General features: G+C 65.1%; 45 protein-coding genes and 1 tRNA gene (1 of these 46 running past the window's edge). 25 read left to right on the top strand and 21 right to left on the bottom strand.

The features are described 5' to 3' along the window. Positions 1-3,492, top strand: the 3' portion of a protein-coding gene (locus tag ACZ5IK_RS40195; RefSeq protein WP_465492493.1) for a non-ribosomal peptide synthetase/MFS transporter. Its footprint begins 3,288 nt before the window's first position; the window shows 3,492 of its 6,780 coding nt (coding positions 3,289-6,780); the start codon falls outside the window, past its left edge; it ends in the stop codon at positions 3,490-3,492. A 14-nt stretch (positions 3,493-3,506) separates the two neighbouring features. Continuing rightward, positions 3,507-4,388, top strand: coding sequence for a pyridoxal-phosphate dependent enzyme (locus ACZ5IK_RS40190; RefSeq protein WP_465492492.1), 882 nt, complete (start codon positions 3,507-3,509; stop codon positions 4,386-4,388). A 59-nt stretch (positions 4,389-4,447) separates the two neighbouring features. Here ACZ5IK_RS40190 and ACZ5IK_RS40185 read toward each other — a convergent pair whose 3' ends face one another. Next, positions 4,448-5,353: an Lrp/AsnC family transcriptional regulator gene (locus ACZ5IK_RS40185; protein WP_465492491.1), complete on the bottom strand. Its 906-nt coding sequence runs from the start codon at positions 5,351-5,353 to the stop codon at positions 4,448-4,450. 212 nt (positions 5,354-5,565) lie between these two features. Here ACZ5IK_RS40185 and ACZ5IK_RS40180 point away from each other — a divergent pair, with 212 nt between their 5' ends. Both ACZ5IK_RS40180 and ACZ5IK_RS40175 read left to right on the top strand, forming a co-directional pair. Beyond that, positions 5,566-7,122, top strand: coding sequence for an amidohydrolase (locus ACZ5IK_RS40180; protein WP_465492490.1), 1,557 nt, complete (start codon positions 5,566-5,568; stop codon positions 7,120-7,122). Next, positions 7,119-8,408, top strand: coding sequence for an MFS transporter (locus ACZ5IK_RS40175; protein ID WP_465492489.1), 1,290 nt, complete (start codon positions 7,119-7,121; stop codon positions 8,406-8,408). Before ACZ5IK_RS40180 ends, ACZ5IK_RS40175 begins: the two co-directional genes overlap by 4 nt. Here the strand turns inward: ACZ5IK_RS40175 and ACZ5IK_RS40170 are convergent. The 4 genes from ACZ5IK_RS40170 to ACZ5IK_RS40155 all read right to left on the bottom strand — a co-directional run bounded on the left by ACZ5IK_RS40170 (position 8,405) and on the right by ACZ5IK_RS40155 (position 13,785). Beyond that, a complete protein-coding gene (locus tag ACZ5IK_RS40170; protein WP_465492488.1) occupies positions 8,405-9,979 on the bottom strand; it encodes a succinic semialdehyde dehydrogenase in 1,575 nt (524 codons plus the stop codon). The two genes, ACZ5IK_RS40175 and ACZ5IK_RS40170, sit on opposite strands and share 4 nt — an antisense overlap. Positions 9,980-9,992: 13 nt before the next feature. Next, positions 9,993-11,621 carry a GMC family oxidoreductase gene (locus ACZ5IK_RS40165; protein ID WP_465492487.1) on the bottom strand — a complete coding sequence of 543 codons (1,629 nt, stop codon included), beginning with the start codon at positions 11,619-11,621 and terminating at the stop codon, positions 9,993-9,995. Positions 11,622-11,737: 116 nt separating this feature from the next. Then, complete coding sequence (locus ACZ5IK_RS40160; RefSeq protein ID WP_410598460.1) at positions 11,738-12,577, bottom strand: LLM class F420-dependent oxidoreductase; 840 nt, start codon at positions 12,575-12,577, stop codon at positions 11,738-11,740. 23 nt (positions 12,578-12,600) lie between these two features. Then, positions 12,601-13,785, bottom strand: a complete 1,185-nt coding sequence (locus ACZ5IK_RS40155; protein WP_465492486.1) for an acyl-CoA dehydrogenase family protein — start codon at positions 13,783-13,785, stop codon at positions 12,601-12,603. Positions 13,786-13,909: 124 nt separating this feature from the next. On the opposite strand from ACZ5IK_RS40155, the gene ACZ5IK_RS40150 reads away from it, so the two are divergent. Beyond that, complete coding sequence (locus tag ACZ5IK_RS40150; RefSeq protein WP_465492485.1) at positions 13,910-14,254, top strand: hypothetical protein; 345 nt, start codon at positions 13,910-13,912, stop codon at positions 14,252-14,254. A gap of 388 nt (positions 14,255-14,642) precedes the next feature. Here ACZ5IK_RS40150 and ACZ5IK_RS40145 read toward each other — a convergent pair whose 3' ends face one another. Then, entirely contained in the window at positions 14,643-15,308 is a 666-nt protein-coding gene (locus ACZ5IK_RS40145) for a S1 family peptidase (RefSeq protein ID WP_465492484.1), read from the bottom strand. A gap of 78 nt (positions 15,309-15,386) precedes the next feature. Further along, positions 15,387-16,409 (bottom strand): LLM class flavin-dependent oxidoreductase, encoded by a 1,023-nt coding sequence (locus tag ACZ5IK_RS40140; RefSeq protein ID WP_465492483.1) that lies wholly within the window; start codon positions 16,407-16,409, stop codon positions 15,387-15,389. 263 nt (positions 16,410-16,672) lie between these two features. On the opposite strand from ACZ5IK_RS40140, the gene ACZ5IK_RS40135 reads away from it, so the two are divergent. Further along, positions 16,673-16,756: transfer RNA gene (locus ACZ5IK_RS40135), tRNA-Leu, on the top strand. On the opposite strand, the gene ACZ5IK_RS40130 is transcribed toward ACZ5IK_RS40135, so the two are convergent. The 6 genes from ACZ5IK_RS40130 to ACZ5IK_RS40105 are packed head-to-tail and all read right to left on the bottom strand — an operon-like array spanning position 16,738 to position 22,121. Then, positions 16,738-18,489, bottom strand: coding sequence for a recombinase family protein (locus ACZ5IK_RS40130; protein WP_465492482.1), 1,752 nt, complete (start codon positions 18,487-18,489; stop codon positions 16,738-16,740). The genes ACZ5IK_RS40135 and ACZ5IK_RS40130 overlap by 19 nt on opposite strands. Continuing rightward, positions 18,479-18,643, bottom strand: a complete 165-nt coding sequence (locus ACZ5IK_RS40125; protein WP_465492481.1) for a hypothetical protein — start codon at positions 18,641-18,643, stop codon at positions 18,479-18,481. Before ACZ5IK_RS40125 ends, ACZ5IK_RS40130 begins: the two co-directional genes overlap by 11 nt. Beyond that, entirely contained in the window at positions 18,640-20,769 is a 2,130-nt protein-coding gene (locus tag ACZ5IK_RS40120; protein WP_465492480.1) for a cell division protein FtsK, read from the bottom strand. Before ACZ5IK_RS40120 ends, ACZ5IK_RS40125 begins: the two co-directional genes overlap by 4 nt. Continuing rightward, positions 20,762-21,463, bottom strand: a complete 702-nt coding sequence (locus ACZ5IK_RS40115; RefSeq protein WP_465492479.1) for a hypothetical protein — start codon at positions 21,461-21,463, stop codon at positions 20,762-20,764. The genes ACZ5IK_RS40120 and ACZ5IK_RS40115 overlap by 8 nt, the downstream gene beginning before the upstream one ends. Next, positions 21,460-21,789, bottom strand: a complete 330-nt coding sequence (locus tag ACZ5IK_RS40110; RefSeq protein ID WP_465492478.1) for a hypothetical protein — start codon at positions 21,787-21,789, stop codon at positions 21,460-21,462. Before ACZ5IK_RS40110 ends, ACZ5IK_RS40115 begins: the two co-directional genes overlap by 4 nt. Further along, positions 21,786-22,121, bottom strand: coding sequence for a WhiB family transcriptional regulator (locus ACZ5IK_RS40105; RefSeq protein ID WP_465492477.1), 336 nt, complete (start codon positions 22,119-22,121; stop codon positions 21,786-21,788). The genes ACZ5IK_RS40110 and ACZ5IK_RS40105 overlap by 4 nt, the downstream gene beginning before the upstream one ends. Positions 22,122-22,465: 344 nt before the next feature. Between ACZ5IK_RS40105 and ACZ5IK_RS40100 the strand changes: the two genes are divergently transcribed. Further along, positions 22,466-22,846 (top strand): helix-turn-helix domain-containing protein, encoded by a 381-nt coding sequence (locus ACZ5IK_RS40100; protein WP_364199407.1) that lies wholly within the window; start codon positions 22,466-22,468, stop codon positions 22,844-22,846. Positions 22,847-23,104: 258 nt separating this feature from the next. Here ACZ5IK_RS40100 and ACZ5IK_RS40095 read toward each other — a convergent pair whose 3' ends face one another. The 3 genes from ACZ5IK_RS40095 to ACZ5IK_RS40085 all read right to left on the bottom strand — a co-directional run bounded on the left by ACZ5IK_RS40095 (position 23,105) and on the right by ACZ5IK_RS40085 (position 24,571). Continuing rightward, positions 23,105-23,284, bottom strand: coding sequence for a hypothetical protein (locus ACZ5IK_RS40095; RefSeq protein ID WP_465492476.1), 180 nt, complete (start codon positions 23,282-23,284; stop codon positions 23,105-23,107). A gap of 30 nt (positions 23,285-23,314) precedes the next feature. Beyond that, positions 23,315-23,953 (bottom strand): hypothetical protein, encoded by a 639-nt coding sequence (locus ACZ5IK_RS40090; RefSeq protein ID WP_465492475.1) that lies wholly within the window; start codon positions 23,951-23,953, stop codon positions 23,315-23,317. Positions 23,954-24,097: 144 nt separating this feature from the next. Continuing rightward, positions 24,098-24,571 carry a helix-turn-helix transcriptional regulator gene (locus ACZ5IK_RS40085; protein WP_465492474.1) on the bottom strand — a complete coding sequence of 158 codons (474 nt, stop codon included), beginning with the start codon at positions 24,569-24,571 and terminating at the stop codon, positions 24,098-24,100. A gap of 836 nt (positions 24,572-25,407) precedes the next feature. Here ACZ5IK_RS40085 and ACZ5IK_RS40080 point away from each other — a divergent pair. The 11 genes from ACZ5IK_RS40080 (at position 25,408) to ACZ5IK_RS40030 (ending at position 43,629) form a co-directional block, all read left to right on the top strand. Next, entirely contained in the window at positions 25,408-25,758 is a 351-nt protein-coding gene (locus tag ACZ5IK_RS40080) for a transcriptional regulator (RefSeq protein WP_465492473.1), read from the top strand. Positions 25,759-25,913: 155 nt separating this feature from the next. Beyond that, complete coding sequence (locus ACZ5IK_RS40075; protein ID WP_465492472.1) at positions 25,914-26,885, top strand: helix-turn-helix domain-containing protein; 972 nt, start codon at positions 25,914-25,916, stop codon at positions 26,883-26,885. 635 nt (positions 26,886-27,520) lie between these two features. Then, positions 27,521-28,330 (top strand): hypothetical protein, encoded by an 810-nt coding sequence (locus tag ACZ5IK_RS40070; protein WP_465492471.1) that lies wholly within the window; start codon positions 27,521-27,523, stop codon positions 28,328-28,330. Continuing rightward, positions 28,327-28,884, top strand: a complete 558-nt coding sequence (locus tag ACZ5IK_RS40065) for a hypothetical protein (RefSeq protein WP_465492470.1) — start codon at positions 28,327-28,329, stop codon at positions 28,882-28,884. The genes ACZ5IK_RS40070 and ACZ5IK_RS40065 overlap by 4 nt, the downstream gene beginning before the upstream one ends. Further along, the gene (gene brxC / locus ACZ5IK_RS40060) at positions 28,884-32,351 is read left to right on the top strand and encodes a BREX system P-loop protein BrxC (protein WP_465492469.1); all 3,468 of its coding nucleotides are present in this window, start codon (positions 28,884-28,886) and stop codon (positions 32,349-32,351) included. The genes ACZ5IK_RS40065 and brxC overlap by 1 nt, the downstream gene beginning before the upstream one ends. Before the next feature lie 9 nt (positions 32,352-32,360). Further along, positions 32,361-35,543, top strand: a complete 3,183-nt coding sequence (locus ACZ5IK_RS40055; RefSeq protein ID WP_465492468.1) for a DNA methyltransferase — start codon at positions 32,361-32,363, stop codon at positions 35,541-35,543. Next, positions 35,540-37,858 carry a BREX-1 system phosphatase PglZ type B gene (pglZ, locus tag ACZ5IK_RS40050; RefSeq protein ID WP_465492467.1) on the top strand — a complete coding sequence of 773 codons (2,319 nt, stop codon included), beginning with the start codon at positions 35,540-35,542 and terminating at the stop codon, positions 37,856-37,858. The genes ACZ5IK_RS40055 and pglZ overlap by 4 nt, the downstream gene beginning before the upstream one ends. Next, the gene (gene brxL, locus ACZ5IK_RS40045) at positions 37,855-40,326 is read left to right on the top strand and encodes a BREX system Lon protease-like protein BrxL (protein ID WP_465492466.1); all 2,472 of its coding nucleotides are present in this window, start codon (positions 37,855-37,857) and stop codon (positions 40,324-40,326) included. Before pglZ ends, brxL begins: the two co-directional genes overlap by 4 nt. Positions 40,327-41,003: 677 nt before the next feature. Continuing rightward, entirely contained in the window at positions 41,004-41,321 is a 318-nt protein-coding gene (locus ACZ5IK_RS40040) for an AbrB/MazE/SpoVT family DNA-binding domain-containing protein (protein ID WP_465492465.1), read from the top strand. Beyond that, the gene (locus tag ACZ5IK_RS40035) at positions 41,318-42,373 is read left to right on the top strand and encodes a tyrosine-type recombinase/integrase (protein ID WP_465492464.1); all 1,056 of its coding nucleotides are present in this window, start codon (positions 41,318-41,320) and stop codon (positions 42,371-42,373) included. The genes ACZ5IK_RS40040 and ACZ5IK_RS40035 overlap by 4 nt, the downstream gene beginning before the upstream one ends. A gap of 200 nt (positions 42,374-42,573) precedes the next feature. Then, on the top strand, positions 42,574-43,629 hold the full coding sequence (locus ACZ5IK_RS40030; protein ID WP_465492463.1) for a hypothetical protein: 1,056 nt from the start codon (positions 42,574-42,576) through the stop codon (positions 43,627-43,629). Between the two features lie 1,654 nt (positions 43,630-45,283). On the opposite strand, the gene ACZ5IK_RS40025 is transcribed toward ACZ5IK_RS40030, so the two are convergent. After that, positions 45,284-45,517, bottom strand: a complete 234-nt coding sequence (locus tag ACZ5IK_RS40025; RefSeq protein ID WP_465492462.1) for a hypothetical protein — start codon at positions 45,515-45,517, stop codon at positions 45,284-45,286. A 126-nt stretch (positions 45,518-45,643) separates the two neighbouring features. Here ACZ5IK_RS40025 and ACZ5IK_RS40020 point away from each other — a divergent pair, with 126 nt between their 5' ends. The 7 genes from ACZ5IK_RS40020 to ACZ5IK_RS39990 all read left to right on the top strand — a co-directional run bounded on the left by ACZ5IK_RS40020 (position 45,644) and on the right by ACZ5IK_RS39990 (position 52,419). Continuing rightward, a complete protein-coding gene (locus tag ACZ5IK_RS40020) occupies positions 45,644-47,935 on the top strand; it encodes an NB-ARC domain-containing protein (RefSeq protein ID WP_465492461.1) in 2,292 nt (763 codons plus the stop codon). Then, on the top strand, positions 47,932-48,363 hold the full coding sequence (locus ACZ5IK_RS40015; RefSeq protein ID WP_465492460.1) for a hypothetical protein: 432 nt from the start codon (positions 47,932-47,934) through the stop codon (positions 48,361-48,363). Before ACZ5IK_RS40020 ends, ACZ5IK_RS40015 begins: the two co-directional genes overlap by 4 nt. Before the next feature lie 40 nt (positions 48,364-48,403). Then, positions 48,404-48,997 (top strand): hypothetical protein, encoded by a 594-nt coding sequence (locus tag ACZ5IK_RS40010; RefSeq protein WP_465492459.1) that lies wholly within the window; start codon positions 48,404-48,406, stop codon positions 48,995-48,997. A gap of 295 nt (positions 48,998-49,292) precedes the next feature. Further along, entirely contained in the window at positions 49,293-49,631 is a 339-nt protein-coding gene (locus tag ACZ5IK_RS40005; protein WP_465492458.1) for a PadR family transcriptional regulator, read from the top strand. Beyond that, a complete protein-coding gene (locus ACZ5IK_RS40000; protein WP_465492457.1) occupies positions 49,628-50,473 on the top strand; it encodes a hypothetical protein in 846 nt (281 codons plus the stop codon). Before ACZ5IK_RS40005 ends, ACZ5IK_RS40000 begins: the two co-directional genes overlap by 4 nt. Before the next feature lie 363 nt (positions 50,474-50,836). Further along, positions 50,837-51,919 (top strand): PLL family lectin, encoded by a 1,083-nt coding sequence (locus ACZ5IK_RS39995; protein WP_465492456.1) that lies wholly within the window; start codon positions 50,837-50,839, stop codon positions 51,917-51,919. A 179-nt stretch (positions 51,920-52,098) separates the two neighbouring features. Then, entirely contained in the window at positions 52,099-52,419 is a 321-nt protein-coding gene (locus ACZ5IK_RS39990) for a hypothetical protein (RefSeq protein ID WP_465492455.1), read from the top strand. A 135-nt stretch (positions 52,420-52,554) separates the two neighbouring features. Here the strand turns inward: ACZ5IK_RS39990 and ACZ5IK_RS39985 are convergent, their stop codons facing one another. The 4 genes from ACZ5IK_RS39985 to ACZ5IK_RS39970 form a co-directional block, all read right to left on the bottom strand. Then, positions 52,555-52,968 (bottom strand): hypothetical protein, encoded by a 414-nt coding sequence (locus tag ACZ5IK_RS39985; RefSeq protein WP_465492454.1) that lies wholly within the window; start codon positions 52,966-52,968, stop codon positions 52,555-52,557. A 133-nt stretch (positions 52,969-53,101) separates the two neighbouring features. Continuing rightward, on the bottom strand, positions 53,102-53,497 hold the full coding sequence (locus ACZ5IK_RS39980; RefSeq protein ID WP_465492453.1) for a hypothetical protein: 396 nt from the start codon (positions 53,495-53,497) through the stop codon (positions 53,102-53,104). Next, positions 53,494-57,051 (bottom strand): tetratricopeptide repeat protein, encoded by a 3,558-nt coding sequence (locus ACZ5IK_RS39975; RefSeq protein WP_465492452.1) that lies wholly within the window; start codon positions 57,049-57,051, stop codon positions 53,494-53,496. The genes ACZ5IK_RS39980 and ACZ5IK_RS39975 overlap by 4 nt, the downstream gene beginning before the upstream one ends. A 428-nt stretch (positions 57,052-57,479) precedes the next feature. Then, positions 57,480-57,671, bottom strand: a 192-nt coding sequence (locus ACZ5IK_RS39970; RefSeq protein WP_465492451.1) for a hypothetical protein, incomplete at its 5' end; no start/stop codon positions are given.

Raw genomic sequence — 57,671 nt, 5'->3', positions numbered from 1 at the left:
GATCTCCCTGACGATGACACCGACCTGCCACTGGTCACCACCGCGGACGATCCGGCGTACGTCATCTACACCTCGGGGTCCACCGGCAGGCCCAAGGGAGTCGTGGTCACGCACGGAAACCTGGTGCACGCGGCGGAGATGTGGCAGCAGGCGTACCGGCTCCGTCCTGAGTGGACATACCTGCAGGCGGCCAGTTTCTCCTTCGACATGTTCGTGGGCGAGACCCTGCGGGCGCACCTCAGCGGCGGCCGTCTGGTCGTCGCGCCCCGCGAAACGCTGCTCGATCCCGCCGATCTCCTCGCGCTGATGAAGACCGAGCGGGTGAACTGCACCGAACTCGTGCCCGCGGTGCTGCGGACGCTGCTCGACCACGCCGAAAGCAGCGGGCAGGATCTCGGGTTCGCCGATCTGCTGATCGGTGGCGGCGAGAAGTGGCACGTCAAGGAATTCCGGCTCGCGAGGCGGCTCGTCGGGCCGGGCAACCGCGTCGTCAACTCCTACGGCGTCACCGAGGTCACCGTCGACAACGTCTGCTTCGAAGGCTCTGTCGACCATCTCGCCGACGACGCGCCACTGCCCATCGGACGGCCTTTCCCGAACAACCGGGTCTACGTCCTGGACGCCCACCGTCAGCCGGTGCCCGCGGGCGTCGTCGGCGAGCTGTACCTCGGCGGTCTCGGCGTCGCCCTCGGCTATCACGAACGGCCCGAGCTGACCGCGGACCGGTTCGTGCCGGACCCGTTCGCGCCCGGCGCCCGGATGTACCGCACCGGTGACTCGGCCCGGTTCCACCTCGACGGTACGGTCGATTTCCTCGGCAGGCTCGACGATCAGGTCAAGGTCAACGGCCACCGGATCGAGCTCGGCGAGGTCGAGGCCGCCCTGGGCGCGCTGCCCGAGGTCGTGGCGTGCGCTGCCGCTCCTCATGGTACGCAGCTCGTCGGCTACGTCGTGACCCGCGACGGGTCGGACGCCGACGAAGCCGTCTACCGGGAGACGCTCGCGGCGGGCCTGCCCCCGCAGATGGTCCCCGCCCGCATCCTGACCCTGTCCGCTCTTCCGCTGTCCCCCAACGGGAAACTCGACCGGCGCGCCCTGCCCGCGCCGTCCGGTGGCGGCCCGCGGTCCACCGGGACAGTGGCGAGAACCGACACCGAGAAGCGGATCGCCACGGCATGGTCGGACGTTCTCGGGGTCACCGATCCCGGCATCGACGACAGCTTCTTCGCCCTCGGCGGCGATTCCTTCGCCGCGCTCAAGGTCGTCCGGCGGATCGAGCCCTCCCCCAGCCTGGTGGAGCTGTACCAGCACGCCACCATCCGGCGGCTGGCAGCGCATCTCGACGCGCGTTCCGGAGCCCGGCCCGCCGAACGACGGCTGCTGCACCGGCTGACCGCGACGGACGCCGACCCGGCCCGCGGTGGGCACACGGTCGTGGCGGTGCCCTACTCCGGCGGCAGCGCCGTCGCCTACCATCCGCTCGCCGACGCTCTCCCGGCAGGCTGGGCACTCCACGCGGCGGAACTCCCCGGCCACGACCGCTCCAGAGCCGATGAGGAGCTGGAGCCGATCGACGTCGTTTCCGGCCGTATCGTCGAGGAACTGCGGTCGATCAGTGGCCCGATCCTCCTTTATGGACACTGCCTCGGTGTCGCCCTCACCGTGGAGGTGGCACGACGCGCCGAAGCCGCCGGCCTGCCCGTGGCCGGGGTCGCCCTCGGCGCGGGATTCCCCACCGCGCGGCTGCCGGGGCGGTTCTTCGACTGGATCTACCGGCACGTCCCGGTGGACCGCTTCACCTCGGACCGTGAGTACCTCGCGTATCTCCGTGCCCGCGGCGGCTTCACCGACCTCGACGACGATGGGCAGAAGGCCTTCGTGCTCCGCAACGTGCGCCACGACGCGCGCGACGCCGAGGAGTACTTCACCGCCGCGTATCGAGGGAGCTTCGAGCCCCTGAAGGCACCGGTGCTCACCGTCGTCGGCGCGCGCGACCGGGTCACCGAGCACTATCGGGAACGCCGCCAGGAATGGCGGCATTTCACCGAAGGCGGCGTCGGCCTCGCCGTCCTGCCGCAGGCGGGACACTTCTTCCTCAAGAGCCACGCGGAACCGCTCGCCGAAGCGCTGGTCGAGTTCGTCTCCGAGCGGCCGGCCACCGAGGAGGCGGCGCCGGTCGCCAGCGCGGAACCCGACCTGCGCAAGTTCGCGGTGGTCGCCTTCGGCCAGCTGCTGTCGATGGTCGGCAGCGGGCTGAGCACCCTGGTGCTGAGCATCTGGGTGTTCCAGCAGACCGGCTCGATCACGTCGTTCGCCATGGTCAGCGCGATCGGCCTGCTGCCCGGCATCGTGGCCGGACCGCTCGCCGGCGCCGTCGCCGACCGATGGGACCGGCGCAGGGTCATGCTGGTGAGCGACAGCATGGCGGGGCTGTCGATGGCGGCGCTGGCCTTCTTGATGCTGTCGGACGGCCTGCATCTCTGGCACGTCTATCTGGCCGTGACGGTGACTTCGGTGGCAGGCGCGTTCCAGCGGCCCGCCTATCTCGCGGCCGTCGCCCAGCTGGTCCCGAAGCGCTATCTCGGTCACGCCAGCGGAATCGGGCAACTCGGCGTCGGCGTCGGGCTGGTGTTCTCCCCCATGCTCGGCGCCGCGCTGATCGGTCCGATCGGGATCAGCGGCGTGCTGCTCGTCGACATGGGCACGTTCGCCGCCGGTGCGCTCACCCTGCTGTTCGTCCGCTTCCCGAACCTCTTGTTCCGGCGGCGCGAGGAGAACTTCCGCACCGAGATCCGGACCGGCTGGCAGTTCATCACCCGCCGTCCAGGCCTGCGTGCCGCCCTCCGGTTCTTCGTCATCGACCACGTCTTCTACACCCTGGGCTTCGCCGTGATCACGCCGATGCTGCTGGTGGAACAACCCGCCTCGGTGCTGGGCGTAGCGCTGGGCGCGGGCGGCGTCGGCGCGCTCGCGGGCAGCGTCGTGATGGGTCTCTGGGGCGGGACCACCCGGCGCAGCCACGGAATGCTCATCGCGATGGGCGTCGGCAGCGTCGCGATGATCCTCGTCGGCCTCACCACCTCGCCCGCGCTGATCATCGCCGGCATGTTCCTCGTCGGCTTCGGCGAATCCCTCGCCGACGGCCACTGGATCGCGATCATCCAGGGCAAGGTCAACCTCGAACTGCAGGGCCGGGTCCTCTCCCTGTTCATCACCCTGATGATGCTGACCATGCCGCTGGGCTACCTCGTCGTCGGCCCGCTGGCCGAGCGGTTCGTCCAGCCACTGCTGGATTCCCCGGGCCGTGGACTCGCCCTGCTGATCGTCCTCAGTGGACTGCTGCAGCTGGCATGGGCCGTCCGCGGCTGGCTCAACCCCCGGCTACGGCTGATCGAAGACGAACTGCCCGACGCCGTCCCGCCCGCGAACATCGGCACACGCGACGACCTGCAGCGCGAGGCCGACGAACTGCTCGCTGCCCACACTCGGTGAAGGGGAACGGTCCCGTGCTGTCTCGGACTTCCATTCTCGTCCCCGCGGACGACCTGCTGCCGGGAATCCGCGTGTTCCTCGCGGACGAGACCCACTACCCCTCCGGCAGCCACAAGGAACCCGCCGCCCACGCGATCGTGGCCCGCGCGATCGCCGAAGGCCACGATCGGGTCGTCGTGGGCTCCTGCGGCAGCTACGGACGCGCGATGGCGACCGCCTGCGCCGCGGCGGACCTGCGCTGCACCGTCGTCCTGCCCGCCGACTGGGGCGACGGTGGCGCCTTCGCCGCCGCGACCGGGGCCGACGTCCACTTCGTCCCGGGCGGCTACGAAGACGCCGTCGAGGAGTCACACCGCCTGGCTCACTCGAAAGGCGCGATGGACGGCAACGTCGACGGACCGTACAAGGACGTGATCCTCGAAGGGCACGGTCACGTCGTCGACGCCCTGCACCGGGAGCTCGGCCCCGCCCCGGCGTCCCTGTGGATCCCGGTCGGCAACGGCACGACACTCGTCGCCGCTTATCGGCGACTGCGCGCGCTCGGCTGGCCGGTGGCCCTTCACGGCGTCGGCTCCCCCGGCAACAACCCGATCGTGACCAGCTGGCCGGGACCGTACCGAGTACTGCCACGCGACGCCGTCGTCACGACCGAGCACAACGAGCCCCTGGTGAACTGGCACGCCCTGCACGGCCCCGACGCGCTGGCCGCGATCGACGGCTCCGGCGGCGCGGCGCACGCCGTGGACGACGACGAACTCCTTGCCGCACAGGCTCTTTTGGCGCGGTATGGGGTGCGGCCCACGGCGGCGGGTTCGGCCGCGGTGGCCGGGCTGATGGCTCAGGCGCGGAGGGGTTCGGTCAGAGGGAATCAGATCGTTCTGTTGAGTGGTCGGTGAGGTTGGGGCGAGTCGCGCGGTCCTCCGCGGCTCAGTGTTCGGAAGACCCTGGACAACGACTAACGCCGCGCGAGCTCCTCCGCGGTCGGCAAGGGCCACTCGTAGCGTTCCTTGGCGATGCGGAGGTGGACCCACGTTTCCGCCGTCACCACGTCGGGCCTGCCGCTGATCTCCTCGAGTGTCCGGTCGAGGTCTCGGGCGGACTGCGCCGCGATGGTGACGACGACGTCGAACCGGCCGATCGTCCTGGCGAGGAACTCGGTGTCTTCGCGCGCGGCGAGTGCGGCGGTCACGGCGTCCCCGGCGCCCCGCACGTTCAGGCCGATCCCGCAGACCAGGCCGGCGTCCGGGCGGGCACGGCTGAGCACCGGCGCGATCCGGATGACGTCGTGCTCGACGAGGTACCGCACGCGGGTGCGGGTGGCCGACGGCGACAGCCCGACGTGTTCGGCCATGCGCGCGAAACTCTCCCGCCCGTCGGCCTGCAACCGCAGCATGATCGCGAGATCGCGGTCGTCCAGCCGCAGCCAGGGCGGCAGCGGGCGGCCCGGCATGAACAGGCCTTTGACCACGTCCACGTAGAGGAGGGTGTTGACCTGCTCCACCTCCGGCAGGCCCCGGATGTCCGCCACCGTGCGGTAAAGCTCCGGGGAGTCGGGCAGGCGCAGCTCGGCGACGGTCTGGTACTCCCCGCTCACCGCGGAAACGAACGCCGCGGCCGGTAGCGCCGCGATGGCGTCCGTCGTCGCCTGGGACCGGCCGGACGTGCGGATCGCGAGGTGCGCGTACGCGGTCAGGCCGAGGAACTCGGGATGGACCGCCGCGACCACGTTGAGCGAACCGTCGGCCTTCAACTGCTCCAGGCGGGCCGAGACGGCCGAGCGTGACGCGCCGAGGCGTTTGGCCAGATCGGCCACGCTCATCCGGCCGTCCGCGCGCAAAGCCGCGACCAAGGCGTCGTCCACGGCAGTTTCTCCTCCGCTGAGTTTCCGCCGACCAACGGAAACATATCACTCGTCTCAACCCACCCAGCGCAGCGTGAATAAAGGGTTCTGACCTTCGGCGATGACATATCGATCGTGAGCACTGTCCGTGTGCGAGTGATCTGATTGCGTTCGGCCGCTCTCCTCGCTTACCTTCGCCCCACTTCACCGCCGAATCCCAGGAGTCCGCCGCGGTGCTCGTGTTCGGCGAGGAGATCGCCGCGGTCGGTTCAGTGGACGAATGCCGCGCCCGCGCGGCCGGGCTCGGTCATCCCTCGCCGGAGGTGCGGCGGCTGCCGGGCACGCTCCTGCCCGGGTTCGTCGATCCGCACGCGCATCCCCTGATGTACGGGCAGATGATGACCTGGGTGGACTGCGGTCCCGAGCGGGCGTCGACCATCCCGGCCATCGTCGCGCTGCTGCGCGAGGCGGCCGAGAGCACTCCGGCGGGCAGGCCTGTCCGAGGTTACGGCTACGAGCACCGCAATCTCGCCGAGAAACGCCATCCCCGCAAGGAGGAACTCGACGCCGTCGCCGAAGACCGCGAGGTCTACCTCATGAACGCCAGCGGGCACGGCGGCGTGGTGAACAGCTTCACGTTGCGGCGCAACGGCATCACCCGCGACACCCCGGATCCCGACGGCGGGGTGTTCTTCCGGGACGGGCACGGCGAACTCACCGGGGAACTCTCGGACGCGGCGTGCAACATCCTCACCGGCGTCACCGGCGTGAAGGTCGGGCGGCACGGGCCGAACTTCCACCTCGAAGACGAGCCGGAGGAACACGCTCGCCAGCTGGCCGCCGCGCAGGAGAAGTTCCTCGCCGCCGGGGTGACCGCGATCGGCGACGCCCAGGTCACCCGCCGCGAGTTCGACATGTACCTGCGGCTGGACGAGGCCGGGCAGCTCAAGACCCGCGTGCACATGTACCTGCTGTCGCACCTGCTCGACCAGAGCCTCGAAATGGGCCTGCACGGGGCTTTCGGCACTCCCCGCCTTTCCTTCGCGGGGATCAAGTTCTACGCCGACGGCACGCTCGGCGGGTGGACCGCGTACTTCCCGGACGGCTACGTCGGCGATCCGTGCCGCACCGGGCAGCTCTACCACGATCCCGCGGACTACGCGGCGCTGATCGACAAGGCGCACGAGGCCGGGCTCCAGACCGCGACCCACGCCCAGTCCCCCGACGCGATCGGCATGGTGCTCGACGCCATCGAGGAAGCGCAGCGGCGGAATCCCCGGCCCGACGCCCGGCACCGCATCGAGCACTGCGGGCTGCCGTCGCCGGCGCAGATCGAGCGGATGGCCGCGCTCGGCGTCCACCCGGTCAACCAGCCGCAGCACTACTACAACTGGGGCGAAGGCGTCACCGACGCCGTCGGCACCCCCGGGGAGCGGTTCAACCCCCTCGGCGAGTTCCAGGCGGCGGGCGTGCCGGTGACGCTGAGCTCGGACGCCCCGGTCGCGGAACCGAACCCGCTCGAAGCCATCCAGACCGCGGTGACCAGGACGACCCGGCGTGGCCACCGGCTCGGCGGCGGCGACCTGCTGATCGACGTCCGGTCGGCCGTCGCCGCGCATACGATCGCCGGCGCCCGGGTGCTCGGCCGCGAGCGCGACCTGGGCTCCATCACGCCCGGTAAACGCGCCGATTTCGTGCTGCTGAGCGAGAATCCCCTGACCAGCGAGCCGAGCCGGATCGCCGGAATCCGCGTGCTGGAAACCTGGATCGACGGCGAGGTGGCCCGATGACCGTCCGAACCGACGCCCAGTCACTCCGGCGGGCCCGCCGGGCCGGGCTCGCGGCCTTCGTCGGGACCACGATCGAGTGGTACGACTTTTACGTCTACGCCACGGCCGCCAGCCTGGTCTTCGGCACCGTGTTCTTCCCCGAAACCGGCGACAGGCTGACAGGGGTCGCGGCGGCCTTCGCGACGTACGCGGTCGGCTTCTTCGCCCGGCCGCTCGGTGGCATCGTGTTCGGGCACATCGGTGACCGGGTCGGCCGCAAGACCGCGCTCGTGGTGACCCTCACGATGATGGGCGCGGCGACCTTCCTGGTCGGCTGCCTGCCCGGGTACGCCCAGATCGGCACGTGGGCGCCCATCCTGCTCGTGGTGCTCAGGTTCGTCCAAGGGCTCGCCGTCGGCGGCGAGTGGGGCGGCGCGGTGCTCATGGCCGTCGAGCACGCGCCGCCGGGCAAGAAGACCTTCTACGGCGCCTTCGCGCAGGCGGGGAACCCCGCGGGCGCGTTGCTGGCCACCGGCCTGTTCAGTCTGCTGAGCACCGGTGGCACCGAATGGCTGAGCACGGTGGGCTGGCGGATCCCCTTCTTCGCGTCCGTGCTGCTCATCGGGGTCGGGCTCGTCGTGCGCCTGAAGGTCGAAGAGTCACCGGTCTTCGAGGAAAGCACCGAGGAAACCGGCGTCCCGCTCCTGTACGCGGTCCGGACGAACTGGAAGCCGATCCTGCTCGGCATCTGCGTCCTGCCCGTCGCCGTCGGCGGCTACTACCTCGTCACCACCTTCGCGACGGCGTACGCGACCGACCCCGCTGTCGGCGTCTCCGAATCGCTCGTGCTCAACGCGCTCACCATCGCCGCCTTCGTGGAACTGGTCGTCAGCTTCGGCGCGGCCTGGCTCGGCGACCGGTTCGGCCGGGTGCGGGTGGTCGTCATCGGCCTCGTCGGCGTCGCCTTGCTCGCGGCTCCGCAGTTCTTGGTGCTCTCGACGAAGAACGCGGCGTTGATCATCGCGGCGTTCGTGGCGATGCGCCTGGCGATGACGGCGACCTACAGCCCGATCGCGGCCATCCTGTCGCAGATGTTCCGCCCGCGGGCCCGGTACACCAGCATCTCGCTGTCCTACCAGCTGGCGGGCGCGCTCTTCGGCGGTCTCTCGCCGCTGGTGTCGACGCTGCTGTTCCAGGCGACCGGCAGTGTCTGGCCCGCGATCGGCCTGCTGATCGGCATGTGCGTGCTCAGCATCGCCTGTGTGCTGGCCGCTCCCCAGCAAACCGACGTATCGGACACTGTCTAGCGGATACGAAGGCGCCGCATGAGTTTCAGCCCGGAAAGCATCCCTTCGACGTACTTCTCGTAGGTCTGGCCGCCACGGGGACCCATGACCTGTTTCTTGAGCACCGCCAGGTTCTTGACGTCGGTGTACTTGAGCAGGCCCTGGTCCCCGTGGCGGGCGCCGACGCCCGAACTCTTGACGCCGCCCGACGGTGTTCCTTTGGCGGCGTACGCGGTGGCCAGGATGTCGTTGATGTTGACGTTGCCGGACTCGATCCGCGACGCCACCGCACGGGCGGCGCCGACGTCACGGCCCCAGACCGAGGCGTTGAGGCCGTATTCGGTGTCGTTGGCGAGCGCGACGGCCTCGTCGACGGTGCGGTACTTGTGCAGTGCGACAACGGGTCCGAAGGTTTCGGTGACGCCGCAGAGCATGTCCTTCGTGACGCCCTCGAGGATCGTCGGTTCGAAGAACGCCGGGCCGAGGTCGGGCCGGGGCTTTCCTCCACAAAGGACTGTCACCCCCTTGGCCACGGCGTCGTCGACGTGCGACTTCACCCGGCTCAGGTGGTCCGGGGAGACGAGCGAGCCCATGTCGGGGCCGAAGTCGTAGGCGGCACGGACGTCGAGCGCCTCGGTCTTGGCCACATAAGCGTTCTTGAACTCGTCGTAGCGGGATTCCGGCAGGTAGATCCGCTCGATGTGCATGCAGATCTGTCCCGTGTTGCCGAACGCCCCGAAGATCGCGCCCTGCACGGCCTCGTCCAGGTCGGCGTCTTCGAGCACGATCATCGGGTTCTTGCCGCCGAGTTCGAGGCAGCAGCCGATGAGGTTGCGGCCCGCGCGCTCGCCGATCACCCGGCCGGTGGCCGTGGAACCGGTGAACATCACGTAGTTCGCCTGGTCGATGAGCGTGGGGCCGACGTCCGGGCCCTCACCGCACACCACCTGGAACAGGCCCTTCGGCAGCCCGGCCTTCTCCAGCAGCTCGACGCCGTAGAGCGGGGAAAGCGCCGTCTTGTTGTCAGGCTTCAACACGACCGCGTTCCCGGCCATCAACGCCGGGATGGCGTCGGAGATGCCGGTGGCGAACGGGAAGTTCCACGGCGCGATGATGCCGACCACGCCCTTGGGCTGCCGGATCTCGGTCGACGTCGTCAGGAACGGGACCGGGCCGCCACGTTTGGTCGGTGCCAGCAGTTTGGCGGCCCGCGTGAGGTAATGGCTCATCACCATCGCCGGGTCGCAGGTCTCCTCGATCGCCATCCGGCGGTTCTTGCCGCTCTCGGCCTGGATGAGGTCGGTGACGATCGGCGCGTTGTCGACGAAAAGCGTGTGCGCCCGCTTGAACACCTCCAGCCGCTGTTTGAGCGGCGTCGCGGCCCATTTCTCCTGCGCGGCGCGCGCGGTGACGAACGCCTGCTCGATGTCGGCGGGCGGCGACTGAGGCAGTTCGACGAGCACGTCACCGGTGTAGACCTCTGTGAGCTTCCAGGTCGCGCCGGACGACCCCGGCACCCGGGCGACGAGCCGCCGCAGGAACGCGTCGGTCACCGACGCCGGACGGGTGAGCGCGAGCGGTGTGACGGTCATGGCCCTCTTTCCGTCAGTTGTCCGACAAGACGAGCTGCGCGCCCATCTCGCCGATCATGATGGCGGGCGCGTTGGTGTTGCCGCCGGTGATCGACGGCATGATCGAGGCGTCGCAGACCCGCAGGCCTTCGACCCCGCGGACCTTGAGGTCGGGACCGACGACCGCGAGTTCGTCGACGCCCATCCGGCAGGTCCCGACGCCGTGGTACACCGAGGTCGCGCGATTCAGGATCGCGTCGCGCAATTCCTGGCCCCGCAACCCCTTGCCCGGGTGGAGCTCTTCCTTGATCGAGCCGTTGAACGCCCCCGAGGCGAAGATCTCGCGGACCAGCTCCGAGCCCTCGCCGAGCACTTCGAGATCGGCGGGATCGGACAGGTATTGGAAGTCGATGAGCGGCGCCGCCGTGGGATCGGCCGAGGCGAGGCGCAGGGTTCCGCGGCTCTTCGGATAGATCAGCGTGGTCAGCACGGTGAGCGCGGGCCGCTTGTCGACGTCGTGCCGGATCGGCGCGTCCTGGTTGGGCGTCACGTACGCCCACGGCAGGAGATGCAGCTGGAGGTCGGGGACCTCGGTGGCCTGGGACGTCTTGAGGAAGGCGACAGCCTCGAAGACCGAGTTCGCCAGGAAGGTCGTACCAGGCCGCATCAGCTCCTTGACGAGGCCGCTCGCGAAGTACGGGGGCGTGCCCTTGTTCTTGCTCGACGACGCACGGAAGGTCAGCGCGTGGAACATGTGATCGTGCAGGTTGTCGCCGACCGGCAGGTCCGCGAGCACGTCGATGCCGTGCTCCCTCAGGTGCTCGGCGTGGCCGATCCCGGACAGCATCAACAGCTGCGCGGAGCCGACGAAGCCCGCCGAGAGGATGACCTCCTTGCCGGCGCGCAGGGTGCGGCGGCTCCCGTCCGCGTCGACGACCTCGACGCCGACCGCGCGGCCGTTCTCGATGAGTACCTTCTTCGCCAGCACCCCGGACTGGACCTGCAGTGTCGCGGGCGCGAGATGATGGATGTAGCCGCGCGAGGCGCTGTAGCGCAGGCCGTCGGCGGCGTTCTGCTGCATCCGGCTGACGCCCTCTTGCGACTCGGCGTTGTAGTCGTCGAGGATCTCGCAGCCGATCGCGGCGGCGGTCGCCTCGAGGAACTGGAGCGTGCCCTCCTGCGGGATCTTGTTGCGGGTGACCCGGATCGGCCCGCCCGCGCCCCGGAACTCGCTCTCGCCGTCCTCGAAGTCCTCCATCCGCTTGTAGGCGGCGTTGACGCTGTCGGCGTCCCAGCCCTTGTTGCCCTCGGCCGCCCAGGAGTCGAAGTTGGCGCGGTTGCCGCGGACGTAGACCATCCCGTTGATGGAACTGGAGCCGCCGACCACCTTGCCGCGCGGCACCGGCATCCGGCGATCGAGAACGTGTTTCTGTGGCACCGAGTAGTAGCCCCAGTCGAAGGGCTTCTTGAGCTGGGGCACCGCGTGCATCGGGCCGACCAGGCCCGGCTTCTTGACGAGCAGCTTCTCGTCGCTCTTGCCCGCCTCGAGCACGATCACGCTGGCACCGGACTCCGCCAGCCTGCCCGCGATCGCGGCCCCCGAGCTACCCGATCCGACGACCACGTAGTCGGCTTCGTCGCCGCGCGGCGCCTTGTTCGCCATTTCCGCTCCTCGGTCCGCCCGCCGTCCAGAACTATAACCTGTTCTAGTTCCGTCACCGTATAGCGAGACCGGCCGGTTCCGCAACGCCCCGGCCGTGAGCCGGGGCGTCGCGGCCGTCAGCGCAGGGGCTCGAGCGCCTTCGCCAGCGGCTCCAGAACGGCGGGGGTGTGCGGCGGCGGCAGGTAGATGATCGCCAGGTCGAGCCCGGCCTCGCCGAGGGCTTCGGCTTCCGCGGCGACCTTGGCGTAGTCACCGTCCGCACCGAGGCGGACGTGCGAGGACAAGGTGATCTCGCCCGGGTCCCGGCCGATGTCCGCGCAGTGACGGTGCAGCACCTCGCGCTTGTGCGCGAACTCCTCCGGCGTGCCACCGACGAAATTCCAGTGCTGGGCGTACTTCGCGGCCGTGCGCAAGGTCCGCTTCTCGCCGCTGCCTCCGATGCAGATGGGCGGATGCGGCTTCTGCACGCCCTTCGGTTCACAGCGGGCGTCGGTCAGCTGGTAGTGCTCACCCTGGAACGTGGTGGTCTCCTGGGTCAGCAGTCCGACGAGGACCTCGCAGCCCTCCTCGAACCGGTCACTCCGCGCTTTGATCGTGCCGAGCTCCATGCCGTACGCGCCGGATTCCTCTTCGTTCCAGCCCGCGCCGATCCCGATCTCCAAGCGGCCACCGGAAACGATGTCGAGCGTCGCGGCCATGTTCGCGAGCAGCGCCGGGTGGCGATAATGGATCCCGCTGACCAGCGTGCCCAGCCGGAGCCGTTTCGTGGCCTGTGCGAGCGCGGTGAGGGTCACCCACCCTTCCAGGCACGGACCGGTCGAATCCGAAAAAATGGGATAGAAGTGATCGAAGGTCCAGCCGGATTCGAAGAGTTCGATCTCGTCCGCGGCCTGCCAGACGGCGAGCATGTCGGACCAAACGGTGTCCTGGGGTGAGGTTTTGATGGCGAATCGCATGATCTTGATCGTAAACCTGGAGTTCATCCAGGGGCGCCCGCTTTTTTCGCGGTCCGCACCAGGCCGCCGCCGATGATCAAGCGCTGGATCTCGCTGGTTCCTTCGTAAAGCCGCATGAGCCGGACATCGCGGTAAATACGCTCGACCGGGACCTCGCGCATATAGCCGCTGCCGCCGTGGACTTGCACCGCGAGATCCGCGGCCTTGCCTGCCATCTCGGTGCAGAACAGCTTCGCCGCCGACGGCGCGATCCGGCGATCCTCACCGGTCACGTAGAGCCGGGCGGCCTCACGGGCGAGCGCGCGTCCGGCGAGGACGCCGGTCTGCTGGTCGGCGAGCATCGCCTGCACCAGCTGGAAATCCCCGATCGGCGTGCCACCCTGGGTCGCCGTCGCCGCGTAGGAAACCGACTCGTCGAGCGCCCGCTGCGCGGCCCCGACCGCCAGCCCCGCCATGTGGATCCGGCCGCGCGCCAGCGAGGTCATCGCCGCCTTGTAGCCGACGTCGCCATCCCCGCCGACCAGCGCCTCCGGGCCGACGCGGACCTGCGAGAACGTGACGTCTGCGGTCCGCGAACCCTCCTGCCCCATCTTCGCGTCCTTCGCGCCGACCTGGATCCCCGGCGCGTCGGCGGGCACGAGGAACACCGCGATCCCCGTCCCGGACTCGGACGCGGGCTTCGTCCGCGCGAACACCACGAACAACCCGGCCTCGGTCGCGTTCGTGATGAACTGCTTGCCACCGTCGAGGATCCAGCCGTCGCCGTCCGGTTTCGCGCTGGTCCGCAGTCCGGCCGGGTTGGAGCCGGCACCCGGCTCCGTGAGCGCGAAGGACGCCACGACGTCGCCGGACGCGATGCCGGGCAGCCACCTGGCCTGCTGCTCCTCGGTGCCGAATCCGACCAGGACCTGCCCTGCGATGCCGTTGTTCGTGCCGAACATCGACCGCAGCGCCAAGGACGTGTACCCCAGCGCCATCGCCACCTCGACGTCCTGGACGAGGTCGAGCCCGAGGCCGCCCCACTCCTGCGGGATCGCGTAGCCGAACAACCCCATCTCCTCGGCCTGCGCCCGCAGGTCGGCGGGGATCGCGTCCGTGTTCATGATCTCGAGCTCGCGAGGCATCACGCGGGTGCGCACGAAGTCGTTGATCTGGCCGAGGACGTCCGCGAAGACGTCGTCAGGGACGTCGGGGTTGCCGATGTACATGCCTCACACTATCGATCACCGACCGAGACCGGTCCACCCACGATCAGGTCGAGCACCGGCACCGGCGAGTGGACGTGGCCGTGACGCCTACCGGAGTTCTCGATGATCGTTTTACCGTCGTCCCATGCGTACACGTACCGCATTCCTCGCCATGACCAGTGCCGTCGCCCTGTGTTTCTCGATTCCGGCGGTGGCCTCCGCGGCCGAAGGGGAATTCACCTACCGCTACTACGACGAAGACGAAGAGATCCAGATCGGCACCCTGGTGGACCCGCCCAGCGGCGAATGCATCGAAATCCCCGAAATAGCCGACTGGGACGTCGACGCGTTCCGTCCGCGCAATGACACCGACTCACGCGCGGTGGTCTTCCTGGACGACGACTGCAAGAGCGACTCCTACTTTTCGCTCCGCCCCAACGGTGGCCGTGGTTCCGACAGGCTTCTCCTGCGCTCGGTGATCTTCAGCTAGTACTCGCTGGCCTATCCGGAGCCGGACCGGATCGCTGGACGGCACCCGGCCCCGGCGGCAGGACGTCGCGGAGCAGGTTTTCTGGCAGAGCGCCTGGGATCGCTTCTACCGCGTCGGCACCTTCGGCATCGACAGGGTCGCCCTGGAACAGCGCGCGGGCGGCAACCCGAGCTGGAACGTGGGTGTCGGCTACCGGCGGATCCTGGCGAAAGCGCCCCGCATCTCCCCGGATCCGGCCGCGGCCGGCTATCTCGCCCGATTCGGGCCACCGCTGGGACGCACCCCATTCCCGGTGCTGACCATGCACACCGTCGCCAACGGCGCCGCGCTCAACGCCGACGCCGGCAGACTCACCCCGGAACACCAGACGATCTTCGACGCCGTCAGCCTAGGTCCCGGCGAGGATCGTCAGCCTGTAGGCGGACAGGACACGGTTGACCGGAAAGAAGTAGCTGGAGCCACCGGAAGAGCAGTTGCCACTGCCGCCGATCAGCACCCCCTGCGCCTGCGTCCCACTGACGAACGGCCCGCCGTTGTCACCGGGCTCGGCGCAGACGGAGGTACGGGTCAAGCCGGTCAAAGTGCCCTCGGGGAAGGTGATCGACACGTTCTTGGCCAGAATGGTCCCGCACCGCCAGCCGGTGGTCGAACCGTACTTGCACACCGAGGCGCCGACCGGTGCTTCGACCGCACCGCCGATCGTCACCCGGCTGTCGACGGGCGGAATCGACGCGACCAGCCGCCAGTCGGTCGTATTGGTCACGCGGATGACGATCGCGCCGGTCGGCGGGATCTGGGCCGCCGCGACGACTCCGACCACGCGGCCCGCGCTGCGGATGGTGTCGCCGGGCCTGCCGCAAGCGGAACTCGCGATCAGATAGCCGACGTTGCCCGAAACCGCGGCGAATCCAGCGGTACACCGGGACGAGGCGCTGGATTGCAGCACGCTCCCGCCGCCGAGCGGGGCGGGAGCGGCCGCTTGCGCGGTGGGCGGCAAGGCCAGGCAGAAGGCCAGGACCAGGCCGAGCAGAATACGGACTCGGGGCAGCCTCATGGGACCCTCCGATGGCCGGGGAATGTTTCGATCCTAGTCAGGCCCGGCGCCCCTGCCCATCGGCCGAATCGCGCATTCTCAGCGCCAGCCGAGCTCCGGCGCCACGTGCGTGAGGATGCTCTCCAGCACGTGCGCGTTGTACTCGACCCCGAGCTGGTTCGGGATGGTCAGCAGCAGGGTGTCCGCGGCCTGGATCGCCTCGTCGGCCTTGAGTTCGCGCACCAGCTCGTCCGGCTCGGCGGCATAGGAACGCCCGAAGATCGCCCTGGTCGTCTCGTCGATCATGCCGACCTGATCACGCGAGTCGCGGTCGCGGCCGAAGTAGGCACGGTCGCGGTCGTTGGTCAGCGCGAAAATGCTGCGGCTGACCGACACCCGCGGCTCGCGCGCGTGACCGGCTTCCTTCCAAGCCTCGCGGTAAGCCTCGATCTGCTTGCGCTGCTGGACGTGCAGCGGCTCACCCGTCTCGTCATCCTTGAGCGTCGAACTTTGCAAGTTCATGCCCTGGTGGGCGGCCCACACACCGGTCGCGTTGGAGCTGGAACCCCACCAGATGCGCTCGCGCAACCCCTCGGAGTACGGCTCGAGCCGAAGCAGCCCGGGCGGATTCGCGAACATCGGGCGCGGGTTCGGCTGCGCGAAGCCCTCTCCGTCAAGCAGCTTCAGGAAGACCTCGGCGCGCTGCCGGGCCATGTCCGCGGCCGTCTCCCCCTCCGCGGGCCCGTACCCGAAGTACCGCCAGCCGTCGATCACCTGCTCCGGGGATCCACGGCTGACACCGAGCTGGAGCCTGCCGTTGGAAATGAGGTCGGCGGCGCCCGCCTCCTCGGCCATGTACATCGGGTTCTCGTACCGCATGTCGATCACGCCGGTACCGATCTCGATCTTCGAGGTCCGGGCACCGATCGCCGAAAGCAACGGGAACGGACTGCCGGCCTGTCGCGCGAAGTGATGTACGCGGAAGTACGCGCCGTCCACGCCGAGCTCCTCGGCGGCGACGGCCAGGTCGATCGACTGATGCAGGAAGTCGGCGGCGGAACGGGTCTCGGAGTGCGCGCTCGGCGACCAGTGGCCGAACGAGAGGAAACCAATCTTCTTCACGGACGTGTAAGCGCTGGGTGACCGGGTTTGATTCCCTCGGCATCGACGGCCTGCCTTGAGCGACTGTCACTCAATGTCACACGCTGCTCACATCTCGCATTTACGGCCGCTGACCTGCGGACTCACGCGCGATGGCCACCCAGGATGGGGTCGAGAACCTGTCGGACGGTAACCGATTATGGTCTCAAGGTGAGTCTCCGTGACGATACGTACCCCCCTGATTCGGGCCTCTCCGGTGACGTATAGTCTCTTCTCATCAGCAAGTCCGAGTGGCGGAATGGCAGACGCGCTAGCTTGAGGTGCTAGTGTCCTTAACGGACGTGGGGGTTCAAGTCCCCCCTCGGACACACACGTTATCCACACGTGGAGAGGCGGTCACTACGACCGCCTCTTTTTTGTTGTCGTAGAGCACTTGCAGCCCGAGATCCCGGTAGACCTGCGTGATGCGGTCCGGGTTCCGCGAGTTGAGTGCCCGCTCGACATCACCCAGCGAGTCCAGCATGGCGTACACCTCAGCTGCGTCGATCGTGGCGGACTCAGGCAGGTTCTCCAGTTCCTCTCGTGCTGCCTGACGCTCCGCCTGAGCAAGGTTCATCGCGTCCACGAGCGCCGCCGGATCCACGCCAGCCTCGATCGCCACCTGATGACGCCGCAACCGTGCCTCTGCGGCCTTCAACCGCTTCTCAACGGTCTCGCGTCCCGTTCCCGACCCACCCGGCTGGGCTCCGACCATCGTGGCCACGGTCTCGTCGCGGTTGTCCGGGTCGAAGACCTGGCACAGCCAGGTATTGAGCGGTGGGATCACGACGTCCTCGCGAAGGTTCACCGTCTTCGGATGGTCGGCTAGCACCGGCGATCCCGGCGCCATCGTCCGCGCGATGCACCGGTAGTAGATGCCCTTCCGAATCACCGCACCCTGAATCCTCCGAGCGCAGATGTCACAGCGCACCAGCCCTTTCAGCAGGTACGTGTGCTTGGCAGCGGGCCGCTCGCGCTCCAGCTTCGCGATGCCGCGCAGTCCACCTGCAGCCCGTGACCTGCGCATGAGCTGGGCCTGTGTGAAGTCCTCAACCGAAACGATCTTTGGATGCGCCGGCTGCCGTGAGCGCACGATGCGGTCAGGTGCCGCGCGCCGGAACCGGACCACATGCCCGGCACCGACGTCGTCAGGGTTCAGGAGCGTCTCGTGCTTCGCCCATCGGCCGAAGATGGCGTACCCGGTGTAGCGCGGATTCTCCAGAATCGATCGCGTTGTGCTGCCCTGCCATCCGTCGGCGAGCCGATGCCGGTTCTGCTCCGGCCGCCGAGCGGAAGGGCACGGAATCCCATCGAGGTTGAGCCCGTTCGCGATCGCTCGATCGCCCTTCCCGTCGAGGTACTCGGCGAAGATCCGCCGCACGACCTCGGCAGCAGGCTCGTCGATCGCGAGCACCCGCAGCCGGAAACCCTCTGCAGCCTTCCTGGGGTTCGGATGAGGTCCGCCGTCCACGACCACGTAGCCGTACGGGGCACGCCCGCCCTGATGCCGTCCCTCGTTGAGAACCTGCGCATCCATCGCAGCCCTGACCCGGGCCTGAACGTGCTGCCGCTCCGATTCACTCATGCCGCCGAGCACGCTCATCAGCATCTTGTGCGACGGATTCCGCGGGTCAAACCGACCGCCAAGCTCCGGAACCCACAGCTCCACCCCATAGGCGGCGAACCGCGGGGCGATCAGCGAGAACTGGTTGCCGAACCAGCATCGGGTGCCCTCGCCGACGACCAGGGCGTTCCACGTCCGGCGCGGATTCTTCAGCTCGGCGAGCAACCGAGATGCCTCGGTCCTGCGCTCCCAAGGCACTGAGCGCGACTGCCCGATGTCGAAGTACTCCGCCACAATCCGGCCACCGAGCGGCTCGACGAACTTGCGCGCGTTCCCAAACTGCCAGCCTCGTGAGGTTTCCGGGTCCTGATTGTCCTCGGTCGAGCAACGGCCGTAGACCGCAAGCTCTCCGATTCCTTCATCCACCGGGTCCGCGGCCTGTAGTCCCAGAATGTCGTCCAGCGTTGACCACGGATCGTTACTGATTTCAGCCGTCATTGCCTGCCTCCTCCGCCGGTCCGTCCAGGACAGGCACCTCGGTCAGCTCGATCAGGATGGCGAGCAATCCGCGTGCGACCGCAGGCGACACAGCAGGCAATCCAGCAGGTAGGATAACTTGAACGCCCCAATTCTTCGAATGCTCGGCGCTCATGTCTGATCACCGAGATCTTCCGATGCGTCACCGCTGGCCATGCGTGCTACGGCACTCCTGATTTCAGCTGTCAGGTAACCGCGAACCTGCCGTGTCTCGCCGCTTCCTGTCGTGATCCGATCCCGCGTCGGCCGACATCCCGCCTCACTCATCTGCTGTGCGAGCGTCATCCGGTCGACCTTCAGCACGTCCAGGAGCTCTGCGGTTGGGACGAACTCGCGGCCCTCCGGACCAAGGTCGTCCCCGAGGTAGTCGACGATCGACGCGAACGGTTCAGGCAGCTCGCCAACCGCGTCACCGCCACCACCTGCACCGATTTCCATGACCACCGCAGCATGGTCGAGCACTGGCGTCACGTCCTGGCCCGCCGCGTACCCGGTCAAGGTTCCGGCCGCTTCGCGCAGCGCCCGTCCCTGCTCGCAGATCGTTCGCCAGTCTTCGTTCGGCATGTAGTAGGTCCGGACGGTCATCGCGAGCACATCGGCTCCGGCCGCGGTGTCGCCGTCCGGGCGCAGGATGCCCACGCCCTTGTGCGACGGCAGCAGACGAGACGAATCGAACCCGCGCGTGTTCATCTGTTCTCCGAGTACGATGTTCGAGTCGCGCCAGTCCATCACTCGGAGCGCGAATCGCGAGCCGAGCACCGCACGTAAGCCGGACGGAATCGTCTTCGAGTCCGGTCGCTGCGTCGCCAGTACTAGCACGATTCCGGCAGCCGGCCCCTTCTTCGCCAACCACGTCAGCAACTCGCCGACGTACTCGCCCGCCGTCAGTCTCCTCCCCTGCACCTCAATAGATGTGCGGTGCTCAAGCGGAACTTGGACCTCGTCGATGAAGATCGCCGTAATCGGCATGTCCAGCGCCTTGTCGCGAGACATCTCCGGCGTGACCTTCGACTCCGGGCACGTCAGGTCATCGAGATCCCGCATCCGCCGAAACCTCGACTGGACCTCCGCGACCAGCTCGGCGAGCCAGCCGATGAGGGTCAGGACATGCTCGGATTCGTCGCCTGCCATGAACCGATGCGCGACCTTGCCGGCCGAGTCCCAGTCCTTGCCCGCCTTGAAGTCCGCGACGTACAGCCGCACCCACGCGTCCAGGATGAGCCCAGAAGCGGCGAGCCTCGCAGCGAATGTCTTGCCCTGTCGCGGAATCGCGCCCACAAGCAACGACGTCCACACCAGTGGGAGATCGATCCGCCGATCCCGCGCGTCTCGCCCGAAGGGAACCGGACGCCACGCATCCCACTGGGCCGTCCCGAGTAGTGGCGTCCGTACCGGAGGCGACGCGTATGGGTCTTCGTCGGCAACCCACATCGAGACCCGACCAGCGTGACCGCCGTTGCCTCGGACGCGTTCCACGATGAGCTGCACCTCATCGACCGCCAAGGCGGACGCGAGCGCGTCCCGATTCTTCACGACATCCGCGGCCTTGCGGGTGGCGGGAAGGTCGACTGTGACGGCCCAGCCATCGCCAACCCGCGTTGCCCGCTCGACAAGCCTCAGCGACTCGTCCTTGCCGATGAGCTTCGCATCCCGAAACGCGTCCACCAGCACCTGCGGGTCCATCGTCCATGTCAGCGTGCGCGGACCTGCGAGCGCAGGTTTCCGTCCCGGACTCCCGTCTTTGCGTCGACCAAGAACCGCCAAGGCGACCGATGTACCAGCCCCTACCATCCACAATGGATCGGCTCCATACAGGAGATCCACCATCGCGACCACCAGAGCAACGACGGCGAGAATCAAGCCCGTGACTTTCCAGCGGAACAGCGTGAGCCCGCGGATCTCTGTGAACTTGTCGGCCAGCTTCTCGGACTCCTCTGCCGCAGCCCGATAGTCCCGCACCGTCACCCAGCCACGCCACCAACGCGCGCCAGCCACTACCCCTCGGACAACCGCCCCGAGGAAGCGCACGGGCGACATGACCAGCCAGGCAACCGCGTCCTTTGCGGCCTGAACCGCTTGCGGTTTGTTCTTGAGCCACAATGGCACGCGCCGCGAATGCAGCCACCACATCGCCAGCCGGTTACGACGTGCGCGCCGACGTGGTTGCGGCAACGTGTCATCGACCAGCTCGCCATCCAGCACTGGATCTGCCTTCACTGGTAGTGCGCCCGACTCAGTCATCGGCCACCTCCGCGCGCAACGCACGCGCCAACCGCGGCGACAACCCGCGCGAACATCCGGTCGCCTGCCGAATCCACGCCGGCGTGACGTCGACATCGGGTGTCCAGCGTCGCCGAGCGTCGGCCAGGTAGTCGGCGAACAGCTTCCGGCGCCCGGTGTTCACGGACTCGCCCTGAACACCTCGCCGTTCACCGGCAGCCACGATGGCAGCATCGGTCAGCTTGTCGCGCAGATCAGTGATCGCCTCGACCGCGGCGAAGACGACCAGCGGAGGCACCGAGTGCAGGACGATCGCCGCTGGATCTCCATTCGCATAAGATGTCCACGTGTTCATGACGTAGGTAGCGGCGAGCGTGAACCACTTCGCCCGCCGAACCCATCCACCGGTGCGAACCTGGTACCGGGCAGTCACCTGCTCCGCGCGAAGGATCGCTAGCAATACGAGAGACACCGTCGGATCCAGGACCCACGCAGCCAGCCACGGCAGCGACCACGCCTGGGCCCCTGTCGAAGCGAAGGTCTGAACGTTCGTCATCGTGAACGCCAGTCCGAGGACAATCCCCGTCCAGCACATCCAGTCGACCTGCCGACGTACCCGTTCTATCCGGAGCGCCACGACGTCCGGATCGGTCTCGTACGCCCGAACCTCTGCGGCCTCGGCCGTGTCCTGGGCCAGCTGTTGCGCTCGTGTCATCGGCGACCACCCCGCTTCGAGGTGTCGACGGTCGTCACGGTCATAGCGCGAGTCAGCGCATGAGACGCGAACAGCGCGGGTAGTCCGAGTACCGCGAGCCGCAGCCACGTGCTGCTCGGATGCGAGATGACGACCCACTGAACAGCCACGATCAACCCAGCGTTGAAAAGAACGCGGCCAACCAAGGAGACCAGGCGTGCACCGCTGCGCGTCTTCTCTGCCGCGGCTTTCGCCCGGCGAGCGCCGGCCCGCCAAACCCAGAACAGCACGACCAGCACGCCGACTCCGGCGAGTATCTGCGTTGGCGTCAAGGTGAGGCCGTTCATCGCACACCTCGCTCGACCCGTTCACCGCGTCGAAGCCAGTGCGGATGAAGCTCCCGACGATCGTCGTCGGTCATCCCGCCCCAGACACCAGCCGTGTCCGTCCCGGCAGTGCGCAACTCCAGTTCCAGACACTCGTCCCGGACCGGACATCCTCCGCACAGTCGGTCGGCGAGCTGCTGATCGGTCTGCGCCGGCGGCGGTTCACCCTCCGCCGATGGCCACATGCAGACCCCTTCGCTGGTGACGATGGCGGTCAGGACGTCCGAGGGAATCCACCGCAAGCGGTCCAGCCGCCACGCGATCCCGATCAGCCGGAGGTCATCGGCGTGCATGCCGCACCTCCGTCCTGCTTCGTGGTGCCGAGCAGCCGAGCGAGTTCGGTCGACGACACCCGCAGACCGGACCGCGAGCGAATCGTCCTCAGCTGCCTGGTACGGATCGCCCGACTCGCAGCCGAGCGCGAAACACCCAGAATCCAGGCGGCCTGCTGAATGGTGTGGAAAGTCATTTGCGAGTTCATAAGAAAGACCAATCTGATGATTTCAAGACTATGTTGTTGATTTCAGCGCCTCGAAAGGCGCGTTTGTCCGACGCGCCGCCGCGAATGCGCTAGGCGACGCGATAAAAGCTCGATGAGCCGCTAATCTCAGCGCTGAGGCGGAGCGCGGAGGGATACGTGTCGGAAGACTGGGCGGCAGTCGCGAAGGCGATCAACATGCGCGTCAGCGAACTCGGCTGGCGGCAGCGCGAGCTTGCTGAGCGGTCGCACGTGTCGCAGGCGATCGTGCGCGAGTTGCAGCACCACACCGTGGAGCGTCGCCGGAGCGCCCGCACGCTCGAAGCCCTGTCGACGACGTTGGGCTGGCACCCACAGCATCTGTTGGCAGTGCTGCAAAATCGCACTCCACCGCACCCGGACGAGCCAGCCGACGACGGGCATGATCTCTGGCCCCGACTGGACGCTCTCGAGCAGCGGATGGCTGAGCTCACTGAGCGTCTCGAAGACATTCAGTCGAACCTCGCGATCGTGGTCGAGCATGTCCGTTCGAAGCGTTGAAGGCGGGCGATTCGGGCTGGTGATCCAGGTGATTTCCATACCTAGAATTCAAGACCGAATCAGCGCACGATCCCATGCACAACCAGTGCGGGAGCACTGCACAATCACTGCATATCCGCTGCATATCGGCTTTTCGGTGCACCGATGAGCCGAGCCAACGAATGGACCGGTCGATCAGCGTCGGCACTTCAAGCCGCACTGAGATTGAGCAATGAGCGGTTCGCCGAGAAGCTGGGCGTCGCTGCACGCACCGTGGCGTCATGGCGCAAGAAGCCGGACCTGGTCCAGCAGTCCGAGATGCAACAGGTGCTCGACACCGCGTTTGAGCAAGCGTCGAAGGCGGAGCGTGCGCGCTTCGCCGAGCTGGTCGGCGAGGCGCCCGCCGCTCAGGCGGTATCGGGCATCACCGAGGACGAGCGGCTTACGACTGATCCGCACATCGGCGCAGCCCTCGAATGGCTCGACCGCTCAGCCCGCTGGATCCCCGGCACAGCCCGCAGCGTAGTTGCCGCTGACAAGGTTGAGGCCGAACCCGGTGCACTCCATCCGCAGGCGTCCCGGTTGTTCGGTCAGCCACCTCATCGGCGCGGACAACCTGTGCGGGTGCATCGGATCAGCTGCTCGCTGACTGCCCGCGGTGTTGTCGACGTCGACCCGTCCGAACAGCTCGTTCTCCAGCGCACGCCGCAGGGTCGCTCCGATCCGAGCATCCGCGCGTTGATCCGTCGATGGCCGGTGGAACGCCTTCGGGATCACGGCCAAGCTTCCGGTCGCGTTCAGCACGTTCCTGGACCGCTCTTGGATGAGCAGCAGGTAATCGCGACCACCGCGATACGGGTCCGCGGGCCGAGCGATCGCGGTCAAGGCAAGCACGCCGCCCGCGCACAACCGTCCGGCCAGGTCGAGCACCGTCGCGAGGTCCGGCAAGTACTTGTCCCGCAGGGGCACGTGGCCAGGACGCAAGGTCTTCTCCGCCGCCAGGGTCTCGAACATTTCGCGCTCAAGCAGGTCCAACGTCAAGGCGTACTCGACGAAGGGCACGACGTCCAAGCTGCCCGATAGAGCGCCACCGCCCACATCGAGCTCCGTCAGACGGTAGATCGGCACGTCAGCCAGCCGAACGCCGCCTTCAGCCGCTTCCGCGAGCCTTCCAACGGCCGCTTTCTCATTGATGCCGCAAGAGTGGCCCCCAAGGCCAGGCCGCAGAAGCAGCTGGTCGTTCTCCGGCGTCAGCTGGCAGCTCAGGTCCAGTCACTCTGACCGACTCAGAACGCTGGTCCGGACGCCTTGCTTTCCGTAACGCGCCTGGTAGAGTGCGTAGCCGACAGGCAGTTCGCCGTAGTAGCTCGCCAACGCGTCGGCGGCATGGCTCCGCTCGACCCGCGGTCCGCGACGCCCGGGTGGCGACACACGTGCCCCCACCCGTTCACGCGTAGTGCCAGGGCTCCAACCCGCACGACGATCCAGCCAGCTGAACGCAGGTTCAAGCTCATGCGGCAGATGGGCCGCCGGCAAGCCCTCGATCAGGACGCGCAACTCTTCCTGGGAGCGTCCCAACACTCTCGCCAACTTCGGCCGCTGGAACGGCAGGGGCGCGAAGTCGCCCGCCTCCCAGTGGATGACCGTCCGGCGATCGACATCCATGATCTCAGCGAGCTTCTCCTGGCTCAACCCCACGGTCTTGCGAGCTGAAACCAGCCCGTCGCGTCGTCGGACGCCGATCATCGATCACCTCGCACTGCTTGACTTGCAACTCAGCATATCAGCCATATATGCAGGTGATGCCGAAGTATGCCACTGCCCTGTCGCTAAACTCCGACACTTCCGCCCTGGCCTCTCTCCGTTGATCCAACTTTGATGATTTCAACACAACGGACCGACTCGGGAGCGGGCGAGATGAGCGGCACAAGCAGATCACGGCGTCACCGCCTCTACGTTCGCTGGTACCGCTGCACAGGTGACAGCCTCGATCACGCCGTCACAGATGAGGCGTTCGCCCGAGGGCTTGATCTCCATGAGGGGTGTTACCAGGCGGTCTGCGGTCATGTCGTACTCATCGGCTCGTGCCTCGTACCGCCTGGACCTCCATGCGTCGCGTGCGTGGCGGTGCTCCGGATCCTCAACCGCCCCGCCAACCCCACGGCTGGGCCCGGACGCCACCGGAAGGCTCACCGCTGGTGCCGTCTCTTCGGCCGCCATCAGACTTCGGCCGTCCCGCAGTCGCGCCCACGTCAACGCGCGCGTACTACCCCCGAGCGGGACGGCCGGACCATTATGTCGGTGGACGCGGGGCGGCACCGCGCCCACCGTTCACGATGTGCAGCAGGGCGCCTGACGACGGACCAGCTAATCATCGCGCCACGGCCCGGCCCCGCGGTTGAGCCTCGATATTCCGCGCGCAAGCTCCCTCGCGGTGGTGGCGCACCGCAGAGCGCAGCCACGCACCGCGGCGGCCCCTTCGCCCCTGGCACATTTGAGCTGCCGAAAAGCCCAGTCGGATCGTCCCCGGCGCTCCACCCCCTACGACTTGACTCTCACGAGCTGACAAGTGGTGAGCAGTGATGCCACCAGCACGCCCTGCGGTTCCGTCCTCCCACCGCGACCTCGACCCGCTTCTCCTCTTGCCGGTCCGGCTGTTCGTAATGTGCCTTCTTGTCGACCTGCACTGGTATGAAGACGCGGTTCTGGCGAACGCTCTGCGAATCAAGCCGCACTCCGTCTCTCTCCATCTCGAGCTCCTCGCCGCGGCCGGCTACGTGTCCATCCGGGTCGCTGGGCGCCGCACCAAGCTGCGCCTTACCACTCTTGGGCTCGCCCGACTGACCGGACACGTAACTGCCCTCCAGGAGGTCGCCGGAACAGCCGCGCAACTCGTCACAACACGACACGGCGCTCCTCGTACACCGACGTGACGGCTGCCCGCTGTCTCTCGAAACCGCCCTTCCCATGGCGGTTCACGGCCGACGTGACGGGCGCGAAGCAAGCCGACACAGCCGTCACACACGCCGTTTCCGCAGGTAGGCCGCCATCTCGTGCCGTCACAGCGCCCGTGACGACCCAAGCAGTCGTGGGACGGCTTGCCTTCCGCAACGACCTTAAGCAGGAGCCGGTGAAAGCGAAGAAGACACAGCAGCTGTCGACCGCAAAGCAGAGGGAGCTCGGCGCCGAGCTACGGCGGATCCGCATGCGCGCTGGCTACCTCGCAACCGACATCAGTCGCATGCTCGGCTGGCCTGCCTCCACCATCTCGCGCCTGGAAAGCGGCCTTCGCAACTACCAAGCCGGCGACGTCGCCATCTACCTCGCCCGCGCGAAGGCAACCCCTCACGAACTCGACGACCTAGTAGCACTAGACCGCCTCCCCGACGACGGCTACCAGGTCAGAAGCCACCCGACAGGCTTCCCCGACGACCTTCCACTCATCAAGGTGCTCGACAGCGGCAGCCAGACCATCACGGCCTACGACCCAGTAGACATCCCGCGGCAACTCCAGATCGAACCGTACATCCGCGAAGTACTCGCCAGGCACGGTCTCGAGGACGGCCCCGCCCTCGAGACAGCAGTCCGCACGCGACTCACCAGCCAGTCAACGTCCCTCCGAGTGCCGGGTCCCTTCACCTTCTATCTGCACGAAACCGCGCTGCTCGGACGCACAATACGTGCTGCGGTCGTGCACGAGCAGATGTTGCATCTCCTGATCACGTCGTCGCTGCCTCATCACCACATCCACCTCGTGCCCGATGGATTCGCTCTGGCTAGCCTCCATACGGGTTTCGCCCTCTATCGACACGATCAGCACCTCCCGCTCGTTCATCACCAACAGCCCACAACAAGCCTGTTCCTCGAGAACGATCATGACGTCGCCTTCTACGAAGGTCAGCTTGATCGCATCGCTAACGAGGCCCTTACTCGCCAACAAACCCGCGATTGGCTCATCAGTCACCTGGCCGAGCTCGACCTGGAACTTGATCACCAGCCAGCTATCCCAAAGATGGTCAACCGATCACACGCCTTGCCAGCGCGAGGGCTACCTCGATAAGACGGCAACACCCTCGACAGCTGGCACGATGACGTGCTGATTCATCTCGACGGTTCAACCGACCGAGTATGGGCCGATGATGCGCGGTGAACGTACTTCGTCCGAGAGCCAGGGCTGCCGTTGGCGTTGACCGCGCCCTTGGCTATGGCACTTCCGATGCCCGGAAGGCCCAATCGGAAACTACGTGCAACAGGCGCGGGCGGTCGACTGCCCGGGTCTGCTCGGTGCGCTTGCGCCGTCAGCTGAGCATCTCACGTTTCCTGTCGATTACGTCCGGCGTGCGTTGAGGCGCGTGAGTCGTCGACGATGCGGTGCTCGACCACAGGGCAGGCAGGAACGCGATTGAGTTTTCGGCACTGGCCGTCGCCCCGGGGCTCAGCAGGCTTCGCCCGTAAGCGGAACGTCGGCAGTGTGTCGCCAAACTACCGGTGACTCTCAGTGACGTAGTTTCGCGAGACGACGCACGACGCGCCGCCTCGCGGCTGGCTCAAACGCATACACCGTGGCTGCCCTCTAGGCTGATCGACCTGGCTGTCCGCTGCTCACCTGGCCATGGTCATACTAGTGGCTCTGTGAGCTGTGCTACGGGGTGAGATCGATCGATGGCTATGGGAACGGGGGCGAGTCAGAAGCCCATGACAGTGGCTGACGCAACCGCGGTCGGGGTACACGCGGCCGAGATGGTAGCCGGTGACATTAGCGGCGGAACGAACACCAGCCATACCATCGTCGTGAGTGCGTTGAGCGCGCTTCTCGACGCGGTGCCGATCGACGCACCGGCAGCGGCATACGAGCATGCGGCGGTTGAGGCCAATGTACTTGGCAAGGCCACCGACGGCTCGCGGCGGCGAACCTACCGGTACTTACGCGAACTCTACCTCCTGCGCAGCGACTCTCTGTTATTCCGAGCGCTGCGAGACCTGTGGCCTGTCGATACGGCGGCCCAACCCATGCTCGCCGGGCTCTGCGCCCTGACCCGAGACGCCGTGTTCCGTGCCAGCAGCGCCATCATCACAGGCACTTCGCCAGGCGAGATGCTGACCTCCGCTGACCTTGCGGATGCGGTGGGCAACAAGTTTCCGGACAGCTATGGCGCCGGCACCCTAGCCAAAATCGGGCGTAACACGTTCTCTTCCTGGGAGCAGACCGGCCACTTGGCTGTCGCCGAGCGCGCCGCCAAGATACGTATCCGCGCGGCATGTCAGCCGGCGAATGCTGCCTATGCTCTGTTCCTCGGCCATGTTGAGGGGGTGCGGGGTCGAGCACTGTTCGACACGCTGTGGACAAAGATCCTTGATCAGCCGCCCTCACAGCTGTTCGAGCTCGCGACCGTCGCATCCCAACAGGGAATGCTAGAACTGCGCCAGGCCGGTGGCGTTGTCGAGGTCGGATTTCGAGAGTTGCTACGTCCCTTCCACGGCGATAAGCAGGGGCGACTTCTATGAGCTACGTCGACCAGCTCCTTGCTGCTTACCGACGGTTCGTGTCGTTGCCATGGCAGCAGAACCTCGCCGGCCCACAGCGAGTCTGGATGGTGGTCTATCCGCCGGAGCATGAGCGCCGGGTCCGCCTGTACCTGCCTTCTTTCGAGCAAGCGACGACCGAGCATCAGCATCAGTGGACGCTCATCGATATTTCGACGTCGTTCGAGGGGTGGATGGCAACACACGACTATCGCGAAGCCTACTTCGAGGATCCAGAGCTGCTCGAAAGCGCCCTGCCGGGCTTCTTCCGCTTTCTGGTCGACGAGGTGCGGTCGCAACTCGCGACGCAAACCGCGACGGATGGGATCGTGGCGCTCCTCGGGGCCGGCACGTTGTTCGGTCTGGGTGATGCAGTCAAGGTCTCAGCACTAATCAACGCAGTAAATGACGCCATCGCCGGTCGTTTACTGGTCTTTTTTCCCGGCGAGCACGAAGGAAGCAGTTACAGACTGCTTGACGCTCGCGATGGCTGGAACTACCTGGCGATTCCGATCACACCGAAGGGGAGCGGTTGATGACGAGCACGAATCAAGAGGTTTTTTACCGGGATCCGACCCGGACAAAGATCCCGAACGACGGTGTCGCACAGGTTGTACGACCCGAGACCGAGCAGCAGTGGGACGTGCTGAGGTGGGAGCTCCACAGCTTCGTCTGCGACGGTCAGTACCAGCAGGGCCTGGAGAAGATTCTCAACAGCTTCCTCACGAACCTCGCACAGTCACAGCAGCCGGCGGTGTGGGTAAGTGGCTTCTACGGCAGTGGCAAGTCCCACCTTGTGCGCGTGCTCGAGCATCTGTGGCGCGACGTCCAGCTGCCCACCGGAGAGCGAGCCCGGGGCCTCGTCACGTTGCCAGATGAGGTTCGCGACCATCTCACCGAGCTGTCAACCGCTGGGAAGCGTCTCGGAGGTCTTTGGTCGGCGGCCGGCACACTTGCATCAGGCAAGAGCGACGCTGTGCGCCTTGCTTTTCTGTCGATTCTCTTCGAAAGCGCTGGGTTGCCCACCCGGTACGAGCACGCGCGCTTCACAATTTGGGCTCGCGAGCAAGGCTACCTCGACATCGTGCGCACAGCAGTCGAAACGCAAGGCCGCACACTCGACAAGGAAATCCACGACCTTTACGTGTCCCCGGTGATCGCCAAGGCGCTTCTCGAAGCAGACCCAACGCTAGGCAGTTCGGTCAGGGACGTGCGCGACCTGCTCAAGACGCAGTTTCCCCCCACGACAAGGGATATAAGCGACGACGAGATGTTCGACGTCATGAGTGACGTCCTTCTGCTCCAGTCGACGACGCCGGGCAAGCTGCCGCTCACCCTCATCGTGCTCGACGAGATGCAGCAGTACATCGGCGACGACAATGACAAAGCACTCGCTGTTCAGAACATTGTTCAGGGTTGCTCCGCACGGTTCGAGAGCCGGGTGTTGTTTGTCGCCACAGGCCAAAGTGCGCTCACCGCGACGCCCACCCTTCAGAAGCTGATCGACCGCTTTCCGCTCCCCGTCGAGCTGTCCGACAAGGACGTCGAGACCGTCGTACGCGAGGTCGTACTGCGAAAGAAGCCAGAGCTCGTCCCGACGCTGAAGTCAACGATCGACGCGTCGGCCGGCGAGATCGACCGCCACCTTGGTGGCACGCGCTTCGCGCCACGTGCCGAGGAAAAGCGGAAGCTTGTTCCGGACTATCCTGTGTTGCCGAACCGGTGGCGACTGTGGTCTGAGATGCTCCGCGCCGTCGACCGTGCCGGCAAGTCTGGGCTTGTTCGGTCCCAACTGGGACTTATCCATGGCGGTGTCCGAGCCGCAGCGGACCGGCCCGTTGGGCATGTCATCGGTGCTGACTATCTCTTTTTCGACGACAAGGCGCACGTCGACATGCTCATGAGCGGCGTGCTTCTACGCGAAGTCGATGACTTCATCCAGCGCATGAGGAGAGAAGGGGGCGACAGTGCCACGAAGGGGCGCCTGTGTGCCCTTATCTTCCTAATCTCGCAGATGTCTCAGCCGGTCCTCGGTGGTGAGACAGGTCTGCGGACAACGGCGCCGTTCCTCGCCGACCTTTTGGTCGAGGACCTTGCAGGGGACGGTTCACGGTTGCGCAAGCGTGTTCCGGAGCTGCTCGATGCCCTCGTCCGAGAAGGTCGGATTGTGCATGTCGGAGATGAGTACCGGCTGCTCACGCAGGAGGACGCCGAGTGGGAGAAGGACTTCCGGAGTCGACTCGCCGCTATACGTGACGACGCGACGCGCATTAGCCAACTGCGTGCCGAGCGGCTCGTCTCTGCCGTCGAGTCGGTACTTGGTGGGTTAAAACTGGCGCAAGGTGCGAGCAAGACCCCTCGAAAACTCGACATCCACTGGGAGGAGCCTGTAACAGGCGAGGGGAATGTCCCTGTCTGGGTCCGAGACGAATGGTCTGTGAGCGAATCTACCGCAAAGAAGGCGGCCGCTGAGGCCGGCGACGAGAGCCCGGTCGTATTCGTTTTCCTTCCGCGACACGAACCGGACCGTATCAGGGAAGCGCTCGCGACGCGTGACGCTGCCGAGAGGACTCTCAGCCGGACGGTGCCACAGACTGACGAAGGTCGCGCTGCGAGACAGGCGATGGTGTCTCGCCGAGACCGCGCTGAGGAGGAAGTCGTTCGCCTCTTCACAGAGATTGTCAATCGTGCGCGGATCTTTCAAGGGGGCGGCGCGGAGCTGACCCCCACTAACCTTCGCGAGACCGTCCAGACCGCCGCCAATCGCTCCCTCATTCGACTGTTCCCGAAATTCTCTCTGGGGGACAACGCAAGCTGGGGCAAGGTCGTCACCAAGGCACGTGAGGGCGCCCCCGACGCTCTGGCAGCGGCGGGTTATCACGGCGAGCCGACCTCCAACCCGGTCTGCAGGGAAGTGCTCGCCGCCGTCAGCCCTGCCGGCACGAAAGGTGCCGAGCTCCAGAAGCGTTTCGCCGGCCCGCCGTTTGGCTGGCCGAGAGACGCGGTCAGCGGCGCGGTCCTCACCCTCTTCGCAGCCGGCAACATTCGCGTTGACCACGAGGGCAAGCATCTCACCGGCCCTAAGGAGTTGCCCCAGACGCAGATCGGCAAGGTCACGCTCTACCGTGACGAGACTCCGCCTACGATGCACCAGCGGCTCAAAGTGCGGGGACTCCTCACTACTGCTGGCATCGCCTACGAATCGGGCCAAGAAGGCGCACAGCTCTCAGCACTCCTCCAGCAGCTCAAGGACCTCGCCAGTCGCGCGGGCGGTCCTCCGCCGCTTCCTGCACTACCGGATATCGACCATCTCGATGCGTTCCTCGCCGGCGGAGGAAACCAACGTTTCCGCGATGTCGCGGACGACCATGAGCGTCTCAGCGCCGACCTCGAGCGCTGGCAAGCCGCCGTCCAGCAGCGCGAGAAGCGTGAAGTCGAATGGCAAGTCCTGGAGCGACTGCTGCGACACGCTGACGGCCTCTCAGCAGCCGCAGACGCATCGTCAACCGTCACAGCCATCCGAGACGGGCGCCAACTTCTCGACGACCCGAATCCCATCACGCCTGTTCTGGCCAAACTCGTCACCGCTCTCCGCAAGGACGTCACACAGCGCGCGGAGCAGCTCGCTGAAGCCCAGCGCGCTGCCGTGGCCGAGCTTGAAGCGTGGGACGAGTGGGCCAAGCTGGACCCCGCAGACCGCAATGCCATCCTCGCAGAGGCCAACCTCGTCACCGCTCTGCTGCCCGACTTGAGCAGCGCGGCCAAGCTGTTGGAGGCGCTCGACTCTACCCCGCTGAGCGCGTGGAGCGACCGCATCGGCCTTGTCGCGAGTCGACGCAACCAAGCCCGCCAGCGGGCGGCCAGGGAGCTCGAACCCGAAAGCGTGGAGGTGGCTCCTCCATCGGTGACGTTCAAGCCCGGCGATGACCCGACGCCATACTTCGACGACCTGCGCGCACTGGTGCAGTCGCACCTCGACGCTGGCACGACCGTAATTATTTAAGGACAAACATTGCGCACTCTCTCTGCTTCGCTTCGCAAGCATCTCGAGGTGTCAGTGCTAGCCGCCCGCCGTGCGGCGGAGGGCGCGTCGCGCGCTGCTGTTGAGAGTCTTGGCGTCTTCGCCGATCGCCGCCCCGAGCACCTTACTGCCAGCCAAGCCGCCCTCCGCAATGGATTTCGTGCCAAATGGCGACAGCTCGGCGGGGACCGCGAACTACTCGTCGCCGAGTGCGCATATGAACAATGGCACCGGCTGTTGTTCGCCCGGTTTCTAGCAGAGAACGATCTGCTGCTGCATCCTGAGTACAAGGCACCGGTCACACTTGCTGACTGCGAGGAGTTGGCCTCTGAACTCGAAGAGCCAGATGCATGGTCTGTTGCAGCGCGGTTCGCTGCCGAGATCCTTCCTGGGATCTTCCGCCTCGACGATCCCTTCGTCCGGCTGCGGCTCGCGCCAGAAGGCCGACACGCACTAGAGCAGATTCTGGACGCCATTCCAACGGAGACTTTCAGAGCCGACGACGCGCTCGGTTGGGTGTACCAGTTCTGGCAGAAGGACAAGAAAGAAGAGGTCAACGAATCGGAGCGCAAGGTCGGCGGCGCCGACCTTGGACCAGTGACCCAGCTGTTCACCGAGAATTACATGGTGCGATTCCTGCTGGAGAACTCGCTCGGCGCCTGGTGGGCATCTCAGCACCCCGACAGCCCGCTAGTCAAAGACTTCGACTACCTCCGCTTTGACGACGATGGCCGTCCCGCGGTCAGCTCCTTCGACGGCTGGCCTGAGCATGTTGCGGAGGTTACCGTCATGGACCCCTGCTGCGGTTCGGGCCATTTCTTGGTCGAGGCGTTCTCAATGCTCTGGCAGATGCGCGCGGAAGAAGAAGCACTCGACCCCATTGCCGCGCAAAATGCAGTTCTGCGCGATAATCTCTTCGGGTTGGAACTTGACCCTCGCTGTGTGCAGATCGCGATGTTTGCTGTCGCGTTGACAGCTTGGAAGCAAGGTGCCGGATGGCGAGAACTGCCCACCCCGCACGTCGCCTGCTCGGGGATTCCGGTGAAGTCGACACTAGACGAATGGGTGACGCTCGCCGACGGCGACCATCGGCTACAGCGGGCGTTGACGCGCTTGCACGCACTCTTCGAAGATGCCGACACACTCGGTAGCTTGATTGACCCGTCCAGCCCGTTGGAACTTAACGGCACGACTTTTCAGCAACTCCCCCTCGACGTTGTCGACTGGGAGGAGATCGCTCCTCTGCTGTCAACTGCGGCGCTGCGTGAGACGAGCGATCCAGCAACTGAGGTACTGGGGAGCGACGCTACTGGCATAGCTCGCGCCGCAGAGCTGCTTGTCAGTTCGTACACACTTGTTGCAACCAACGTTCCTTACCTGAGCAAATCGAAGCAAGCACCATCCCTTCGTCGTCACATTGAGCGTCGCTACACGGAAGGTGTCGCGGATTTATCGATTACGTTCCTACTTCGTTCGCTCGAGCTTGGCGGCTGGATAGCTGTCGTAACTCCGCAAAGCTGGCATCAGCAGAGTACCTTTGAGAATCTTCGCAGGTGGATTCTTCAAAATCATAGTTTTAAATGCATGGCGCGACTGGGAAATAACTGCTGGCAGAACCGCGTCTCTAATCCGCTTTTCAAATTCCATACAGTTCTCAATATTATCGGTCCTCGAAATTCAAAGAAGGGAGATGCCATCGCCGCTTTCGATATTGGCGATGGATCAGTCGACAAGAAGCCGCTGACACTAAGAGAGACGCCTCTTATCGCGATCCGAGCCGAGATTCAGCTCGGAAACCCTGGGGCGAGATTCGTTCTGCAACCGCAAATTTCTGGAGCGGACCTGCTGGAGCAATTCTGCACGGCTGCAACAGGCGTGCAGACCGGCGATTCATTCCGCTATATTCGCAAATTCTGGGAACTTCCAGACTCTGGAAAACGTTGGATTCGGTTGCAGAGCACAGCGCTTGCCTGTAAGCCCTACACGGGCCGAGAGCACCTTCTCGACTGGAACGGCGGGACTGGAGCTTTATCGCGTGAACCCGGCGCCCGTTTACAGAATCTCTCAGCATGGGAGCAACAAGGAGTCGCAGTTAAACAAATGGGCGACCTGCACGCAACACTATTCACCGGTGGCGCATTTGACAACAACACGGCAGTTTTGCTGCCGAAGCATCCGGAAGACCTGCCTGCGGTCTGGGCTTTTGTCTCCTCGGATGAGTACAGGCAGCTTGTTCGCCAAATAAACGCTCGCCCATACGTTACAACTGCAGATCTCGCGAAGGTGCCGTTCGACCTCGCCCGTTGGCGCAAGACGGCCGAGAAGGCTGGCCCGTTGCCGGAGCCGCGGTCAGATGATCCGACCCAGTGGCTGTTCGAGGGACGGCCGGAGGAATCGACGGCGCCGTTGCAGGTCGCGGTTGCGCGACTCGTCGGCTATCACTGGCCCGAACAGGCAACGTCCGATGATCTCGACGCGCTCGCGGATAGCGACGGGGTTGTCTGCTTACCTTCGGTGGCCGGCGAAGACTCAGCCGCAGACCGAGTTCAACAGCTGCTCGGCGCAGCCTTCGGAGACGCGTGGTCACCAACGAAGCTCCGAGAGCTGCTCGAACGTGCCGGCAGCAAAAAGAAAAATCTCGCCGACTGGCTGCGGGACGAATTCTTTAGACAACACTGTGCACTGTTCGCCAACCGGCCGTTTGTGTGGCACGTCTGGGATGGGCGGCGCGACGGGTTCTCGGCGCTGATCAATTACCACAGGCTTGATCGCAGGATGTTGGAGAAGCTGACCTACACCTACCTTGGCCAAGACTGGGTGGAACGCCAGCGCGCCGAAGTGCGCGAAGAGGTCGCCGGAGCAGAGGCGCGGTTGTCGGCCGCACTCGAGTTGCAAAGGAAGCTAGAAGCGATCCTCGGCGGCGATGCGCCACTCGACGTGTACGTACGATGGAAGGAGATGCACGAACAGTCCATTGGATGGGAGCCGGACTTGAACGACGGTGTACGACTCAACGTGCGCCCGTTCGTTGAAGGAGGTGTGCTGCGAACGCCGTTCAACATCAAGTGGCGAAAAGACCGCGGCAAGAGCTCAGATGGCTTCGAGCGTGTGAATGACAAGCACCTGACGTTGGCCGAAAAAGTCGACGCGCGGAAGCGAACGGGGCGGGCGTGAGCGACACCGTTTTGGAGCGCATCGTCGCGTGCGTGCGTGCTGCGCGCGACGCGTACAACTCTAGCGTGAGTGTAGCGCCGGTCGCGCTTCTCTGGCCTGACGAAGGCGCTCAATGGCAACCAGTGATTCGCCGGTTAAACGAATACCTCCCCGTCGTATCCCTTGGCGATTACGATCCGGAAGCGAGGCTCGGTCCGGCGTACTGGCTACGTTGCGTCGTAGCGCGGACGATAGATATCTACCTTTCCGACGGCCCGGTGATCGTATATCTGCCACACGTCAGCCGGAGCGCGTTGCGGGCGGCCGACACATGCCCGGCGTCTCTCGCGCCGATCGCAGAGCTGCAGTACCGAAGCCATTGGTTCTCGCACCCGACCACCCGCGACTGGACGGTGCGCACGCTCCTGTCGCACCGCGAGCGTGGTGTTGGGTTGCGAATCGCCGACGATCCCGGTACGAACACTGCCTTGCTTCTCGCGCTCGGCCGCCTCCTCGACGAATCGATCGACCAAATCTCGAAGCAGACACTCGACGCCGACTATCTCCTTGAGCTTGTAAACGAGGATCCCGTTCGTAGTCTTCTCCGATGGCTCGACGATCCACAGGGCTTCCGCACCGGTTCCGATGACACACGGTGGACAGCGTTCGTGCAGCAGTGCAAAGCAGATTACGGCTTCAATCCGACCCTTGACGGCGAAGTCACCGCCGCCCGGAAATTAGGCGGCCGCAAGGGCGCGTGGGCAAGCGCATGGAAGCGGTTCGCCGAGACTCCTGATCGCTACGCTGGCGTCGTCGACCAGCTCCGCAAGGCACGCCCTGACGAGCTGATCTTTGAGCATGCTGATTCCTGGCCACAGGACAACGAGAACGCCGAGGACCAGCTTCGCTGCCAACTCCGTGAATTCCCTATACTCACGTCGGACGGCGCCCGTGGAGAAGTAGCCCGCTTGGAAGCTGAACACGGCTCCCGACGCAGCACTGTATGGGCCGACCTCGACCACGCGCCACTGGCCTTCGCGCTCGAGCAACTCGTCGCTCTGGGCGAGCTGACAGGCCAGCCGCTCCCGTCCGGCGGTCTCGGCTCGCTCGTAGCTGACTATGCCGCCCGGGGTTGGCGGGCCGACGACGCGGTGGTGCGCGCGCTCGCCGCCGCGAGGAGCCCCGCTGACCGCGAGGCAGTGTCGGCTGCGGCGGCAGCACTGTACCGAGAGTGGCTTGACGTTGGTGCCAGGGCGTTTCAGCAGGCAATCGGGCCTATGGCGAACGCACACACCTACCAATCGGGTACTCCGGCGTCGACAACAGTCGGAACTGTCACTGTATTTATCGATGGCCTGCGCCTCGACATCGCCCGCCGACTTCAAACGCGCCTAACGGGCGCGGGCTTGCGCGTCACCGCAACTGAGAGCCTGGCGGCGCTCCCGACCGTCACAGAGACGGCCAAGCCCGCACTTGTTCCAGCAGCGCCGGGAACGCTTGCCGCAGGACCTGATTTTTATGCCGCGAATGCGGCGACACATACGAAGGCATCTATCCAGGTGCTTGGCCGTCTCATGGCAGACAACGGCGTCCAAGTACTCGGTCCCACGGAGCACGGAGACCCCTCCGGCGTAGCCTGGACTGAGACCGGCGAGATCGACAAGCGAGGTCACAACGAGGGCATCCGACTCGTTGATCACCTCGATGAGGAGGTCGACCGCATCACCGCCCGCATCCGGGAACTTCTCGACGCTGGCTGGCAACAGGTCGAGATCGTCACCGACCACGGCTGGGTGCTCCTTCCCGGCGGGATGCGGAAAACTGAGCTTCCGCCAGCGACAACCGAAGTCAAGAAGGGCCGGTGCGCCCGGCTGAAGGAGGGCGCTGCGGTCGACGTCCCGACCGTGCCTTGGTTCTGGGACGACGGCGTGCGGATTGCACTCGCTCCCGGTGCCACCTGCTTCGAGGCCAACAAGGTGTACGAGCACGGCGGCGTGAGCCCACAAGAGTGCATTGTGCCGCGGCTCACAGTCCGCACTGGATCGCAATCCACCACGTTGCACGCGCCTGAGTTCACCAAAGTGAAATGGCTCGGCTTGCAGTGCCGGGTCGAGTTCATTGGCGTAACGGACAAAGTGGTCGTCGACCTCCGCGGCTTGCCCGCCGAGCCCAGGACCAGCATTGCCGAGCAGACAAAGGAGACGGCAAGCGCCGGCAAAGTGTCGCTCATCGTTCCCGACGAAGAGCACCAAGGCGAGTCCGCTCACCTCGTGCTCATCGCTCCGAGTGGCGAGATTCTCGCTCAACGTGAGGTCGTGGTAGGGAGGAACAGATGACCGCACCGGACGAGCTCGACCAACTCGCCGCCGAGGCATTCGAGGGCTATCTGGTCAGGAAAGACCTCGCCCAGCAATTCCGCGGACAATACCCGGTGCCCACCTACGTCGGCGAATTCCTCCTCGGCCGTTACTGCGCCACGACCGATCCTGAAGAAATTGCCGAAGGACTCGCGATAGTTGAGCGGTCGATGAAGGAGCGCACGGTTCGCGCCGGCGACGAGGAGCTGTTCAAGTCACGTGCCCGGGAGAAAGGCAAAGTCAAGGTCATCGACCTGCTCCGAGCGCGGCTCGACGCCAGAGCAGACGCTTATAAAGCCGAGCTTCCCAGCCTGCAGTTGAGCGACATTCACATCTCAGACCAGTTGGTAAACGAGCATGATCGAATGCTCACGGGCGGCTTCTACGCCGAAGTTACCCTCGAGTACATCGCTGCACTCGCACGCGACTCCGGCGGACAACCGTTTCGAGTGGAGTCTGTCCGCCCGATCCAAATGTCGACCCGCGACGCGCTCGACACGTTCGTCCGCGGCCGGGCCCGCTTCACTCTCGACCAATGGCGCAACCTTCTACTGCGTAGCATCGGCTTCGAACCGGCACGCTTCACAGGTCGACAACAAGACATCCTTATTGCCCGTATGATCCCGTTCGTCGTGCCGAACTACAATGCTGTCGAACTCGGCCCGCGCGGCACTGGAAAATCGCACCTGTTCCAGCAGGTGTCACCGTACGCGCACCTCGTCTCTGGCGGAAAAGCGACAGTCGCGAACATGTTCGTGAACAACGCGTCTGGTCGGCGAGGGCTTGTGGCCCAGTACGACGTCATCTGCTTCGACGAAGTCTCCGGCGTGTCTTTCGACACGAAGGAAGGCGTCAACATGCTCAAGGGTTACATGGAATCCGGCGAATTTAGCCGCGGCAAGGAAAGCATCCGTGCCGATGGCGGGATAGTCATGGTCGGGAACTTTGACGTCGACGTCGACGAGGAGCTGCGGCGGAGCCATCTTTTCGGACCCATGCCAAAGGAGATGTGCAACGATACGGCATTCCACGATCGCATTCATGCTTACTTGCCCGGGTGGGACGTTCCGAAGCTCGACCCGTCCTTTTTTACCGCCCGCTTCGGTTTTGTGAGTGACTTCCTCGCAGAGTGCTGGAGTCAGCTTCGACGCACGTCGCGGCTCGACGCCATGCACGGTCGAATTTCCTGGGGAAGTCATCTCAGTGGACGTGACCGCAAAGCCGCCAACAATACGGTCAATGGCTTGCTGAAACTTCTATGGCCTGATCCCACGATGGAGGTGCCGGACGACGCCTTGACGTGGGCTGCCGAGCTCGCACTCGAGCTGCGCAGGCGGGTTAAGGAGCAGCAGGCACGGATTGGTGCCGCTGAGTTCGGCCAGGTCGATCTTGGCTATCGTCTCAACGCCCGACCCGAACGCGTCGTTTACTGCGAAGAGTCTGTACAGCATCGCCTGCGCGCAGAGAACGAGCGCGCCGTGGAGGGTGCGCAACGAGATAGCGAGGTGCTGCCCGAACCGGACCCCAGTGAGGTTAAGTCGTCAATCGGCGCGAAGGCCGCCGACTACACAGTCGGCGACGTTATTGACGAGCGATTTGAAATTCTTGATTTCCTTGGCCAAGGCGGGTTTTCGAAGGTATACCGCGTTCGCGATGACGTCGAGGACGAGGAACGTGCGTTGAAGCTATTCGAGAACGCGGCTGGCTACGAGGCGGTTCGTCGAGAGATTGCCGCGCTTCGCAAGATTGATCACCCCAATGTAGTGAAAGTGTACTGGGCTGGCAAGACCAGTGTTGGAGATTGGTATCTGATCACCGAGTTTATCGACGGCGAATCACTCGACGAGTACGCCACAGGGAAGCACCACCTTCGTGATCGCGAGGCGATCGAGGTCACGCTTGACATCCTTGACGCCTTAGTAGCAATACATCCCGATTCAGTTCGCCTAAAAGATCTTGATGAAAAGCGCCGCGTGGGTGAGCTTTCTGAAGGGGAGTTCTCAGAATGGATGGAGCTCCAGGATAAGGGCCTCGTTCATCGTGACATCAAACCCTTGAACGTGATGCTCACTCGCGCCGGAGCGAAGCTTCTCGACTTCAACATCGCCTCACGGGTGGGCGACGAGGTCAGAACCCGATCTGGCACGCCACCCTACCAAGCCCCCGACGTGGACCTTACTCGATGGGATGTTTCCACCGACCTGTTCGCTGTCGGCGTGCTGCTGTATCAGTTGCTCTGCGATGGTCATCACCCGTATCCCGGGTCAAACCCGTTGGTCGGAGAGTCGGTTGTCGACCCTCGTACAGTTCGGCAGGACCTCCCTGTGGACGTTGCCGAATTCCTGATAAAGTCGTGCGCCCCTTACCGCGAGCAGCGCTTCACCACAGCCCTTGAGATGAAGGAAGCGCTCGATACCATCCGAACTGAGAGCCGCCGTAGTCGCTGACCGTGCATCGTAGCCGTTGATTTGGTCGCGCGGAAATCGTATTCCATTCGACGAGCTACTGGCCGTGTTCAACGCTGTCAGAAGTGCATTGGCAGCCCCGACCTGTTCGATGGGCTCGTCGAGTCTATCGGGGAGATGCACCACGAAGAGAAGAAGCGTCAGAACGCTAACGGTACGCTCACGGTACTCCGGCCGCGAGCTCCGGCATGACACGGAGCCGCCTACGGGTCGAAAAGACGTTCAAGCGCTCGATTAGGCGCGGCGCGGTCCGCGTCACTCTCGACCCCAATTGACGCAGCACTTTGGTCACCGTCAAAGAAGGGTTGGTGGCTCAGCTGGACCGGGGTCGGATGCACATGCGTATGTCTCATCCGAGTAGTCGTAGCCGTGTGGATAGTGAGCAACTCGCCCCTCGGACACACTTTCGTGGCATCACTGCTACGTCTAATGTATCGGTGCTTCAACGCACTCCAACACCCTGAACCGGCATTCTGCCGGACCACGCGCCGCATGCCGCGGCGGTGGTGGGCATGACCGGCGCTGTGATTCACCCGGTCACTTTCCCTGCCACGCCTGCCCGGGGTGGGCGTTCCCCGATGGCCGCGTCGAACCGGCCGCTACCGTTGCCCACGGTTCCCACACCGCGCGCCGATGCCACCGTCTACGGCCTAGCGGCCGTGGACAGTCGCGGGCGGGTCGCCGACCGCACGGTGTTCACCGCGCTGGGCTGGGTGGCGGGCACACCGCTGGCCATCAGCGTCACCGACGGAACGCTGGTGATCGGCACCGACCCCCGCGGTGTGTTCGGCATGACCAGCCAGGGACACCTACGCCTTCCCGCACATGTACGGCACTGCTGCGAACTGGGCCCTGGCGATCGCGTGCTGCTCGCCGCCTACCCCGACCGCGACCTGCTTCTCGTGCACCCACCATCAGTGCTCGACCTGCTGCTCGCCGACTGCCACGCAACGCTGCTGGGTGGTGGTCCCGCATGACCGCCGAACATCACCAGGGCGCGTCGGCGGACCGGGCTGCCGATCTCGACGCCGCCCGGCTGCTGCTGGCCCGGATCGGTGTCACCGCCGAAGACCTCATCAGTGAGCCGATCACCCGGCCACTGCTGCCGACCTTCGCCGAATACATCCCCGTCGTATCCGACGCAGTCTCTGACGGCACCCGCCGCGTCTACACCTCCTACTGGAACCGGATCCTCGAACACTGGGGGCACCGCCGCCTGGACGAGCCGACACCGTCACAGATCAAACAACTCGTCGAGCACATCAAGACCAACGTCGTCGCCCGCCGCAACGCCCGCGGTGGGCGCAACGCCCGCGGTGGGCGCAGCGCAGGCGAACACCTCATCGCCGCCCTGCGCTGCCTGTACCGGCACGCCGAAGACGACCGCCTCATCGCACCCGGCGACAACCCAGCCCGTAAAGTCGCCAAACCCCCACGACTGCCGTCGACGCGCCGTGCGGTCGCGGGCGACCGGCTGGCCGAGATCAACCACACCGCCGCCACCACCGGCAACGACCCCGCCCTCGACACCCTCCTGCTGCGACTGCATACCGAAACCGCGTGCCGCCGTGGCGGTGCGCTCGCCCTACGGCCGCAGGACCTCGATCCAGCCCAGTGCCTGATCTTCCTCCGCGAAAAAGGCGAGACGGTTCGCTGGCAGCCAGTCTCCCCCACGCTGATGACTCACCTGCAACAACACACGCACGACCGGCACGCGCCACACGACGGGCAACTGCTGCGCTACCGCAACGGGCAACCAATCACCAGCCGCCGCTACGACCACCTCTGGACCCGGCTGGGAAAACACCTACCCTGGGTCGCCACCCAGCAAATCTCCACCCACTGGCTGCGCCACACCACCCTGACCTGGGTCGAGCGCAACTTCGGGTACGCCGTAGCCCGCGCCTACGCCGGACACAGCGACCACGGCAGCGATGCCGGAACCACCACAACCTACGTCCGCGCCAGCATCAACGAAGTAGCCGCAGCGCTCGCAGCTCTCACCGAAGAACCACACCCCCTCGCGTGAATCAACGCCCCAGCGGACCGTTGATCCGACCAGGGCGGTCAGCCCGGAAGGGTCTCTCAAGAATTGGCGCTGTCGCAGATCTTGTTGAGCCTGCCGGGACAAGGACCCGCCCCAATCCAGTACGCGGTACAAAGGCGTCATCCAGCGCGTCCGGATCACAGGACCTGCGCCAGCAGCCCGTCGTCTGACAGACTCCAGCAGTGGGCCTCTTCTCGCGACAGTCACGCCAGACGCGACGCCAGCAACCCGACGCCGTGGTCTTATGCGCGTTCCGAGAGCTGACGAACCCAGAACCGCTCAGGAACTTCGATCCTGAGCACGCGTATGCCTACCGCTGGGCGCTTCCTACGCTCCCTACTGTCGGGCAATGGGCCATAGTCGAAGGGCACGACGGCCCAACAACCATCATCGTGGGCGCCATCGGCGTGAACTCCTACGTCGAGAAGTTCGGAGTGAATTCTCTGGACTCAATCACGCGCCTTGTTCCAACCGCGGACATCCAACAGGCACATGCTGCGGCAGAAAAGAAGCTCGCCGACCAACGTGCTGCCGAGACCGTATGGCTCGCCCACTGCCGCTGGGTGGCCGGAATTGATGCCAGCGAACCGGCGGACCCGCTACCGGCCGGGTTCGATATTCCTGCTCTGCCTATGGAGTCGGAGGGCTCAACCAGCGCCGATCGGCACGGGGGTAATTGGTGGCGCGCGTCCAAGAAGGCTGCGGAACTCCAGCACTCAGGGGCAGAGGTCGAGCGCTTCAGGGATGTTGCCCGCTCCTGGTTCCGGATCCGCGACGCCAGTATGAGGGCTGAGCAAGTGTCGTCGGTCAAAATTGTCGCGCAAAGCGTCGACTTGGACCGAGTGATCCGCGAGGTAGCGAGCGGCGTAGACCTTGGGGACCAGCCCGGCCACCTTCTCGGCAAACCGATGTGGGAGTGGCTCCGGTACGTAGAGGAACTGTCGAAGGCCGGTGAGCCCGAGGCCGCCAAGGCGTTGGCCCTCGTTTACGCCTTGATCGTGGTCGCGGAGAAGGAAGCGGCGATTAGCGGCCGCGAACCCGCAAACGCGTACACCGAGCGAGCAGCCATCCTGCATCGCAAACGCAAGGAGTACAGCCAAGAGGTTGCTGTACTCGAACGCTGGGAGAGTGCGTGCCCACCGGAAGGTCGCGGACCGGGGGCACTGCACTCGAAACTCGCCCAACGCCTCACCAAAGCGAGAGAACTGGCGAACAAGCATCCGGAACCTACGTCGTAGCCTCCGCCCGGTCGTACACCCGACCTGCTGCGACGGACGCGTGTCGCCTGCAGCCATCGTGGGACCACCACGTTGCCAGTCGTGGGACCTCCGACAGCACCGCAGAAGTGGAACCGGTTGTCGGATTGGCGATTGACGAACCCTGCGTTCCCGAATGACCGATATGCGGCATGAGAGTGCGTAGGGGCGGTGTCGCCGTGGCGTTACGCCTGGTGTCGGGGATTCACTCAATTGGCTGCCATCGCTGGTCGTGACCGAATTGTCTCGGGCCGCGCGGTAATGGTGCGGCGCGGGCAGGCGACTCAGCGAGTGAGTGGCCTGTGACAGTGCTGCTGCGGCCGTGAGCCGCGTCGAAACTGCTGACCGGGCCGATCGCCCGGTACGGGCGCAGGGTGGTGGTACCGGTGCGCGTTGGTCGGTCGCCGTCGTGGTGAGCCACGTGCATGACTGAGAGGGATGGGTGTTGACCAGGCTGTTCCAGTGCGTGCTCTTGACCAGGTGTGGTGGATGTGGTGTTCCTGCATGATTTGGACGGCGACGCGCGCCGGTCTTGCTCTTGTGGGGGTGATAACGGGTTTTGGCCGGAGTGGCTGGCTGATGCTGTGCCGGGCCCGCGGTGTGGTCGGAGGGCTATGACGCGTGGTCGAGTGGGTACCGCGGTCATGCGATGCCGATGCAAGACCGTGCGGTCAATGTGCTGGCGACACTGCACGCTCGTGGTGTGGGTGCGCGGCCGTTGGTGTTCGTGACGCACAGCATGGGCGGGTTGATTGTGAAAGAGGCGTTGTTGTACGCGGCGTACGGTGGTACAGAGTTCGCGTCGTTCGCCGACGTCGCTCGGGGTGTGGTGGTTCTGGGAACGCCGCACAATGGGTCTGGTCTGACGAGAGCGGCGACGGCTCTCGGGAGGATCTATCGCGGCACTCTTGCTGTGAAGGATCTGGAGCGGAACAGTGCGCATTTGCGGCAGATCACGAAGCGCCACCGGAATTGGGTTCACCACGAGGCAGGTGGTGTCAGGCATCTGGTGTTCTTCGAGAACAGGCCGACCAAGGGGGTCCGGTGGTCGATGAGGGGTCGGCTGATCCCGGGTTGCCACAGGTGCAGCCGGTCGAAGTCGATACCAACCACATCGACATCTGCAAGCCCGTGGACCGGGAGGACATGGTCTACCTCCGGATCCAGAATATGGTGACCAACATCGTCGCCTCACTCGACGCGTCACGGACTCCTGCAGGGGATGTGTCGGATCGGCGTGACGTTCGGGTGGTAGTTGACCGGCCGGGCGGCGGTTCGATCACGGTGAGGAGCCAGATCGGTGGAGTGCTGGTTGAGGGGAGGTCGGTGGGGTGGCCGTCGGAGCCGGGCGCGTGGCGGCAGGCGCTGGCTATTCCGACAGGGGTACCGAGACGCTACAGACGAGCCATAGCACCGGACCGCCTAGTGATAGTGCCCGACATGCGACCGTTTCTTGTCGGGTCTTGGACAACAAGTTGGGTCTCAAGGCCAGTAGCTTGTCCGCCCACTTGGCGCTACGATAACAAACCCCCGCTTAAACCGAGGATTACCTGTTGACAACACAGATTCTCCATTCACCACTGGCGCATTCTCGCGTAGATATACCCCGCCGCATTGGGGAACCGATTCACGGTGATCACGCTTCTCGCGATTCTCCCAGTTTCAGGATCACGTCCACGACTTTCACCAGTTCGTCTTCGCGCGCTCGTGCGATCACATTTGCGCCGAAGCGCCACCGGAGCGCGAACTCCGCGACGGTGGGGGCGAGCACCACCACTGCAAGGATCAGCGCGAGCCACCACGGCGCCGCAAGGCTCGCCACGACAGCCATAACGTTTGACCAGCCGCGTCGCGAGATGTGTTTGACCATGCCCTACTCCCTCGTTTGTGCCGACGCCGACGACGTTGCCAGGGTCGACGACTTCAACGGCAGGGGGTGGGACAACAGCGGAACGAAACCGGGACAGATCTTGATCTCGATCGCGGAGGCTCGAAGATGACAGACCCGCACCTTCCCGACCGCATGACGGCTCCGGAAGCGCTGGGCGACATCCTGCGACGAGCCCTCGCCCGCCACGGCCTCAGTGCGCGCGACCTAGCGAAAAAGATGAATCGCGGTCACACGTCGATTTCGTACCTGATGAACGGTGGGCGTCGATTTGACTGGAAGACGGTGCATGAGGTCGCAGTCGCCGTCGAAATCTACAACGGATGGGCCGATTCGAAGGATTTACTGGAACTGTGGCGATTGTCGACAGCCCACCACGGCGGGGAGCCGATTCCTCAGCGTGCGGTGAATGCTGTGTACTTGACTCTGCTGAACACATTCACCCGACAGCCACTGTCTCACCTACCACGCGACATCGTCGACTTCACCAATCGCACGGACGAACTGACGAAGGTATCGGGCTTCGTGGCGGATGGCTGGCAGTTCATCGTGTTGACCGGCATGGGTGGTGTCGGGAAGTCCAAGCTGGCCGTCCACCTAGCGCACCGTCTCGGCGCCAACTGGCCGCACCACCACCTTTACTTGAAGATGCAAGACCGAGATGGCACCACCCTCGACGCAGTTGCCGCAATGGCAGCTCTGCTCGATCAGATCGGTGACGCCACGGGCGACGACGTCATCGATCTTAAGACGCGATGGAATACCGCACTGCGCGGAACCCGCTCGTTGTTCCTCCTGGACGACGTCGCCGAGTTCAACCAGATTAAAGCTCTTTTGCCGGCCAACGGACAACACCTGGTCCTAATTACCTCGCGCAGCGGGATCGCGTTCGAGCACGCGAAGGTTGTGCGCATCGGCACCGTCTCCGATGAGGCAGGTCTGCAGCTACTGCTCCGCATCAGCGGGACACCTGACAGCAACCGTTTGGCGCCTCTGCTCGACATCGGACGTGGGTTACCGATCGCCCTGCGTGCGATCGGTACGCGCATCCAACTCGGCACGAGTCCTGAATCTTTGGTCGTCGCCCTACGTGACGAGAAGACTCGCCTGCGGGCGCTCAGCATCGGCAGCGAGGAAATCGACGTGCTGGCGTGCCTGTCGTTCAGCTACCGTTCTCTTGATCCAGATCAGCAACGGCGTTTTCGGTTGCTCTCCGCCATCCCCGGCACGGACTTCGGCTTGGAGGTCGCCGCAGCCGTGCTGGAGATGCCGGAGAGCGCCGCGACCCTGGAACTCGACATCTTCGTCACGGCGAGCATCATCGAGCCCGCGTCGCCCGGCCGGTTTGCGCTACACGACCTCTACCGAACGCTCGCCCGTCAGGTGGCCGAGCAGGACGCAGCACCGGGCGATACCCGCGCGGCCGCGGTCCGGGCGGTTCGGTGGTACACCGAGCAAGTCCGCGACCTCGGCGCCGATCATTCCCGTGATGGTGTGCCCGACATCAGCAGCCTCCCGTGGCGCGACCGTGAAGGTGCCAACGCTTTCGCCGCGGCGGCCGTTGGCTTGGAGCTCGAAGAGTGGCAATTGGTTTTCGACCTGTCGCGAGAACTGCACGGCTACTACACGTATCGCGGTAAACTGGAAGAGGCCGAGGCCGTGATGCGATACGGTCTCATTGCTGCACGGTCGCTCGGCGGAGTCTCCCCGCTCATCGACAGTTGCGTCACACTGGCGGTGCACTTGAGCGACCGGGGACGCAACCATGACGCTATCCGCCTCTTGATGCCTCTGCTCGAGCTGAGCATGACTGATCGAAACCGATCTTGGGTGCTCGCCCACTTGGGCGCTCAACAACGCGACTGCGGCGATCACGTCGCGGCGATAGCGAACTTGACCGGGGCACTCGATTTTGCCCGATCTAGCGGCGAGCGCCGACACACAACATGGGTATTGGGCTATCTAGGCCTCACGTATGAGGTCGCAGGGATGCACGAGCAAGCGCTTGAGGCTGAGACCGAGGCCGAAAGGATCTATCGCGATGTCGATGACCTCGACGGTCTCATCTGGATCGTCGTCTACAAGTCCCGCACGTTCCTCGGCCTGAACCGGGTGAAGGAGGCTGAAGACGCGCTTCTCTGGGCGTTGTCAATAGTCGAATCCGTTAACAATCTCGGCACGGAGGCTTGGGTATGGACACGGCTGTGCTACCTATATCGTGATCACGGCTCGTGGGCCAAGCTCGTTGACGCCGCAAAGCAACTCGAGCGCGTGGGCGCCCTTCGCGAGAACCAACACATCGTCGGCGAGGCGGCAGAGCTGAGAGCGTTGGCCGCGCGACAGTTAAGCGCGGGCCGCAATGGTGACGACAGTGGCCATGACCCCGGGGGAACATCGTGAATTCTGATGCAGAGGACGTGCTCATTCAAATGCTGCGCTCGGCGGGCGTCGACACATCGACGTCTGCCGAACCTCGATTTCGCGACGTGGTAAGCAGCAGTTGGACCGTCTTCTCGGTTGACTCGGTTCTCAGCGAGATAAGCGCCTTGGCGAATCTCGCCACCGTTGTTCGAAGTTACTACGGCGCCAAGCAGTCGAGCGACATTCCTGTTGCTGAGGAGACGAAAGTAGTCAAATTCGCACTACGCAAGCTGGCGGCGTCCATGGGCGTGGATCTGAACGATCTGACTGCGATTGCCAGCTACGCCAGCCCACACACCACCGCCTGGCTTGTCTACGTGAAATCAACTGAAACAAGATTCTATCAAGTAGGAGTGCACGCAGTTGGCAATGCCGCGCGAATCATCGGGATGCAGCGATCCGAATAAATGCGACTACGTGCACAAACAATGACCGAAGGGCAGCGAATTGAGTATCTGGGACTACGCCGAGCCTGCGGGAGTGCTCGTCGAGCACTCTGAATTCACCGCACTTGTCACGCTCGCCGACGGCCGCCTGAGTACCGTGTATGTGGAGAGTATTCACTGGCTCGAGACGAGTTGGAAATGGCCCATAGGCTACAGCCCTGTCGTGGAGTCCTTCTGGACGAAGGACTCGAACGGCAACCGTTTCTCGCTCATGCATGTGGCTTCCCGACTTCATCGTGCGGCGCGAGGAGTGGACAAGGTAGCCGCCGTCGGCGCACATGTACTGACCATGACCAACATAGTTGGGCAGGTGATGCGCAGGTACAGCAGGGCTGGACATGCCCATGAAGACCTCGACACAGGTGAGTTGTCGTACCCGCACACCTATCACCCTTTTGAGAAGATTCGCGACATCAGTCAGGGCGTCATCGCTTCATCGACCCTCCTGCATAGCGTCAAGGACGCCCGCGAGTCACTAAGAATTCTTTTCGATGGACCAGCCGAGGAAGGCTACTATCAGATAAACAGCGACGGCACACTGGGATCGCGCCTCATTAATGGTACTTTGAGAAAGAATCAACTGATACCCTCATGACGTCAAGCAAATAGGCCGCTCGCCAAGGGTGCCAACTTTGCCCGCTCGTCGACATGAGCGAACCTTCGCCGATACGCGAGGTCAGCGGCATGAGCGGACGTTTGCCATGCGTGTTCATTTCAAGTCGTCATCCTGTGGCGTGCAGGAGAGGCGTGCTAGGACTCATCGGGCCTCCGCCATGCAGCCTTGGGGTAGCAACAGCATCCATTGCGGGGCTGCGCCAATGGCCCCAGCTGAACGTCCGTGGCGAAGTCGTACCGGATCGGACTAATCCTACCTAGGTAAGATAAGCGTTGTGGCAGAGGCGAGGCGGATCACCGGGCCGCTCTTGGACGTACTGGAAGTGCTCGTCGCGGGCTTCCAGCAGGGCCAGGACCCGCACGGCTGGACGATCATGAAAGCGATCAAGCGTACCGGGCCGACCGTGTACGGCGTGCTGGAACGCCTGGAGAGGTGGGGGTGGATCACCGGCACCTGGGAAGAACTACCTGCCGGGGAAGTCCGGCCGCGTCGCCGCTATTACCGGCTGACACCGAACGGCCGGGTCGAAGCGGCCGCGCTATTGGCCCACCGCCGCCCGGCTTCCGCCGGTGACACGGCGATCCGCCGCTTCTTGCCCGGAGGTGCCTCGTGAACAGCTGGCTGGACGTGGTGGCCGGGGTCGTACTGGGTCTCCTGGTCAACGAGGGCACGGAGATGTCGCCGTGGCTGGCCCACAAGGTCCTGCGCTGGGCGGGCGCGATCCAGCAGCCCAGCAGAGCCGCGGAATTCGCCGAAGAGCGGTCGGCGACCATCGACAGCCGGCCGGGCAAGACCTTCAAGCTGTGTACCGCGCTCGGGTTTCTGTTCGCCGCCATGGTCCACCGGGCCGTCGATCCCGGAACGACGGCGCGATCGAGGCGCCTTGCGGTGTTACGGCTCCGCATTCTGGCAGCGATCGCCGTGGGCGGGGTGTATGCCGCGACCTGGGGCCTTATCGGTCTCTGCCTGGGCAAATCACCGCTCAGCCCGATGGTCTCCATGGGGTTGGCGCTGTTCGTCGTCGCCGTGGTGGTGTTCCACTTGCCGCTGCTGAGGCCCGAGGCGGCCCTGTACTCTGGGGCGCTGCCCGCGGTACTGATGTCGTTGCTGTGGATCGACGCGGATTTCAACGTCCCCTTGGTCATCGCGACCCTGCTCGCGCCTGTATATGGCACCGCGCAGGCGGTGCGCATGTTGCTGCGTGATAGCCGTCTTCTCGCCAGGATCGCGTCCGTGGTCGCGATCGGCGCCGTGATTACGACTACCGCCGTGATACAGCTGGAAACCATGCCACCCGACGCCGTCTTTTCGTTCTCTCTGGGAATGACCGGTTTGGGGTTGGTGGGTGGCCTGTGCGTGGGGATCGGTTTGCTGCTGATCGAGCACGTCGAGAACGAGTGGCACGACATGGGAGTCACTCCGACGACCGCCATCGGGACACAGGGCCGGGATTGACCGGGGTTGCGCGGGCATGGCACAGCAGCGACGCGCGACCGCACCTATGTGTGACTGAGCGCTTCATCTTGCCAGCCGAACATGGCGGTCGGCCAATTGAAGCGCCTGGACAGCCGTAGCTTCGCCCGACCTGCGGCATGAGAGTGCGTTCTTTGCGGTCGGGAACTCGAGCGCAAGGGTAGCGTTCTGCGGCTGATCCACGACTAGTAAGTACAGGATGGTTGTGCCGAGCGCGTGGGACGTAGGGAGTTGTGTGGCAGGTCGTGGGCGGGGCCGGCAGCGGGTGGCCTGGCGGTGTGGGCGGTGCTGCGGTTCGGCGGCCTGCTGGCCTGGCTGGGTGATCAGGGCAGTAGCGTCCGGCCCGTGGTGGAGGGGTTGAGCTGGATTGCGGGTATCGGCGGTTTGCTGGTCGCGGTGGCGGCGGTTGCGGTGCGGCAGGGACGCGTCGCCGCTGCCGATGTCCCTGCTGAGCAGACGGCATCCCAGACAGCTTCGGATCAAGCCGTGATTGTCGCCGGCGGTGCGTCGGGCGGTTCCGGCTCGGAGTCGGCCGGTGCCGTCCTCCGAGGCAATCAGTCTGCCGGAAGCCAGGGAGTTCGGGCTGTGGCTGCGGCGGACGCCGGGGATGGCGCGATGGAGGTCGTAGTCGCCACGGCGTTGGGTGCTGTGATGTCAGCCGCCGTTCGAGAAGGCGGAGGCTGGGGGCAGTGGACCGAGCACCCCTTTTCCCGCCAAGCTTGGGACATCGCCGCTGTGCAGCCGTCGCGGGACGTCATGGAGTACTACGTAGTCGACAGGGATGGCGTCATCCATGGTCGCAGGAGGGACCGAGGAGAATGGTCGTCGTGGCGGCCCGTACCGGCCGCGGAGTCTGGGCATGCGCGTGTTGTGCGAATCTCGGCCGCCAGCCTAAAAGCTGGTCATCGCGAGCTGTACACAGTGCTGGACGATGGCCGAGTGCTGCACGCATGGAAATGGGACGACTCTTCAACGTGGTCCGGGTGGTGTGACGCGGGAATCACCGGGGGAACAGACGTAGCAGCGTTCTCGCCCGACGATGATTTCTTGGATCACTTCCTACTCGATCGAGACGGCAACGTGTGGCGCCGCTGGTACGGAAATGAAACTTGGCACGAGTGGGAGAATTGGGGTCACCCAGGCTCGTCGGCAAAGGCGGTGACAGCCTTCCGCCAGGCTGTGGGCCAGCGCGAAATCTTCGTAGTCGACAAGGCGGGTGGTCTCGCCGACCGATGGCATGGTGGAGGCGAAGTCTGGTCGGAGTGGGGTTTCCTTGGAACTCCAGATGACCTCGTCGATGTGGCTGGAGCAACTACCAGTGCATTTCGCGTCTGGTGCGTCGGCGTAGGAAGTGAAGGACACCTCTGGTCGCGTTCATACGACAGAGAATGGGCACCGCAGTGGCAGTGGATCAGCCTCCGCCACTAGCCGGTCGCGATGGGGTCTTTCAGGCGGAGTGCCCACTCATCGGCGAGACAGTGTGTTGGTGTCAGGTTGCGGACGCCATGTACGCGGCCAGGATGTAGTTCGGGTGCCGGTCGAGGTTCTTGCGGGCGCGGTGTGAGGTTGCTACCTACGGAAACGTAAAGGATGCACGCTGCGACCACATGACCATGGGTAAGGAGAACCGAGACGCTCTGGTCCTGCAGGTAAGAGCCACGCTGGTCGTGGCCGCGTTGCGCCGGTCGATCGTGACGTACAAGGAACTTGGGCTTGCGATTGGGCTGAAGAACATCGAGCTGCGCAACGAGATGCCTCGTGTGCTGGAAAAGCTGGCCAACGATTGCCGCAACGCCAAAGAGCCTCCGGTGACGGCGCTGGTCGTCAACTCGCAGAGCGGAGCGCCTGGCGCAGGCTGGCACGGCAACGGAGAGCCATGGTACACAGATGTCCAACGAGTATTCCGACATTGGGCTAACCGATCCTGATCAGCCGGTCCTGTTCTGTCAGCCTGATGAACCTAGGGAGCCAGTGCTCCATCAGCGGCATGAGTGAATGTTTATCCGGTACCGATGGTGCGGTCTGCGCAACTCCTCGTGGCATGGGCTGGTGACGTGGCTGTTTCAAGCGAGGTCTTCGAAGGAGTTCTCGCCTGGGCGCCAGCACATCCATTGGCCGTCGGTGAAGCCGGTCAAGTTTGCGATCTCGGGTCCGGTGAGTTCGGCCGGCGTCGGGTGCAGGGCGAGGATGCCCGTGTCGAGTTCGAGGCTCAGTCCTGTGCCGGTGACTTCCTCGGTGGAGACCACAGTTGCGGTGACCAGCGACCGTAGTGCGTCGGCGTAGCCGGATCGGCCCTCGGTGTACGTGCCGTTGACGACGGTGACCGTCGGCATGGCGTCGCAGGTGAGGATGGGCTGGTCGCCGCCGGGTCCGTCGAAGTGCAGTTGGACGTAGTCATACACGAAGTTCACGGAGTACAGCCGCGACCCGACCAGCCTGCCCAGCAACTCGTTCGGCATGTACCTGTGTTCCGACATGCCGCCATCCTGCCGGAGCGACCTCGTGTCGTCCGCTTGAGCGCGCGTCCCGACAGGTAGACGCTCAGCAGCATGGGCGGACGTTCTATACAGCAATTGACGGTGGTCATCTGAATCTAGTTTCGGTTTGGAGCTACGCATGTGGGTCTTCCGATTTTGGCAGGTCGAGGAGCTGGTCGGGGCTCAGTTCGGATAGGTCACGTGGGCCGTCGTCGGTGATCAGTTCGAGGGTGGTGTTCCCGTCGAGATCTTGCCTGATTTTGTTGATGAGGTCTTGTGCTCGTCGGCGCTTGCGGATGCGGTCTGCCAGGTCCGTTACGGCGAGCGCGGCCGAGGGGATGGAAACGATCAGCGCGGCTACCGCGACTGGGTCGACCGACTTCTCGTTTTCGCGGGTGGCGTCATTGGAGTCTGGCCAGTTCGGCGGGGTCTCACGCAGGCAGTATCCCCATTCGCCGATCAGGTCGCCAAGGCTGGCTTTGGCAGATGTCAAGCCGACGGTGGAGTCGCTCTCGATACGAATAATCATCGTTCGTCGTTCCCTTGGTTGAGGTGGTCGAGCAGGTTCGTCAGCTGCTCCACGAGAGGGATCGCGCCAATCTTCGTAGCGGCCTGAAGGCCTTCGTTGGCTACTAGCTGGGCATCGTGGATCTGATCGGCCGCCGCGAGCAGGCTGGTTAAGCTCAGGGCGACGATGGCGAGGCCATCGGCGCGTTGGAGGCGACTGAAAATCGTGTAGGACTCGACGAGCCTGGGTGCTGCGGACTCGTAGTCTTGCTGAGCCAGGTGGATCTGGGCCAGGTCCCAGTTCGCTGCGGCAATGCCGTCGAGGTCACCTAGGTTCGTGTTTGTCTCTAGTCGTTTGAGCTGGAGCGATGTTGCTTCCTGGTAGTCCCCTTGCTGGAAGTGGATGTCGCCGATCTTGCCCCAGGTGATCGCGACGGAGCGGGTATCACCCAACCGCTCGAAGGCCGGTAGCTGGACTTCGCGGCGGATGCGCAGAGCTTCGTCGTAATCCCCCCGCCGTTCGACAATGTCGCCGATCTTGCCCCAGGTGATCGCGGTTTCGCGGGTGTCGCCCAACCGCTCGAAGGCCGGTAGCTGGACTTCGCGGCGGATGCGCAGAGCTTCGTCGTAATCCCCCCGCTGGAAGTGGATGTCGCCGATCTGGCCCGAGGTGATCGCGACGGAGCGGGTATCGCCCAACCGCTCGAAAGCCGGTAGTTCGACTTCGCGGCGGATGCGCAGAGCTTCGTCGTAATCCCCCCGCCGTTCGACGATGTCGCCGATGCGGCCGGATGCCACTGCGGCTTCGCCGTCGGAACCCGCGGTGAGGAACAGATCGCGTGCCTGGTTCAGCAGGTCTTCGGCCCTGCTCAGATCGCCCGTGGTGATCAGACGCTGCGCCTGTTCGGCCATGACCCGAGCCTGCTCGACGGGATCGTCATGATCGCCTGCGGCGACCCTTCGCGCGGCTCGCTCCAGCAACGCTTGCCCGGTCTCTCCCTCACCGCTGGTGAGAGCTGCAGCCGCCACCGCACGCAGGAGAGGAAGGGGTACTGGGTGGTTGTGCCGGTCCAGGAGCGCGATCGCCTCACCTCCTATCGCGGCAGCGGTGGCGGCGGGGCCTGTTCGCAGGTGCGCGACAGCGCCCTGAGCGCAGAGAGCCGTGATGGCCGGATTGTCCGCCAGCAGTGCCAACTGGGTCAGCTGGAGATCCTCCTCGGTGGTTCTGCTGCGCGATGGTGTGGGCGGTGTCCAGGCGGCCAGCAGGGCCTCGACGGTGGCCTCGGCCAGGACTGCTCGTTCTTCGGAGGTGAGTGGGGGGACCCGGCCGGCTGCCAGTGGATTGACGGCCAGCGCGGTGTGTCCCGGCTCCGCGGCATCGCCGTGGGGCTCCAATAGCCCGAGGCCGGACAGGCGGGTCGGTGATCCACCGACGAGGTCGGCGACGAGGCCGATCACTGTGTCCGGGACCGGCAGGTCGAACAGCGTGACCGCCCGCAGCAGAGCGGCGTTGGCTGTGCCGGCCTCCTCGAGGAGCACGTCCACGGCGAGGTTCTCCAGGAATTCCCGCAGCTCGGCTTCCTCGGGAAGATTTCCCCGTTGCAGGTATTCCTCCATCCCCGTCACCGCGGCATCCGCACGAGACACCGACACCTGCTCGTTGTACACCAGGCGCAGGCAGATCAGGTCCTGCAGACCTGGGTTTCCCCGGCTCACCGCGACCGCCCGGCGGGCCAGAACGGCGCGCTCGGCCCTTTGGGCAGCGGGGGCTAGAGCCTGCTGGCGGCGGTGCAGCTTCCGCTGGCCCACCGCAGGCAATGCCCCCAGCTGAATAGGTTCGAGCCGGGCTTCGGCGCCGTCGAGTACGAACGTGAACCGGCTGGTCACCAGCAACCGGCTGTCGGTCTCCTCGGTGTCGAAAGCGCGCAACACCGCCGACAGCACAGGCGCATGCCCGGAGGCGACCCGGTGCGGCCCGCCCTGCGAAGCCACGAGGACCTGTTCGAGGTCGTCAATGATGAGCAGCACCGGTTTGCGTCCATCACGCGCTTGGGCACACGGCCCGAACAACAGGTCGAGCAGCACCTCACCGACCTTTTCCGCCTGCTCCCGTACCCGCGGCAGACGGCTGTCGATCAGCTCCCGCGCGGCGGTGTTGGTGCGTACCGCCTCCCGGACGGCGTCCAGGACAGCCAGGGCGCTGTAGTCGCCGAACACCACCGCCACGGCGTACTGGCCGGCGACCCGGTCGGCGATCCGGGCGGCGAGGCTGGACTTGCCCAACCGGCCCTGCCCATGCAGCAGAACCCCAGCCTTCTCACCATCGCGCAGCACTCGCACAGCGCGCCGCAGCTCTTTGCGACGGCCCACGAACATCTGCGCCTGAGCCACCGGCACTTGCTGCTTGCGGTCCAGGAACCGTTTCGTGCCGTGCACGGCAGACACCAACGACCGCTTCCGGTCTCCGGCCACCACCGGCCCGCCACCGGTAGGCCCCAGCCACACCCGGGCCAGATGCCAATCCGCCCGCACTCCCGGATCTTCCGATGCCAGCAACGCCCGCCGGGCATCACCGACCGCCACCGCCACATCCACCTGCTTGTTCAGCTCCTGATACAGCCGCTTAGCGAACAACGTGGCAGCGTGATCCTGCACTGAACCGTCCCAGCCGATCACGGCGGGAACCCCAGCGGCGATCAAACTGGTCGACAAGGAATGGGCCAGCATTTCCCCCTGCCCGCCCGGCCCGGGGCCGGCCTTGCGCCCGTTGCCCGCGGGCAGATGCGGAGTGCTGTCGGCGCCGGTCGCGGTCAGGCACGCCGACACGAAAACCAGCCGCGTCGCGCCGCCGGGGAACAGGGCGACCAGCTCGGACGCTGTCGTCGGGCGTTCACTGCCGGTTTCGTCCTCCATCAGCAGCACCGGCGCGCCAGCTTCGCCGTTCTTGCCTGGCCAGCTGTTGGATCCGTGACAGGACAAATGGACGACCGGAAGGTCCGCGCTGGACAGCCGCACCCCAAGCTGTGCCGGATCCCCGGTGTCCTCGACCAGCAAGTCGATGCGAGTATCACCCACCGCATCAAGGATCGCCATTTCCTCAGCTTCGAAGTCCAGCTCGTGCGGCCCGGTCGGGGACGAAGCCATGAACGCGACCCCAAGCCGGTAGCCATCCAGCTCCGCCGAGACCGACGCCGTGCCCAGCCGACGGACCACGCCAAACCGGGTCATCCCGTCCTCGGCCAAGAACCCTCCACCCGGCCACGCCAACACCTCGAACGGTGCCCGCAGCAGTTGCCACTCAGCATCGGAAGGCCACTGCGGTCCCGCCACTTCCAACACCACCGGTGCCACCGCCCGCTCCAGCCAGGCATGCAATTGCCCCTGCTCGCCGTCCAGCCAGCCGAACAGCTCACGTCCCAGCCCTAGCACCACATCAGCGGAACTCGCGCGCGCATACCGGTCTGCGATCCCCCTCAGGAAATCGACATCCGAATCCCCCAATACTCGCCGCGGACCGACCCGCTCCTCACCGAGAACCAGCTCGAACCCCGAACCGTCCACGATCAGACCGGACACTGCCCCTCCCCTCCGGCAGCGAACAAACCACCAGCCCCGCCATCCACAACTCGATGCAGCACCCCTACAGGTCGCCAGATCACTGCCGACAGTTACCAGACATCTCATAACAGCAACCAAATTCGCCCAAACGGTCCAGTCAAACGCAGGTGCCCTCCCCGCGATCACGCCCCTGCGAACACCGCTCATCGGCAGAAGAGGACGTTCGAGCGGCGATGTAAGTTCCGGAGGCGACACCATCAGCCACTTACTCACTTATGCGGTCTGGCTGTTGCGAACGTGCTGAAAGGCGGCGGCGTGGTTGGGTGGATGCCGCCCCCTGCGAGCCTGGAGTTTGGTGTTAGTGGCTAAGGCCGTGGCCGTGATGCCCTGCTTGTCCAGGCGTAGTTTGTAGGCAGGGGCGCCCTCCGCTTCGAGCGGTGCGTTGCTCAGCCTGAAGTGTCCGAACCAGGCCTTCCGGAGGTGGCTGTGGAGTCCTCGTCCAGCCACGAGATCTGGATGAGCTGCTTGCCGTGCTTCCGGGTCACGAGGTTTCCTCGGCCCGGCGGCATCTGGCTCGGCTTCACGTTGGAGACGAGGTTGCCTTCGTCCCGCGAGCCGTTCATGACCATACCGGGCGC

The sequence above is a fragment of the Amycolatopsis sp. NPDC031561 genome, from assembly GCF_055580625.1.
Note: the sequence above shows the minus strand (reverse complement) of the source record. Positions and strands in the feature narration are given on the sequence as shown.

What these genes read in the sequence shown, in the direction of transcription:
- ACZ5IK_RS40170 (WP_465492488.1), bottom strand. Translation starts at nt 9,979, where the DNA reads ATGACCGTCACACCGCTCGCGCTCACCCGTCCGGCGTCGGTGACCGAC.
- ACZ5IK_RS40165 (WP_465492487.1), bottom strand. Translation starts at nt 11,621, where the DNA reads ATGGCGAACAAGGCGCCGCGCGGCGACGAAGCCGACTACGTGGTCGTC.
- ACZ5IK_RS40175 (WP_465492489.1), top strand. Translation starts at nt 7,119, where the DNA reads ATGACCGTCCGAACCGACGCCCAGTCACTCCGGCGGGCCCGCCGGGCC.
- ACZ5IK_RS40080 (WP_465492473.1), top strand. Translation starts at nt 25,408, where the DNA reads ATGCCACCAGCACGCCCTGCGGTTCCGTCCTCCCACCGCGACCTCGAC.
- ACZ5IK_RS40105 (WP_465492477.1), bottom strand. Translation starts at nt 22,121, where the DNA reads ATGCACGCCGATGACCTCCGGCTGATCGGGATCGCGTGGCGGCTGGAC.
- ACZ5IK_RS40025 (WP_465492462.1), bottom strand. Translation starts at nt 45,517, where the DNA reads ATGGTCAAACACATCTCGCGACGCGGCTGGTCAAACGTTATGGCTGTC.
- ACZ5IK_RS40120 (WP_465492480.1), bottom strand. Translation starts at nt 20,769, where the DNA reads ATGACTGAGTCGGGCGCACTACCAGTGAAGGCAGATCCAGTGCTGGAT.
- ACZ5IK_RS39980 (WP_465492453.1), bottom strand. Translation starts at nt 53,497, where the DNA reads ATGATTATTCGTATCGAGAGCGACTCCACCGTCGGCTTGACATCTGCC.
- ACZ5IK_RS40125 (WP_465492481.1), bottom strand. Translation starts at nt 18,643, where the DNA reads ATGAGCGCCGAGCATTCGAAGAATTGGGGCGTTCAAGTTATCCTACCT.
- ACZ5IK_RS39990 (WP_465492455.1), top strand. Translation starts at nt 52,099, where the DNA reads ATGACCATGGGTAAGGAGAACCGAGACGCTCTGGTCCTGCAGGTAAGA.
- ACZ5IK_RS40160 (WP_410598460.1), bottom strand. Translation starts at nt 12,577, where the DNA reads ATGCGATTCGCCATCAAAACCTCACCCCAGGACACCGTTTGGTCCGAC.
- ACZ5IK_RS40065 (WP_465492470.1), top strand. Translation starts at nt 28,327, where the DNA reads ATGAGCTACGTCGACCAGCTCCTTGCTGCTTACCGACGGTTCGTGTCG.
- ACZ5IK_RS40110 (WP_465492478.1), bottom strand. Translation starts at nt 21,789, where the DNA reads ATGAACGGCCTCACCTTGACGCCAACGCAGATACTCGCCGGAGTCGGC.
- ACZ5IK_RS40070 (WP_465492471.1), top strand. Translation starts at nt 27,521, where the DNA reads ATGACAGTGGCTGACGCAACCGCGGTCGGGGTACACGCGGCCGAGATG.
- ACZ5IK_RS40035 (WP_465492464.1), top strand. Translation starts at nt 41,318, where the DNA reads ATGACCGCCGAACATCACCAGGGCGCGTCGGCGGACCGGGCTGCCGAT.
- ACZ5IK_RS40150 (WP_465492485.1), top strand. Translation starts at nt 13,910, where the DNA reads ATGCGTACACGTACCGCATTCCTCGCCATGACCAGTGCCGTCGCCCTG.
- ACZ5IK_RS40155 (WP_465492486.1), bottom strand. Translation starts at nt 13,785, where the DNA reads ATGTACATCGGCAACCCCGACGTCCCTGACGACGTCTTCGCGGACGTC.
- ACZ5IK_RS40020 (WP_465492461.1), top strand. Translation starts at nt 45,644, where the DNA reads ATGACAGACCCGCACCTTCCCGACCGCATGACGGCTCCGGAAGCGCTG.
- ACZ5IK_RS40115 (WP_465492479.1), bottom strand. Translation starts at nt 21,463, where the DNA reads ATGACACGAGCGCAACAGCTGGCCCAGGACACGGCCGAGGCCGCAGAG.
- ACZ5IK_RS40085 (WP_465492474.1), bottom strand. Translation starts at nt 24,571, where the DNA reads ATGATCGGCGTCCGACGACGCGACGGGCTGGTTTCAGCTCGCAAGACC.
- ACZ5IK_RS39985 (WP_465492454.1), bottom strand. Translation starts at nt 52,968, where the DNA reads ATGTCGGAACACAGGTACATGCCGAACGAGTTGCTGGGCAGGCTGGTC.
- brxL (WP_465492466.1), top strand. Translation starts at nt 37,855, where the DNA reads ATGACCGCACCGGACGAGCTCGACCAACTCGCCGCCGAGGCATTCGAG.
- ACZ5IK_RS40130 (WP_465492482.1), bottom strand. Translation starts at nt 18,489, where the DNA reads ATGACGGCTGAAATCAGTAACGATCCGTGGTCAACGCTGGACGACATT.
- brxC (WP_465492469.1), top strand. Translation starts at nt 28,884, where the DNA reads ATGACGAGCACGAATCAAGAGGTTTTTTACCGGGATCCGACCCGGACA.
- ACZ5IK_RS40145 (WP_465492484.1), bottom strand. Translation starts at nt 15,308, where the DNA reads ATGAGGCTGCCCCGAGTCCGTATTCTGCTCGGCCTGGTCCTGGCCTTC.